This is a genomic window from Streptomyces sp. NPDC058469, from assembly GCF_042721125.1.
In the GTDB taxonomy this organism is placed as follows: Bacteria; Actinomycetota; Actinomycetes; order Streptomycetales; family Streptomycetaceae; genus Streptomyces.
In genome coordinates this window covers 1-56,017 of the sequence record NZ_JBHXME010000011.1, presented here as the reverse complement: position 1 = coordinate 56,017, position 56,017 = coordinate 1, and the positions used below count along the sequence as shown (strand labels likewise).

The 56,017-nt window shown below is 62.8% G+C and carries 58 protein-coding genes and 2 pseudogenes; 37 read left to right on the top strand and 23 right to left on the bottom strand.

Features of this window, described 5'->3' with window-relative positions; genetic code table 11:
- Nucleotides 1–532 precede the first annotated feature (532 nt).
- From ACFWP5_RS08800 to ACFWP5_RS08720, 17 genes are all read left to right on the top strand, one after another.
- The gene (locus ACFWP5_RS08800) at nt 533–2,542 is read left to right on the top strand and encodes a hypothetical protein (protein WP_384152448.1); all 2,010 of its coding nucleotides are present in this window, start codon (nt 533–535) and stop codon (nt 2,540–2,542) included.
- Nucleotides 2,539–3,918, top strand: a complete 1,380-nt coding sequence (locus ACFWP5_RS08795) for a hypothetical protein (protein WP_384152445.1) — start codon at nt 2,539–2,541, stop codon at nt 3,916–3,918. Before ACFWP5_RS08800 ends, ACFWP5_RS08795 begins: the two co-directional genes overlap by 4 nt.
- Before the next feature lie 839 nt (nt 3,919–4,757).
- A complete protein-coding gene (locus ACFWP5_RS08790) occupies nt 4,758–5,711 on the top strand; it encodes a phage protein Gp36 family protein (protein WP_384152442.1) in 954 nt (317 codons plus the stop codon).
- A complete protein-coding gene (locus tag ACFWP5_RS08785) occupies nt 5,711–6,157 on the top strand; it encodes a phage virion morphogenesis protein (RefSeq protein ID WP_384152439.1) in 447 nt (148 codons plus the stop codon). Before ACFWP5_RS08790 ends, ACFWP5_RS08785 begins: the two co-directional genes overlap by 1 nt.
- Nucleotides 6,157–6,639, top strand: coding sequence for a hypothetical protein (locus ACFWP5_RS08780; RefSeq protein ID WP_384152436.1), 483 nt, complete (start codon nt 6,157–6,159; stop codon nt 6,637–6,639). Before ACFWP5_RS08785 ends, ACFWP5_RS08780 begins: the two co-directional genes overlap by 1 nt.
- Before the next feature lie 162 nt (nt 6,640–6,801).
- Nucleotides 6,802–7,974: a hypothetical protein gene (locus ACFWP5_RS08775; RefSeq protein WP_384152433.1), complete on the top strand. Its 1,173-nt coding sequence runs from the start codon at nt 6,802–6,804 to the stop codon at nt 7,972–7,974.
- A gap of 1 nt (nt 7,975) precedes the next feature.
- Nucleotides 7,976–8,311, top strand: a complete 336-nt coding sequence (locus tag ACFWP5_RS08770) for a hypothetical protein (RefSeq protein ID WP_384152430.1) — start codon at nt 7,976–7,978, stop codon at nt 8,309–8,311.
- Nucleotides 8,312–8,504: 193 nt separating this feature from the next.
- Entirely contained in the window at nt 8,505–10,625 is a 2,121-nt protein-coding gene (locus ACFWP5_RS08765; RefSeq protein ID WP_384152427.1) for a hypothetical protein, read from the top strand.
- The gene (locus ACFWP5_RS08760; protein ID WP_384152424.1) at nt 10,618–11,481 is read left to right on the top strand and encodes a phage distal tail protein; all 864 of its coding nucleotides are present in this window, start codon (nt 10,618–10,620) and stop codon (nt 11,479–11,481) included. Before ACFWP5_RS08765 ends, ACFWP5_RS08760 begins: the two co-directional genes overlap by 8 nt.
- Nucleotides 11,482–11,522: 41 nt before the next feature.
- Nucleotides 11,523–12,530 carry a hypothetical protein gene (locus ACFWP5_RS08755; RefSeq protein ID WP_384152421.1) on the top strand — a complete coding sequence of 336 codons (1,008 nt, stop codon included), beginning with the start codon at nt 11,523–11,525 and terminating at the stop codon, nt 12,528–12,530.
- The gene (locus ACFWP5_RS08750; protein WP_384152418.1) at nt 12,527–12,997 is read left to right on the top strand and encodes a hypothetical protein; all 471 of its coding nucleotides are present in this window, start codon (nt 12,527–12,529) and stop codon (nt 12,995–12,997) included. The genes ACFWP5_RS08755 and ACFWP5_RS08750 overlap by 4 nt, the downstream gene beginning before the upstream one ends.
- Nucleotides 12,998–13,322: 325 nt before the next feature.
- Nucleotides 13,323–14,651: a hypothetical protein gene (locus ACFWP5_RS08745; protein ID WP_384152415.1), complete on the top strand. Its 1,329-nt coding sequence runs from the start codon at nt 13,323–13,325 to the stop codon at nt 14,649–14,651.
- Nucleotides 14,651–14,902 (top strand): hypothetical protein, encoded by a 252-nt coding sequence (locus ACFWP5_RS08740; protein WP_384152413.1) that lies wholly within the window; start codon nt 14,651–14,653, stop codon nt 14,900–14,902. The genes ACFWP5_RS08745 and ACFWP5_RS08740 overlap by 1 nt, the downstream gene beginning before the upstream one ends.
- Before the next feature lie 182 nt (nt 14,903–15,084).
- Nucleotides 15,085–15,432, top strand: coding sequence for a hypothetical protein (locus ACFWP5_RS08735; protein ID WP_384152410.1), 348 nt, complete (start codon nt 15,085–15,087; stop codon nt 15,430–15,432).
- A 47-nt stretch (nt 15,433–15,479) separates the two neighbouring features.
- A complete protein-coding gene (locus ACFWP5_RS08730) occupies nt 15,480–16,451 on the top strand; it encodes a GH25 family lysozyme (RefSeq protein ID WP_384152407.1) in 972 nt (323 codons plus the stop codon).
- 206 nt (nt 16,452–16,657) lie between these two features.
- Entirely contained in the window at nt 16,658–17,185 is a 528-nt protein-coding gene (locus tag ACFWP5_RS08725) for a hypothetical protein (protein WP_384152404.1), read from the top strand.
- Nucleotides 17,186–17,296: 111 nt separating this feature from the next.
- A complete protein-coding gene (locus tag ACFWP5_RS08720) occupies nt 17,297–17,629 on the top strand; it encodes a hypothetical protein (protein WP_384152401.1) in 333 nt (110 codons plus the stop codon).
- Nucleotides 17,630–18,587: 958 nt separating this feature from the next.
- On the opposite strand, the gene ACFWP5_RS08715 is transcribed toward ACFWP5_RS08720, so the two are convergent.
- On the bottom strand, nt 18,588–20,063 hold the full coding sequence (locus ACFWP5_RS08715; protein ID WP_384152398.1) for a recombinase family protein: 1,476 nt from the start codon (nt 20,061–20,063) through the stop codon (nt 18,588–18,590).
- A gap of 123 nt (nt 20,064–20,186) precedes the next feature.
- On the opposite strand from ACFWP5_RS08715, the pseudogene ACFWP5_RS08710 reads away from it, so the two are divergent.
- A pseudogene (locus tag ACFWP5_RS08710) lies at nt 20,187–20,873 on the top strand (ATP-binding cassette domain-containing protein); the annotation flags it as partial.
- 33 nt (nt 20,874–20,906) lie between these two features.
- Nucleotides 20,907–21,764, top strand: a complete 858-nt coding sequence (locus ACFWP5_RS08705; protein ID WP_384152395.1) for a DUF1707 domain-containing protein — start codon at nt 20,907–20,909, stop codon at nt 21,762–21,764.
- 89 nt (nt 21,765–21,853) lie between these two features.
- Here the strand turns inward: ACFWP5_RS08705 and ACFWP5_RS08700 are convergent, their stop codons facing one another.
- Entirely contained in the window at nt 21,854–23,215 is a 1,362-nt protein-coding gene (locus ACFWP5_RS08700) for an SGNH/GDSL hydrolase family protein (RefSeq protein ID WP_384152392.1), read from the bottom strand.
- Nucleotides 23,216–23,321: 106 nt separating this feature from the next.
- Here ACFWP5_RS08700 and ACFWP5_RS08695 point away from each other — a divergent pair, with 106 nt between their 5' ends.
- The 4 genes from ACFWP5_RS08695 (at nt 23,322) to ACFWP5_RS08680 (ending at nt 27,202) form a co-directional block, all read left to right on the top strand.
- Nucleotides 23,322–24,674: a DUF445 domain-containing protein gene (locus ACFWP5_RS08695; RefSeq protein WP_384152389.1), complete on the top strand. Its 1,353-nt coding sequence runs from the start codon at nt 23,322–23,324 to the stop codon at nt 24,672–24,674.
- A 64-nt stretch (nt 24,675–24,738) separates the two neighbouring features.
- The gene (locus ACFWP5_RS08690) at nt 24,739–26,304 is read left to right on the top strand and encodes an MFS transporter (protein ID WP_384152386.1); all 1,566 of its coding nucleotides are present in this window, start codon (nt 24,739–24,741) and stop codon (nt 26,302–26,304) included.
- Between the two features lie 84 nt (nt 26,305–26,388).
- Nucleotides 26,389–26,808 carry a hypothetical protein gene (locus ACFWP5_RS08685; protein WP_384152383.1) on the top strand — a complete coding sequence of 140 codons (420 nt, stop codon included), beginning with the start codon at nt 26,389–26,391 and terminating at the stop codon, nt 26,806–26,808.
- 13 nt (nt 26,809–26,821) lie between these two features.
- On the top strand, nt 26,822–27,202 hold the full coding sequence (locus tag ACFWP5_RS08680) for a VOC family protein (protein ID WP_384152380.1): 381 nt from the start codon (nt 26,822–26,824) through the stop codon (nt 27,200–27,202).
- Nucleotides 27,203–27,254: 52 nt separating this feature from the next.
- Here the strand turns inward: ACFWP5_RS08680 and ACFWP5_RS08675 are convergent, their stop codons facing one another.
- Nucleotides 27,255–27,566, bottom strand: coding sequence for a hypothetical protein (locus ACFWP5_RS08675; RefSeq protein WP_384152377.1), 312 nt, complete (start codon nt 27,564–27,566; stop codon nt 27,255–27,257).
- Nucleotides 27,567–27,767: 201 nt separating this feature from the next.
- Between ACFWP5_RS08675 and ACFWP5_RS08670 the strand changes: the two genes are divergently transcribed.
- The gene (locus tag ACFWP5_RS08670; RefSeq protein ID WP_384152375.1) at nt 27,768–27,902 is read left to right on the top strand and encodes a hypothetical protein; all 135 of its coding nucleotides are present in this window, start codon (nt 27,768–27,770) and stop codon (nt 27,900–27,902) included.
- Nucleotides 27,903–27,958: 56 nt separating this feature from the next.
- Here ACFWP5_RS08670 and ACFWP5_RS08665 read toward each other — a convergent pair.
- Nucleotides 27,959–28,885: pseudogene (locus ACFWP5_RS08665) on the bottom strand (hydrolase); the annotation flags it as partial.
- A 370-nt stretch (nt 28,886–29,255) separates the two neighbouring features.
- On the opposite strand from ACFWP5_RS08665, the gene ACFWP5_RS08660 reads away from it, so the two are divergent.
- The 3 genes from ACFWP5_RS08660 to ACFWP5_RS08650 are packed head-to-tail and all read left to right on the top strand — an operon-like array spanning nt 29,256 to nt 31,409.
- The gene (locus ACFWP5_RS08660) at nt 29,256–29,717 is read left to right on the top strand and encodes a hypothetical protein (protein ID WP_384152372.1); all 462 of its coding nucleotides are present in this window, start codon (nt 29,256–29,258) and stop codon (nt 29,715–29,717) included.
- A 4-nt stretch (nt 29,718–29,721) separates the two neighbouring features.
- A complete protein-coding gene (locus ACFWP5_RS08655; protein WP_384152369.1) occupies nt 29,722–31,059 on the top strand; it encodes a hypothetical protein in 1,338 nt (445 codons plus the stop codon).
- Between the two features lie 35 nt (nt 31,060–31,094).
- The gene (locus tag ACFWP5_RS08650; RefSeq protein WP_384152366.1) at nt 31,095–31,409 is read left to right on the top strand and encodes a hypothetical protein; all 315 of its coding nucleotides are present in this window, start codon (nt 31,095–31,097) and stop codon (nt 31,407–31,409) included.
- Nucleotides 31,410–31,552: 143 nt separating this feature from the next.
- On the opposite strand, the gene ACFWP5_RS08645 is transcribed toward ACFWP5_RS08650, so the two are convergent.
- The 7 genes from ACFWP5_RS08645 to ACFWP5_RS08615 all read right to left on the bottom strand — a co-directional run bounded on the left by ACFWP5_RS08645 (nt 31,553) and on the right by ACFWP5_RS08615 (nt 36,872).
- Nucleotides 31,553–32,416: a hypothetical protein gene (locus ACFWP5_RS08645; protein ID WP_384152363.1), complete on the bottom strand. Its 864-nt coding sequence runs from the start codon at nt 32,414–32,416 to the stop codon at nt 31,553–31,555.
- 394 nt (nt 32,417–32,810) lie between these two features.
- Nucleotides 32,811–33,182, bottom strand: coding sequence for a hypothetical protein (locus ACFWP5_RS08640; protein WP_384152360.1), 372 nt, complete (start codon nt 33,180–33,182; stop codon nt 32,811–32,813).
- A gap of 91 nt (nt 33,183–33,273) precedes the next feature.
- Nucleotides 33,274–33,711 (bottom strand): hypothetical protein, encoded by a 438-nt coding sequence (locus tag ACFWP5_RS08635; protein ID WP_384152357.1) that lies wholly within the window; start codon nt 33,709–33,711, stop codon nt 33,274–33,276.
- A 279-nt stretch (nt 33,712–33,990) separates the two neighbouring features.
- Nucleotides 33,991–34,434: a hypothetical protein gene (locus ACFWP5_RS08630; RefSeq protein WP_384152354.1), complete on the bottom strand. Its 444-nt coding sequence runs from the start codon at nt 34,432–34,434 to the stop codon at nt 33,991–33,993.
- Nucleotides 34,435–34,521: 87 nt separating this feature from the next.
- Nucleotides 34,522–35,370 (bottom strand): helix-turn-helix domain-containing protein, encoded by an 849-nt coding sequence (locus ACFWP5_RS08625; RefSeq protein WP_384152351.1) that lies wholly within the window; start codon nt 35,368–35,370, stop codon nt 34,522–34,524.
- The gene (locus ACFWP5_RS08620; protein ID WP_384152348.1) at nt 35,367–36,107 is read right to left on the bottom strand and encodes a DUF6879 family protein; all 741 of its coding nucleotides are present in this window, start codon (nt 36,105–36,107) and stop codon (nt 35,367–35,369) included. Before ACFWP5_RS08620 ends, ACFWP5_RS08625 begins: the two co-directional genes overlap by 4 nt.
- Nucleotides 36,108–36,350: 243 nt before the next feature.
- On the bottom strand, nt 36,351–36,872 hold the full coding sequence (locus ACFWP5_RS08615; RefSeq protein WP_384152345.1) for a DUF6879 family protein: 522 nt from the start codon (nt 36,870–36,872) through the stop codon (nt 36,351–36,353).
- A gap of 118 nt (nt 36,873–36,990) precedes the next feature.
- Here ACFWP5_RS08615 and ACFWP5_RS08610 point away from each other — a divergent pair, with 118 nt between their 5' ends.
- Entirely contained in the window at nt 36,991–37,593 is a 603-nt protein-coding gene (locus ACFWP5_RS08610; protein WP_384152342.1) for a nitroreductase family protein, read from the top strand.
- 91 nt (nt 37,594–37,684) lie between these two features.
- On the opposite strand, the gene ACFWP5_RS08605 is transcribed toward ACFWP5_RS08610, so the two are convergent.
- Nucleotides 37,685–39,445, bottom strand: coding sequence for a DUF262 domain-containing protein (locus tag ACFWP5_RS08605; protein ID WP_384152339.1), 1,761 nt, complete (start codon nt 39,443–39,445; stop codon nt 37,685–37,687).
- Between the two features lie 236 nt (nt 39,446–39,681).
- On the opposite strand from ACFWP5_RS08605, the gene ACFWP5_RS08600 reads away from it, so the two are divergent.
- Nucleotides 39,682–40,467, top strand: a complete 786-nt coding sequence (locus ACFWP5_RS08600; RefSeq protein WP_384152336.1) for a hypothetical protein — start codon at nt 39,682–39,684, stop codon at nt 40,465–40,467.
- Nucleotides 40,468–40,542: 75 nt separating this feature from the next.
- Here ACFWP5_RS08600 and ACFWP5_RS08595 read toward each other — a convergent pair whose 3' ends face one another.
- Together ACFWP5_RS08595 and ACFWP5_RS08590 are read right to left on the bottom strand one after the other, a co-directional pair.
- Entirely contained in the window at nt 40,543–40,725 is a 183-nt protein-coding gene (locus tag ACFWP5_RS08595; protein ID WP_384152623.1) for a DUF397 domain-containing protein, read from the bottom strand.
- Nucleotides 40,726–40,739: 14 nt separating this feature from the next.
- The gene (locus ACFWP5_RS08590) at nt 40,740–41,585 is read right to left on the bottom strand and encodes a helix-turn-helix domain-containing protein (RefSeq protein WP_384152333.1); all 846 of its coding nucleotides are present in this window, start codon (nt 41,583–41,585) and stop codon (nt 40,740–40,742) included.
- Between the two features lie 203 nt (nt 41,586–41,788).
- Between ACFWP5_RS08590 and ACFWP5_RS08585 the strand changes: the two genes are divergently transcribed.
- Nucleotides 41,789–42,412, top strand: coding sequence for an ATP-binding protein (locus tag ACFWP5_RS08585; protein ID WP_384152330.1), 624 nt, complete (start codon nt 41,789–41,791; stop codon nt 42,410–42,412).
- 238 nt (nt 42,413–42,650) lie between these two features.
- On the opposite strand, the gene ACFWP5_RS08580 is transcribed toward ACFWP5_RS08585, so the two are convergent.
- The 5 genes from ACFWP5_RS08580 to ACFWP5_RS08560 all read right to left on the bottom strand — a co-directional run bounded on the left by ACFWP5_RS08580 (nt 42,651) and on the right by ACFWP5_RS08560 (nt 47,593).
- Nucleotides 42,651–43,034, bottom strand: coding sequence for a very short patch repair endonuclease (locus ACFWP5_RS08580; protein WP_384152621.1), 384 nt, complete (start codon nt 43,032–43,034; stop codon nt 42,651–42,653).
- A gap of 90 nt (nt 43,035–43,124) precedes the next feature.
- Nucleotides 43,125–43,490: a nuclear transport factor 2 family protein gene (locus ACFWP5_RS08575; RefSeq protein WP_384152327.1), complete on the bottom strand. Its 366-nt coding sequence runs from the start codon at nt 43,488–43,490 to the stop codon at nt 43,125–43,127.
- 9 nt (nt 43,491–43,499) lie between these two features.
- Nucleotides 43,500–44,528 carry an SEC-C domain-containing protein gene (locus tag ACFWP5_RS08570; RefSeq protein ID WP_384152324.1) on the bottom strand — a complete coding sequence of 343 codons (1,029 nt, stop codon included), beginning with the start codon at nt 44,526–44,528 and terminating at the stop codon, nt 43,500–43,502.
- A gap of 289 nt (nt 44,529–44,817) precedes the next feature.
- Entirely contained in the window at nt 44,818–46,026 is a 1,209-nt protein-coding gene (locus ACFWP5_RS08565; protein ID WP_384152321.1) for an MFS transporter, read from the bottom strand.
- 91 nt (nt 46,027–46,117) lie between these two features.
- Entirely contained in the window at nt 46,118–47,593 is a 1,476-nt protein-coding gene (locus ACFWP5_RS08560; RefSeq protein ID WP_384152318.1) for a beta-1,6-galactanase, read from the bottom strand.
- Nucleotides 47,594–47,810: 217 nt separating this feature from the next.
- Here ACFWP5_RS08560 and ACFWP5_RS08555 point away from each other — a divergent pair, with 217 nt between their 5' ends.
- Entirely contained in the window at nt 47,811–48,587 is a 777-nt protein-coding gene (locus ACFWP5_RS08555; protein WP_384152315.1) for a class E sortase, read from the top strand.
- 96 nt (nt 48,588–48,683) lie between these two features.
- Here ACFWP5_RS08555 and ACFWP5_RS08550 read toward each other — a convergent pair whose 3' ends face one another.
- Complete coding sequence (locus ACFWP5_RS08550; protein ID WP_384152312.1) at nt 48,684–48,902, bottom strand: toxin-antitoxin system HicB family antitoxin; 219 nt, start codon at nt 48,900–48,902, stop codon at nt 48,684–48,686.
- Nucleotides 48,903–48,955: 53 nt separating this feature from the next.
- Between ACFWP5_RS08550 and ACFWP5_RS08545 the strand changes: the two genes are divergently transcribed.
- The 5 genes from ACFWP5_RS08545 to ACFWP5_RS08525 all read left to right on the top strand — a co-directional run bounded on the left by ACFWP5_RS08545 (nt 48,956) and on the right by ACFWP5_RS08525 (nt 52,798).
- Nucleotides 48,956–50,119 carry an RNA-guided endonuclease InsQ/TnpB family protein gene (locus ACFWP5_RS08545; RefSeq protein ID WP_384152309.1) on the top strand — a complete coding sequence of 388 codons (1,164 nt, stop codon included), beginning with the start codon at nt 48,956–48,958 and terminating at the stop codon, nt 50,117–50,119.
- Complete coding sequence (locus tag ACFWP5_RS08540) at nt 50,116–50,685, top strand: winged helix-turn-helix transcriptional regulator (RefSeq protein ID WP_384152617.1); 570 nt, start codon at nt 50,116–50,118, stop codon at nt 50,683–50,685. Before ACFWP5_RS08545 ends, ACFWP5_RS08540 begins: the two co-directional genes overlap by 4 nt.
- Nucleotides 50,686–50,752: 67 nt before the next feature.
- A complete protein-coding gene (locus ACFWP5_RS08535) occupies nt 50,753–51,046 on the top strand; it encodes a DUF6412 domain-containing protein (RefSeq protein ID WP_384152306.1) in 294 nt (97 codons plus the stop codon).
- Between the two features lie 86 nt (nt 51,047–51,132).
- Nucleotides 51,133–51,801 carry a YidC/Oxa1 family membrane protein insertase gene (locus tag ACFWP5_RS08530; RefSeq protein WP_384152303.1) on the top strand — a complete coding sequence of 223 codons (669 nt, stop codon included), beginning with the start codon at nt 51,133–51,135 and terminating at the stop codon, nt 51,799–51,801.
- A gap of 139 nt (nt 51,802–51,940) precedes the next feature.
- Nucleotides 51,941–52,798: a fumarylacetoacetate hydrolase family protein gene (locus ACFWP5_RS08525; protein ID WP_384152300.1), complete on the top strand. Its 858-nt coding sequence runs from the start codon at nt 51,941–51,943 to the stop codon at nt 52,796–52,798.
- Nucleotides 52,799–52,909: 111 nt separating this feature from the next.
- Here the strand turns inward: ACFWP5_RS08525 and ACFWP5_RS08520 are convergent, their stop codons facing one another.
- The 3 genes from ACFWP5_RS08520 to ACFWP5_RS08510 all read right to left on the bottom strand — a co-directional run bounded on the left by ACFWP5_RS08520 (nt 52,910) and on the right by ACFWP5_RS08510 (nt 55,448).
- Complete coding sequence (locus ACFWP5_RS08520; RefSeq protein WP_384152297.1) at nt 52,910–53,785, bottom strand: LLM class F420-dependent oxidoreductase; 876 nt, start codon at nt 53,783–53,785, stop codon at nt 52,910–52,912.
- Nucleotides 53,786–53,850: 65 nt separating this feature from the next.
- Nucleotides 53,851–54,366: a heme-degrading domain-containing protein gene (locus tag ACFWP5_RS08515; protein ID WP_384152294.1), complete on the bottom strand. Its 516-nt coding sequence runs from the start codon at nt 54,364–54,366 to the stop codon at nt 53,851–53,853.
- Nucleotides 54,363–55,448, bottom strand: coding sequence for a Gfo/Idh/MocA family oxidoreductase (locus tag ACFWP5_RS08510; RefSeq protein WP_384152291.1), 1,086 nt, complete (start codon nt 55,446–55,448; stop codon nt 54,363–54,365). The genes ACFWP5_RS08515 and ACFWP5_RS08510 overlap by 4 nt, the downstream gene beginning before the upstream one ends.
- A gap of 56 nt (nt 55,449–55,504) precedes the next feature.
- On the opposite strand from ACFWP5_RS08510, the gene ACFWP5_RS08505 reads away from it, so the two are divergent.
- On the top strand, nt 55,505–56,017 hold a 513-nt coding region (locus ACFWP5_RS08505), incomplete at its 3' end, for a MarR family transcriptional regulator (protein ID WP_384152288.1).

Here is a 56,017-nt window from a genome sequence, read left to right as displayed (position 1 = left end):
TCTTCCTCTGCCCACTGGTGCCGCCTCGGAGGCGACGCTATCCACTACTAACACTGAGATTGGTTCTACGTCTGAGACTGCCCCGGCGGGCGATACGGCAACGTCTGGCCTTAACGGTCGGCTTCAGCGGATCGCTCAACGTTTCTCAACTCTCATCTCGTTACTACCCAGTTCCATTGGCCAGAAGACCAAGGCTGGCTCTCTTTCCGTGACTGTGGCCAGTGACCAGGATGCACTACCGGTGTCGGGTTCCCTCACGGCTAATCCCACGCTGCCAACAGCGGGTTTTGACAACACTACAACTGTGGCTGTGACGAGCACGGCAATTCAACTTGCGAGCCAAGCTCTGACCAAAGGCATTCTAATCCAAGCCCTGAGTGGTAATGCAGGCGTGGTCAAGGTTGGCTTCAGTAGCTCTCCCAACCAGGAGCTCATAGCGGGGCAGTCAATATCAGTACCTATCAGCAACGCCAACAAGCTCTGGGTTAATGGCACAGCGGGCGATGGCGTGTGTTGGGCAGGGGTATAGGAAATGGATACCCTGATACCACTTGCTAGTACTCCTCCAACGCTTGACGCGACCTCGACCCGCAAAGGCAAGGTTCAGCTTGCTGGCGACTTAGCGGGCACAGCTGCTAGCCCAATGGTGAAGTCACGTACTCACGCATCGGTTATTGGTGCGACTACCGGTGACTTCCCGGTCTCGAACTATACGGCGACGCTATCAAAATCTGCTTTTGACCAAGCCTTAGAGGCTGCCATGGCTGCCGGTGACCTGGTCTTCATCCGCAATAACGCCACTGCCTACACGACACGGCAGGGCGTCGCCGCCAACGACAACAAGCACATCATTGGTGAGTCCAAAACTGGCGTCACGGTACAGATGGAGAATGGGCGCAACGTCTCTATGGTGATTAGTGGCAAGCCCTCTGGCCTTATCAGTGGGTTCAGGCTAAGCAATGTCACGTTGGACCACAACGGAATTAACCAGACGGCCGGCGGGGGCATCGTCATTGCGGGTATCCAGGACTCTATATTTGAGAACGTAGACGTCATCAACTCGTTCCGGTTCTGTGTCTTAATCCAAGGGTTCACTCCCGCAGCAAACTTAACCGGCACAATCACGCTCACCAATGGCTCGGAGGTCGTTAGTGGTAGCGGGACGAGCTTTACTACTGAGCTGGCAGCCGGTTCGATTATCAAAGAGCCGACCACGGGTGAGTTTGCCCGAGTAGTCAGTGTCATTTCTAACACCTCACTCCGTCTTACCCGGCCATGGTCTTTCGCAACGCAGACCGGCGTGACTTACAAGCTCATTGCGCCGAACACGCGGAACCACTTCCTAAATGTCCGAGCATTCGGCACTATAGATGCTCGTGACAACATGGGCTTTGGTCTCTCGGACTACTCAGTCGTAGAGCGATGTTACTCGACTGCCGCGAATGGCGCTGGCTGCGGTTTTGTACCGGACCACAGCCGTGGAATGCGCTTTACAGACTGCCTGGCAGCGAACAACGGTAACGCTGGCTTCAGTTACGAGACATGCGAAGATATGGAGACGATCAACTGTATCTCCTTCGGTGCCGTAACCGGTAACGGCTTCCAGCTAATCAGTGGTGGTGTCAACTCTAAATTCACTAACTGCATTGCCTTCAGCAACACCTCTCACGGTTTTGCGGTCAACAATAACAATGCTAGCTACCCTGTCCCGCTGCGTAACACCTTCACGAACATCACCGCTTACGAAAATGGTGGCTACGGTGTACGTGTCGACGGCGCCCATGAAACCTATGTGCGTGGAGATCTCTTCAATAACGCGCTTGGTGGGTATATCCAGAACACCGCAAACTCTGTTGTGCCCGCTAATACCATACTGGACAAAGTGCGGTGCTATGACGACCGCACCACTAAGGTTCAGGCCCGCGGTATCTGGCTAGTCACCGGTACTAATGCTTTGGTTCTTTTCCCTCGCTCAGCTGATGCAGACAACGTTACGGCCGGCATCACTGATACTGCTACCAACACCAACATCCTCTATGCCGACAACGGTAATATTGGTATCGGAAATAAGGCTCCGATCAATAAATTGAATCTCAACACACCGGCCACTGCTGATGCCTTAGCACAGCTCATGCTCTACACCGGGGGCAACTCTAATAAGGGATTGGTGGTCCAGGCTACCGCCAGCCAAAGCGGTAACCTCATGGAGTTTCAGAGCTCGGCCGGTAACCCGTTTGTGGCCATGACGTCGGGCGGATTGATGCGTGGACCCTTGACGTCCTCGTTATCGACTCCTGCTTACTCGTTCTTCTCAGACTCCGATACCGGCATGACTCGGCCTTCTGGCTCGGCTAACACACTCGACCTGATCACGGGAGGCAATGTACGACTGGAACTCAGCGATGCAGGATTCATCGACGTAAAAACCCAGAAGATAAGCAACGTCGTTGATCCGACCAGCGCCCAGGACGCAGCAACCAAGGCATACACCGACACTAAAGCATCGAAAGGGTTCGCCATTGGTATGGCGGCAGCATTATGAAACAGATAATCAAGAACTACAGCTTTAGCGCTTCGGGTAAGACCGTCACGCTGACCGACTTCGGCACCATTCGATTAGATCGCTTGCAACTTATCATCGACACAACGACGAATAAGATCCTCTACAACTTCGCTGATAGCACTGTCACGACAGCTACCGTGGCCACGAACGTAATTACCCTGGCAGCCCTCCAGGGCGGTGAAGCTGATACCGACAAGCTCCAGATCATCTACGACGTGGTTTCAGGTGATCCGGTCTATGACGGCGGCCAGCGCACAATGGCGAACTCCGCGCCCGTAGCGATAGCTAGTGATCAGGGTGCAGTTCCTATTTCTGCGGCGTCACTTCCCATCCCTACAGGGGCAGCCACAAGCGCGAACCAGGCCACGGGTAACGCCTCTTTATCGAGCATTGACGGCAAAATTGTCGCCCCCAAGACAGATGACTACGACACCGGAGCCGGGACGGATACCGTCCAATCAATCGGTATAGCTCTGCCGGGTGCTGGCGGTCACGTCGTTGGTGGTACAGCGAGCAACCCAGTTAGAACGGATACCACTGGCACGACTACTCAACCGGTGTCAGGCTCAGTCACAGCCAACGCTGGCACCAACCTCAACACTTCTGCCTTAGCACTGGAGTCAGGTGGTAACCTCGCTGCTATTGCTGGAGCTGTTAAGGCCGAAGACGCGGCACATTCAAGTGGAGATGCAGGAATTCAAGTACTGACGAAGCGTACCGATACTGCCGCTTCGTCTGCTGGAACCGATGGTGACTATGCTTCGTTGAATACAGATAACACTGGACGTCTGTGGACTCGTATCGGCGCCACTGATTCACTAACACCTGGAACCGCGGCGACTAACCTTGGTAAGGCTGAGGACGCGGCGCATACCTCAGGTGATGTTGGAACGATGGCATTAGCCGTTCGTGAATCTACTCCGACTGATCTTTCGGCTGGCAATACTGATGGGGACTACGAGCCACTTCAAGTGGGGCGCGATGGTGGTCTATGGGTTGCTGGTATAGCGGCTCCTAAGGGTGGCTGGACTCCAGCCACCGGCTCTATTGGAGCTACTAAGACCGACATTGGTACTGCCAATACGGCCGGACAAGTTGGCGGATGGTATATCTACAACCCCAACGCATCGGTTGCCTATGTCCAGTTCTTCAACGCACAGGCATCGGCCGTAACCCTGGGAACTACTGCCCCTGTCTATTCCTTACCACTCCCCGCCGGCGCCGCCGCTAACGTGGGTCCCGGTATGGTAGGCATAAACCATTCGACAGCCATTTCCATTGCTGTTACGACAACCCGTGCAGGTAGTACAGGCCCAGTGAGCACGGTTGATTACAATCTCTGGTATAAGCAGTAATGTCTTTTCTTCGCCTTACGGGGCAGGACAACAAGGGGACCGCTAGCACTAGTTCAGTATCAGTCTCTTATCCTGGCGCTACCACGCTGGGTAACCTTCTCATTGCTACGGTCTATAACAATAATTCCAGTGCGCCGACTATCACGGGATGGACCGGGTTGACGACGGGCATCAATCTGAATACAGCCAAGATGGGGATGTTTTATAAGATAGCAGATGGCACAGAGACATCCATCACGGCCAATGCTACAAGCGCAACGCTTACTCGCCTTCATATTTATGAGTACTCTGGCAATGCTAACCCGGTTGTCCTGGACGTTGCATTAGTCGCGAACGCTACATCTACTGGTGGAACTACCTGGGCGACTCCTAGCATCACGACGACGCTTACTGACGACCTCATATTCGGCGTTATCGCTCTCAACGGTGATTCAACCAGTCCCAGCTTCTCGGGTCTAAATATTCGCCAGACGGACTCCCGTGTCATTGATGGTGACCTCATCCCCGGAATAATCGAGACAAGCTTCGCGGGCACCGCCAGCTGGACCGGCGTACTAAAGGCGAGTGGCATCATTGGAGCATTCAGAGCTGCTGGTGGTGCAGTCGTCATAAGCAACCTTGGAACATTGGGGGTTGGATAATGTCGCTGCTATTACTCTTCAACTTCGTACTAGCTTCAGACGAGCCTAGCGAAGCACTGGAGGTGTTAACTATCCTCCTATCTCTCGATGCTCAGACGATTCTGAATGATGCGAATAGTGATACTCCGCTATGGACGGATACAGAGCTAGTTATCGTCGACATTGGCGCCAGTGATGTAACGGTGCTTTAATAAAGCTATGCCAACAACACTCCGTGCCAATTCATTCTCGGCCGCCATCATTCAGGAGATAGCACAGTTGGACGCTAACGCGGCAGCTGCGGCCACCTCATTGACGCTCAAGTCTAATCAGGGCTTGACTGTTGGCGACTTCCTATATGCGGGTACGCTCAGCCAAGAGCGGTGCGAGAAGTGTGTTGTTGCAAGTCTTACCGGAACGACGGGTGTTGGAGTCGGTGCCTTAGGGTTTGCCCACTTACGCTTTGAGCCGATTACCCAGGTATCGAGCGACCAGATTAGGTTCTATCGCGCCGCCAATGCAGATGGTTCTGTACCTGTAGACGCATCATTTAGCATTGTTGCTACTCGGAACATTGACCCCGACCAGACGGGCACGTTCTATACCGACAGCGCTGGCGGTTCTGACTACTGGTACAAGTACACCTACTACAACAGCGTCACACTTGCGGAGACCCCTCTAGCAGACGCCGCGGCTGTCCGGGGCTCTGACTTTGCCCACTATGTAACCCTCGATGCTGTGCGGACTAAGGCGGGCTTTGGCGGCAACACCAACCTGAGTGACACCATCGTCGACCAGGCCCGCCGTGACGCCGAGAGTGAAGTCAACTCCGCTCTCATCTCCAAGTACACCGTCCCCTTCACCAAGCCAGTACCCGAGCTAGTACGCCGTATCACACTGGAGCTGGCCGCTGGCATCCTCCTCCTAGACCAGTACGGGGCTATGGCTACCGGGTCAAGCAAGGACGGTACTGCGCGGGTAGCTGACGCGCGTGCACTGCTGAAGGCCGTCCAGACTGGCGCCTCTCCATTGGTGGACTACCAGGGCACTCAGGTAGCGGAGACTAAGCCGTCAGCGTCCTCCTGGCCGGACGACACCACAGCGGACACTGACCCGGCAGACGGCGGCGGTGAGCGCATCTTCATCATCGAGCGTCCAGGAAGCCGCTTCTAGTGAACGTCTCCATCACCATCACCGGAGACAAGGACTTTCAGTGTCGGCTATCTGCGCTCGGTACGAGCATCAATGACATGCCCGACGCCATGCGGCAGATTGGTCAGTACCTCACAGCCTTCTACGCTGGCGAGGTGTTCGCTTCTCAAGGTGGGGTTATCAACAAGCTATGGCCTCGCCTTAGCGTCCCTTACGAGACGTGGAAGGCTAAGAACTTCCCGGGCCGGCCACCGCTGATACGCAGCGGCGTAATGCAGAACTCATTCAAGTTTCAGTCGGGCTCTAACTTCGCCATAATTCGCAACAGTGCCGACTACTTCAGGTACCACCAGCTCGGCACTCGTAAGATGCCGGCTCGCGTTATGTTCGCCGTAGACGATGCCAGGGCTAAGGCTATTGGTGAGATTGTCCGGAAGGAAGTGATGCGGAAGGTAGCGGCAGTCTAATGTACGAAGAGCCGACCGCGCGCATACTTCGCTTCTTCAAAGATCTCTATCCAGACGGTCCTTTCAAATCGTTCTATGATGGCGACCCGGACGTGATACCTGAGGTGAACTATCCAGCCCTCATCGTAGAGAAGCAGGGCGATGTCACGGAGTCTGGACCCACCGGCACCGATGAAGTTACAGAAGAGATCCTGGTTAAGGTTGTGCTCGATAAGCGGGACGACTGGGGCGCCAACGATAACGCTGACCTGACTCAGCGCCGTATCCGGCAACTGGTCGAGGCTCGGGACGATACCGGCGCCTACTTACCCCAGAGCATCAAAGGGGCCCTTCGTACTCAGCTCAGCATGGAAGGTGCGGCGATTAACAACACCATGCGCTTTGAGATCGGCTCAATGCCACGTCAGAATGACGTCATATCGGCCGAGGGACATCTGACTATTACGGTCACATACTTCGTCGCCGTAGCGAATCGTTCTTGACCTATAGGCAAAAGAAGCAAATACTAGAACTATGAAGACCTATAGGTATCTGAATCAGACCGCTCTGACGCTGATTCTTGTAGGCATTGGCGAGCTTAAGCCTGGCGGGACACTGGTTAGCCATTTCCCGGTTGAGAATCCGAACTTAACTGAGGTATCAGAATGACATCCGATTTAGGGTACATAGCCTTTGGTAAACAGACATCGGCACTTGTGGCCGTAACGCCTGGCTCTTACGTTCCTGCCTATGACGAGACGCTAACCACTGACCTCAACTACGACGAGGATCAGTCTATCTACGGTGCGAAGTTTGCTCGACTCCAGTCTATTCAGGGGCAGCGCTCGCATACTGGCGACATCACCGTACTCGCCGAGCCCAACACCACGGCTCAGATTATTGACATGCTATTGACCCGCGGGTCTGTTACTGGCTCTGATCCTTACACCTGGCCCTTCACCCTTAGTGCTACAGACCCCAACTTCTATACGATGGATATCTCGAACGGTTTCTCAGTCGTCCGCTTCTTTGGTGTAGGCGCTAGCAAGCTAACCCCGATGTTCGAGAAGAACATGATGCGCCACAAGGTATCGGTCAGCGCTCTCGGAGCATTCGCCGGTCGCGAGATCGCCAGTGTTTCGACTACCACCCTTACGCTATCTACGGCTTACGATGCCGCTCCTACAACCGGCCTCGTTGTCGGCGACCTGGTGAAGTGCGTCAAGGCAAGCGACAACTCAACGACGAACTTCACTATCTCTTCCCTCACCGCCACGACGGTTGTGTTGAACGCTACTGCTGCGGCATACGCCAGTGGCGATATGTTGGTTCTGCGGCCGGCCACCGTCTCTCTGCCTGCCTTGTACAACATGCCTTTCACGTGGGCTCGTACTCAGTTCTGCTACGGCGCCACGGCGTCAGCTGCTCTTAGCGCCACGCAGACGCAGGCCGAGCAAGGTTCTACCTGGACCGCTAGCCACAACTTCAAGGACGACAAGGGCGAGCACCGTTCTGGCACGCTCGACCCTGCTGCCCTCCTCCGTACGCGCGGCGACCTGGAGGTCAAGGTAGATCTCATCTTCACCGGCCCCGACCAGGCCAATACCTTTACTGGCTACAAGACTGGCGCTTTGGTTATCCGCTGCTTTGCCGGTGCAGGCAACATCTACGAGCTACGTCTGACTCTGAATTCCATCCGAGTTAAGAAGGGTGGTGATAAGCCACAGCTCAAGTCTGGCGAGCACGAGTACTACAGCCTTGAATATGCAGCCGACTACAACTCCGGTGATGGTCAGGCCTGGGACCTCAAGGTAATTAACAAGTTGGCGGCAACCTAAGATGTCTGAGTTTAACTCCAAAGAGACGGTTGAGACCACTCTCCCCCTTAGTGGCAAAGTAGTAGTCCTCAAGAAATACCTGAGCGGCTTTGACGTCGACGCTATCGAGGATGTATTGCTCGATGGTGCTGAGACTGACGATAACGGTAAGTCCAAGTTTAGCGGCGCCTTGGTTCGTGAGAGCACCAGTAAGGCTTTAGAGGTCACCGTACTCACCGTGGACGGCGCCCCATATTCCCTTGAGGTCCTGCGGGCTTACCCGGCTAAGGACTACAAGAGCGTCATTGCTAAGGTCAAAGAGATTCGTGACGCGAGCGACGCTGACCCAAAAGCCTAATCCGGCTCACCGCTCAGTATAGAAATTACGTCATGGACAAGACCGGCACGGCTCAACCGCCCGATGGTCGCTTCGCAATTATCTCCCTATGCGAGCACTACGGCTGGACCTACGAAGAGTATGGACGGCAACCGCCATGGTTTTTAAAGATGGCAAGCGCTAAGATGAACATAGATAAGAGTTTATCCCAGTAGTGTCAACTTCACCCGAGATCAAAATCGTCCTTGGCGCTCAAGATAATGCCTCTCGGGCGATTAAGGGTGTGGCCGACTCTCTCAATGCGTTGGCAGCCTCGGCGATAGCTCAGCAGGCTCTTAGTGGCCTCAAGAACGAGTTTGACCAAACCATCGAGGCATCCAACAAGATTCAGAACTCTCTCATCGGCGTCACCAGTGTGGCCAACGCCTTTGGAGCCAACGCGGGTGTAGCTCGTGATGCCGCTAAGTCTCTAGCCACTGACGGCCTTATGAGCGTGGATGACGCTGCTACCTCGCTGAAGAACCTTCTGTCGTCCGGCTTTAGTATGCCTGAGGCCATCGCGCTGGTGAACCGTTTCAAGGACACCGCGGCGTTTGGTAGGCAGTCGGCTCTTGGGTTTGGTCAGGCTATTGAGGGCGCCACAGAAGGTATCAAGAACGGCAACTCCATCCTGTCGGACAATGCCGGTATGACCAAGAACCTATCTGTCATCCTCCAGGAGGCCGGCTACAGCGCCCAGGACCTATCTAAGGCCACGACCGATTCGTCTATCCGTCAGGCCCTCTACAACGGCATCATCCGTGAGACAGCCCCCCAGCTCGGTGACGCGGCCCGGCTGGCAAGCACGTACTCAGGTGAACAGTCCAAGCTATCAACGGTCATCTTTAATACCCAAGCCAAGATGGGCGACATGCTCAAGATGGGTCTTGGCCCGTTACTCGGAGGTATGACTCAATGGATTCAAAACAACCAGGAGACTGTTATCTCCATGGCTGGTGCCATTGGCACAGTAGTTGCATTCGGCGCCACTGTCCTGGCCCTGGCTTCCATAGTCCGTTTTGTTGCTCTCGTTATGGGCGGCCCGCTCATGCTGGTGCTAACGGCTATATCTGCAATTGTGGGAGTCGTGGCTTTCAACGCCTTCAACAGGCTACAGAAGCAGATGCTCGGAACAGGGCAGCAGTTCCAGACCAGCACTGGACAGATGAAGCAGAGTGCTGACTCTGGCCTTGGACAGGCAGCCAAGAAAGCCCAGGATCTAGCCGACAAGCTGAAAGAGATTGACGAGAATGTAGTTAAAGCCAATCGAGACTTCCAACAGTCTCTCGCCGATATTGTCAAGAGCCATGATCAGAAGATCGCTGACCTGACTAAGTCTGTCGACCAGGAAAAGGCTGACTTTAGTGCTGCCCAACAGGATAAGGTCGACAGCTTCAAGCAAGCTCAAGATGATATGGCATACCAGCACCAACAGCAGGTTGACTCGATACAGCGAGACCTAGAAACCGAGAACCTGAAGGGGCGTTTTGCCGACCAGCAGCGTATAGCAGACCTAAGGGTACGGCTCGCGCAGGAAAACTCCGACTATGAGAGGTCCACTGGTGAGAAGTTATCCCAATACCAGAAGGACACGACCAACGCCCAGGAGCAACACAACACCAAGCTCACCGACCTGCAAACGCAGTTAGGTCAAGAGCTAGCCTTCATGCAGCAGCACTCCAACGACCTGCGAGGCGTGCGGGTAGCGGATGCACTCGATGAGATTGACAAACTTAAGCAGAGCCATAACGACCAGCTGAAGCAATACGAGAAGCAGAAAGCTGATGTTGTCAAGAACGCCGCCCAGACTACGGCCGGTATAGCTAACCAGCTCAACGGCCTACCGAGCATGGTCGACCCCAATATGATGCATGGTATTGGGGACAACATTGGTCGAGATATGGCTCATGCCATAGGTCATGCCCTCATTCAGGCGTGGGCAGATATGGTAAATGGGGTGGGTTCAGCCATCGGGCAGGCTTACATAGACAGTATGACGGCTCTTGCTAAGCTTGTGATCAAGGCAAGTCCAATAGGCGCCGCTCTCAAAGCCATGAAAGTTCCAGGTTTTGCTTCAGGCGTGAATAGTTTCGGAGGTGGCTTGGCCCTCGTAGGTGAGCGTGGCCCAGAACTCGTAAGCCTACCGAGCGGATCAAAGGTTACTCCGGCAGCAGAGACGCGCCAGGCAATGGCAGCCGGCGGCGGGACTACCTTCAACATAGTCAACTACAACTACAATCCGGTAGACGCGGATCAGATGGTGCGGAAAGTGCAGTGGGCTTTACGTAATGCTTAGGACATTCAACATCGGAACTCTGAATGTCCACGATCTATCTTTGCCGCCTAATGGGTACATCTTCCACGATGCTCAGGGCCTAGGCTTCCCAGACATACGTCAGGTGGTCTATGACAAGCCGGGCGAGGACGGGCAGATAGTTGACGCAGAACGGTACGGCGGACGCATCCTGACGCTCTCTGGTGAGGTCTTTGGTTCTACTAGTACCTCGTACATAGCGGCACGCAAGGCACTCGTCTACGCCAGTCGGTTGCAGCGCGACAGCTTGAACCTGCCCGTGGGTACGTCCTTGACGTTCTCTACCCTCGATGGGGCTACGTACTTCGCTACGGGCTACCTCAAGCCCCCGTTCCACTGTGATGGACCTTTGCCCAACAGTTGTCCCTTCCAGATCAGTTTCCTGTGTCCGGACCCGGCCATCTACAGCACCACCCTTCTGACTACTGGTCAGTTCTCCCGCCCGAGTGGTGGTGGTGCTGTATTCCCGCCGCCGTTCCCCATCACCTTTGAGGGCGCTACGGGAGGGGTTGGCTACTTCACCAACACAGGCAGTATGGACACTTGGCCGTTACTCTATCTCCGGGGCGTCCACACCAATCCGCGCATCATGGCGCAAGAGCGAGGAGTGGCCCTCCAGCTCAACTACACCTCGTTGCCGACTGACACGATCATCGTTGACATGAAGAACCGAACCATCATGCTCAACGGGGTAACTAGCCTTATCGACAACAAGGTCGCCGGTACTGACTTCTTCTCTGCCGTGCCTGATGTAAACACCTTCCGGCTTACTAGTTCATCCGCGGGCGATACTGGTACGGCTGAGCTAACCGCCTACTCGGCTTACTTAACCGTATGAGACCGAGCATCTGGACCTTTGAGTTATGGACGCCGGCGGGCGTGAAGACGGCCGAGCTGTCAGGAAAGGCTCGTAACCGGCGCCTGCACGTTTCCCGTAATGAAGCCGACGAAATTTCTTGGACTCTTGGGCTCAACGAGCTGAAGCAACTCGCCGCCACACTCAATACGCCCTGGACTAATCTCATCCAAGAGGGCATCACAGAGGTACGCATACGGCGAGGCGATACCTATTTAGCCGGTGGGCAAATCACTCACACCGAGAAGAACCGCTCGGTCGAAGGCGACACGCTATCTGTTCAGGTGGCTGGCTTCCTCAATCTTTTCGCTGACCGCTATACCGCCGCATTGCGGACCTTCACCAACGTTGAGCGAACCACCATTGCCGCGACCCTTATCAACGAGTCTCAGGACCAGGGAGAGAACTGGGACTTCGGCATAACCATTGGCACGCTTGCCACTCTCGGGGTGTACAGCCGCCAGTATCAGAACGTCCGCATCAAAGACGCCCTCCAAGACCTTACTAAGCTGCAGCTCGCCTTCGACATGGAGTTCACGCCCGATAAGGTATTCAACACCTACGCAGCCATAGGCAGCCGGAAGCCGTCTGTCATCTTCGAGTACCCGGGCAATGTCAAGCGGCTGAAGACATCCAAGGATGCTACCGCCATCTCTAATCTGCTCTATCTTCTAGGTTCAGGTATTGGTTCTAGCGCAACGGTGCAGATCCAACAAGATGACGTCAACTCACAGATTGATTACAAGGTTCGCGAGAAGCCCATCATCCTGAGCGATGTACTCGATAGCGGCACCCTAGAAGACTATGGCTTGTCGCTACTGGCCGCCTGGGGTCGGGCATTCTCTATACCGTCCATTGAATACAGCGGTTCCTTATTGCCTGTGACTAATTACTGGATTGGCGATTATGTGCAGGTCTTTGAGACTGACGATCCCGATACCGACATTCAAGGCTTCTACCGGGTGGAGGATATAGACATCCAAATCGGCGACGAGGATGATGAAGACGTAAAAGTGAGCTTTGGCTTATGATTAACCGCACTACCCAAACTGCTGATACCGAAATAGCTAGGCGCCTTCCGGCTGCCGAACGGGAGATCCGCAATATTAAGAACAAGCAGTCATTAGGCGGGGACAATATGGCCGTCCTTGCTGTCGACGTTGCGGAGATTACTCAGGTTCTAGCAGCTGGATCTCAGGCCCAATACGTCATGACGTTCTATGGCACACTGGAACAGCTCTATATGTCCGAGTTGGGCTTAGGTTTCTATGTCAATACCAATAATGATGCCAACTATGCTTGGCCACTGGGCGGTTCTCTCACCAGTGACTTGCGCGAGATTACCCGGGCCCATCATTACGACATCATTCTAAGCGACGAGACTGGCATTGGTCTCAAGGTGTATGTCTTGTCGGTGAAGAACACTGGCACCGCCAGCAAGACTATTTACACTCATGCTCGGCTTATTTTCCCAGCCGGAATATTACCACCAACCTAAGGAGCCATATGGGTACATCGCAACTAACTAGAACCATTGAATTAACCGAGGGCGGTGTAGTTCTTGTGCAGTCCACCTCGACTGTAAAGATTCAGGTCGCAGGTTCTATTAACTCAGTGGAACGAGATATCCCAGACGAGGAATGGGAGACATTACATAAGCAAGTAAAGACAGGGGCCATTAACTCTGCTAAAGTCAAATCAAAGCTAGGTTTAATCGAGGACCATAAATAGTGTCAGAGTACGTAGTCGGTGGCGGCAAGATAGATGAGGAAGGCTTTCTTAAGCACTTACTCCTGATGTCCGGTACCGGTTACGCCACGGGTATGAACGTGACTCAGCGCGCAGCCGGCGCCAACATGTCGGTGGACGTTAATGTCTCTAGCGGTATGGCTGGCATCCTTATGGCCACCAGCACGAAGATCCCGTACTTCGGTTACATGGACGCCGCTAAAAACATCTCGGTTACAGCGTCCGATCCTTCTAATCCCCGCATTGATACCGTTGTTGCATACGTTGACCTGACCGTTATTAGCTCGGCCACCACGAACAACCTCGCCGCTTTCAAGTTTAAGACGGTCCCTGGTACTGCCGCAGGTTCACCAACCGCGCCTAACGCTGCGGCTATCCAAGCCAGCATTGGCGCCGGTTACCCATACGAGATTCTGGCTGACGTCGCTGTGGCCGCTGCAGCTTCCTCAATCTCTAACGCCAACATCACCGACCGGCGTACGGCGATGACGTTCGTCCCTACGACCTACGACACCAAGGCCAACAGTGAACGTCGTTGGGATGAGGGCACCCCCAATTACGTGGCCTCTGGCTGCGTTTGGTCTGGTGATGCTTATGCCTCGACACGAGCAGCATCCATGATTGCAGGCGTGGTTTACATCAATGGCGTACGGCTCACCGTGGCTGCGGTGACTGCTAGGACGTTCACAGCGTCCAAAGACACCTACATTGAGCTACACGACAATGGCGACGGTACAGCGGTTGTTACCTATGATGAGGTAGCAAACAACGCCGCCTCGCCCGCGCTTACGGCGAACTACGTGCGTATTGGCATCATCATAACTGGTGTCTCGACTATTGCTGCAGCTAGCTCTATCAACCAGGGCACAACATCTACACCGGTTGTGAGTTCGGTTCCGTTACTGGGGGCTGATTCACTAGGAAACCAAATTTATCCCCATGTCACGGCTAAAACTCACGTCGGCTTAATCAATCCCTACACGTTCAGTGTTTATCGTGCCGCAGCTCTGACCCCCGCGGCTGGTGGCGTTCTTACTTGTGATACCAAAGAGTACGACACGGGCAACAATGTGGACGTCGTAACTAATAAGGGTCGCTTCACCGCACCTATAGCGGGACTCTACTCTTTCAAGGCTGAAGCTAGGTTCTTATCTACGACTAATACCCAGAACTTTGGTATGACTCTGAATAAAAATGGTGTTGTAGTGAAGAACGGCAGCGCCTTTGTCCAAATGTTTAACGGTGCGACTTCTACTGTCAGAACCTACGTCAACGCAGATATACGCCTGGCCGCCAATGAGTACGTCGAAGCTGCCGTCTTAAGTGATGGTACCGAGGCGCTGAATGTGTCTGGCGTAGCGACCGATAACTACTTCCAAGGCTTCCTGGTAAGCACGACCTAATGGAGGCCGCGCCCACCGTCCTTCTTCAATACGGCATCGCGGGCATTGCCATTTTAGCCGAAGCATATGTAATCGGCCGGCTCTACAGTGATAACAGGCAATTGCAAAAAGAGAAGGATGAACTCCAGGTAGCGTTCCGCCTCTACGCGATAGAGGGTCTCGCCAAGATTGAAGGTCCGCTGACTGCAATAGCCAAGAGTACTGATTACATCGCCGATAAGCTAGAAGTAGCAAAGCCGAGGAGTAGATAGGATGTGGTTGTTTAGGAAGAAGCCCCAATCAAGTCCACCGGTCGACCTCGTTGTAAGGGACGCTAAACGGCGCCTACATGAAGCTGCAAGCGCCGCGCAGAGCGGAGCGGATAGGCTTAATTCGCAATTTGATGAGAATCATATTACGCTAACCATATTAAGAACTGCGGGAGGTGATGAACATGGACGCTAAGCTCTTGGCCGCGGTATTGCTATCCGGCCATGTCATCGCCCTGGCGGTGACACTGCTTGTACTGGGGCGCCAAATCAAGATACTCCGTGCTAAGCCCAATCCGGAGTTACAGACCGGCCGGTTGGTCCTGTTGGCCCTAGCAGTAGTCATCGGGCTTGGTAACGTCATTCCAATCGCAATAGACTTGGCGGTCATTCTTGGCGGGGTCGTCCGGGCACAGCCAACACTCTTCGGTGTCCTGTATGCCATCTCAAACGTCCTGACGCTTATCTTCTCTGCTAGCGCTGTCCTAGCCTTGTACGTCATTGCGGACCGCTTGCTTAAGGGTCGACGTTGATCCTGGCGACAGTAAGTGCATAATGAGAACCATAATAGGAAACAGTAATGGCGCTTAACGGCATCGATGTAAGTTCATATCAGGCTGACTTGAATCTCAGCAATGTTAGCTACGACTTCGTCATGATTAAGGCGACGGAAGGTGTTAGTTACGTCAACCCTGCCTGCGAGGCTCACTTCCAACAGGCTAAGGCTGCCGGAAAGAAGCGTGCCGTCTATCACTATGCTGACGGCAATGATGCTGTAGCTGAGGCCAATTGGTTCGTTGAGAACTGCAAGGGTTATATCCGGGATGCCATCTTCGTCCTGGACTGGGAGGGTGACGGTGTTGAGTACGTCGACTGGGCTAAGAAGTTCTTGGAGCGCGTAGAAGCTCTCATTGGCTACAAGCCAGCTATCTACATGTCCGAGTACGTGGAGAACTCGTACAACTGGGCGCCGGTCGTGGCGGAGGACTTCGGCCTCATAATGGCCAAGTACTCTGACTACGAGATCGACAATAACTACGACATGAGCCACGCCGGCGAGATGCCAGTCTCCGTCTATTGGCCGTTCTACTTCATGTGGCAGTGGACATCAAAGGGTCATCTCGGCGGTTATGCCGGAGACTTAGACTGCGACATTGTCTATCTGACAGCAGAACAATGGGACCTATATGCCGGTGTCCCTTTCAGTGTTCCCGTCGCGCCAGTCGTCGATAGCATACAACCACCAGCGCCACAGACGACGCCAGAATCAGAGCCGGTTCAACCAGTGCCAGCAGCAGTATCGAGCACGCCGACCAATCCGTTACCAACTTCAACCAATCCATTGCCTTCACCTCAAGTTAATCCCTCCAATGATAACAAGAGCGTGTGGGAGTTCCTACGTGGATATAAGACACACATCATTGCAGTATTGTTCGGGCTCTATAACCTTTGGCACTCTGGCGGACACTTCACGCCCGAGACAATTGATGCCTTAATAGCTGCCGCTGGTTTAAGTGCCCTGCGATCGGGTGTGGAAAACTCCAAGAAATAGCTTGTGTTATATTGAGTGAGTAGAAGGTATTCCGACCCTTCTACTGGTGGTAAGGATTGTATCTTTTCCCTGTGTTGAGCTTCGTGCCGAGTCAGCTCTATCCCCTTTCGAGAGTCGCCCAAAATAGGCGGCTCTTTTTTGTTGCCCTTGCAATTATTCCAAGATCGTTTAACTTAAATAGCGGGCCTACGACCGAAAGGTTGCACATGGACATTCCCGTTATTTGGATACCGGCCGATGAGGCTCAGCCAATAGAGCTGATAGAAGTCGACCGGGAAGACCTCGATACCTACCAACGTTTGGTGGGCGGGAACATCGAAGTACTCCCACTCGTCTTTCCGCCGGCCTCGTACTTCTTCAATGAGGAGTACCGGGGCAGCGACCTCGCGATCAACCCCCGTGCTACGCAAGTCTTGTGGAGCCACAACCCCCATTACGCAGGCTGTGACCCGATTCAGGGCGACGTGTTCATCACGGGCGATGTTGACCCCGAGGGCAACGAAACGGCTGTACCGGGGAACTACAAAGAACTTCTGCAGCCGGTTAAGTTCCGTGTCGACATCGTGACCGGCTCCGACAGACGTTGGGTAAGCAACGGTGTCATTCACGACACCCGCGCTCTTGCTGAGGCTGCCGGACAAAGGCTGTTCGAGAACTGGACGCAAGTCTCCAAGTTCCGTGTAGTCCCTGACTCGACTCCGACCCGTGAGCGCGTGGAGCCACTGGCGGAATAGACGCCCGGAGGGTCGGCGCCCCCTATCGTCGGCTCTCCGGGTCCAACGCCCCGAGGGGGCACTTTAGTGGCTCCCCCACTGCCCTCTCGGGGTCCTTTCTAAGGACGCACCTTGCTACCTGAACTTCCGTACAACGACGGTGAAGGCGGGTACGAATGGATGCCTCGCCTGAAAGACGGCTGGTACCCCGTAGCCTCCTGGGGCTCGGAAGGCTGGAACCTAGGTAACTGGCCATTCGTCTGTATCGCGCACTACGACGGTGAAACCTTCGGCGTTGGAACATACGTTGAGGGCGACATCAAGGCCGAGGAGTTCCCTACCAGGGAAGAGCGGGATCGTCACACCGACGAGATAGCCATCTTCTACTGGAAGAACTACGAGATCGAATCGGCTCCGAAGTCGATGCGTGACGATGATCGGCTCGGCCCTTACCGGCCAACATAGACGGCCCGTTCTCGGATATGCCACCGCGGCCTAGGCTGCATCGACTGGCTTCCGGGAACGGGTCTAGCCCCCTACTGCATTGCGGTAGGGGGTATTTCTTTTGGTAGGGACGCTGATGTCCCTACCACCAGCTGTGGGTCAGCCAAAACGCCCGAGCCTCTTCCCAACTGTAGTGATACCGGGCCAGATACACGGTTGAAAACCAATTGTCTTCGCAGGCGTAGTCCATAGTGGGGCAGGCTATGAGTACGGCCGGTGTAGTCCCTCTGACTGCAGGGCAGTTCTGTCCTAAGCCGAAGCAGCCCGTACTGTTCCACTTCGTCGGATCGTTGCCAGACTCACGCTCGTAAATGAAGGCCTTAGCATCGTCTGTCGGCAGCGGAGAGTACGCAGGAGGCGCGATAGGTTCCGGAGTCGGTTCAGGCGTAGGCATTGGAGTTACGGGCGCTTCTACGGGCTCTGGTGAAGCAACGGGTGCAGGCTTCGAGAAAGGAGCCTCGTGCCGTATGGCGTGGGGTTGCTGCGTCTCTATTTGGCTGGGGTGCGGCGCCATCGGCAGGAGTAGCGGGATGATGGCGAACAACCTAATCCAATTGTCGATTAAGCGAATCCGTTATGACCGCAATGTAACCCATAACGGTTGCCTTGTCACTGTGGATAAGTGCATGCTCTTATTCCACTTTTAACCTCGAAACTATAATAAGGCCGATCCTTATTCTAGTTTGGACAACAAAAAAGACCCGGAGGTGAGCACGGGTCTTTTTTGGAGGTCGAAGCCGAAGCCAACCTCTGAGTGTATTGGATGCTAAAATAGATCCAATAAGCAAGGATCGTCAAATGGCTAGCAATACGCCTACCCAGAATTTATCATCTTCCGAGACTGCCGACAAGCAATGGATAGAGCAGCAGCTAGCCAAAGCTCCCGCCCTATCCAGCAAACGTCTCAAACGGATAGCCGCTATTCTTGGCGCCACACAATCTGAAGCCTAGCCGGATCGAACCGGTTACTTCCCTTGGTTGCGGGCGCGAGTATGACGGCTTCGATTAGTTCGGCACAGATAGCCCGGCGTTGCTCGACCTCTAGGTCTGGCCATGCCTCGACCATGTTGGTTCGCTTTGGTAGAGCGTTCTTTCGTGTGTGCGCGGAACGTTCCTTCACTAGTGCGGCTATGGCCGCTTCTTTCTTGCGTACCTCCGGGAAGATGTGAGCCCCCATATCAGGGTTCTCTTTGTACTGAGCCAGGAGCGTTGCCTTGCTGGCGTTGAGGGCTTCTAGCTCTTCCGTTTTCGGCCACGGCACGGCTTCTATCTCGATGTGCTGTTCTTCCAACCGAGCATGCACCAGCTTGGTGACGATAGCGTCAATGGCAAGACCCGAACCGCAAGCCTTACCGCATCCGCCGTCGTTGATTTTGCACGCGTAGTCGAACCGCTCGGCAGGCTTGGCATTGCCTGAGATCTTCTTCATACAACCACCACACCGCATGATGCCGGATAGCTGGTACTTGAGCTTGCCTATGTTCTCGTGAGCGGGTGGCCTATCTGGCCCGGCGAGAAGGGCGACCACTGAATGCCAAGTGTGCTCATTCAAGATGGCTTCATACTGACCCTTAACGGGGTTGCCGTCTGAGTCAGTCAGATAGCGCATGTGCAGCGGGATGCTGGCCGGACCATAGACGCGGTAACCCACCATGCGCGGCGAGACCATCATGTTGACGAATGTCCTACGGCTCCAGGCGTTGCCCTTAGTGGTGAGCCTGCCCGCTTCGTTCCACTTACGCACGATGGTTGAAGCCTTGATGCCAGCTAGCAGCATCCGGGCCGCTGCCTTGATCTGCCAGGCTTCTCGGAGGACAACAGTGCGCTTATCTTCCGCCCACCCAAAGGGGCGGTTACCGCCTACCGGGATGCCCCTGAGAGCACGGGACTTGTGGCTGTCTCTCAACCTACGAGCGGTGGCGGCTGACTGTTTGCCGTTCATCGTCACCATGATTCGGGCCATGTCTTGGCCGGACTCGGTGAGCAGATCGAACGTACCGCTGACGTCAAGAATCGGCCGGCCGCTGAGTTCTACGGCTTCTATGGCGTCCTCTAGGTGACGGTGGTCCCGGGTCAGCCGGTCATCTACCGACACGACCAATCCATCTATGGCGATGTCTCCGGGGCTGATACCCGCCTTGAGATCCTTTAGTGCGGCGTCGAAGACGGGCCGGATGACGCGGCGGATATAGCTGCCGTCCGGTTGCTTGACCCGCTTCTTCTTCCATGCCGAGGTATCAGGCTCGTCGTAGGTGTAGACGTAGGTTCCGCCACGACGCTCTATGTATTCGCGGATGACCCGCTCTTGCTCTTCGCGGTTATTGATGTCGGCGCCGGTAACCGCAACGCCGCTGTAGTCGCGGGCGGGGTTTACCTCAAAGGACAGCCGAACCAAACCGGCAAACCTAAGGCCGGTTAGATCGCCCCTACGGGCTTGTTCTAGATGAGTTGAGGGTGATTGCACTACGTAGTCCTTCGTTACTCAGTGTAACATGGACTAGATAGTTCATGGAAGTGCTTCGGGCAGCGGACGACGCTGTGGTGGGACCTCCCGCTGATCGACTCGTACAAGCTGATGCACCGCATGTACCGCATCCCCGACACCCGTTACGCCGAGAACCTCGACCGTTGTGTCGAACTCCTCGAACTGGGCGCCCTGTTGGACGTTCCCGTACGCCAGCTCTCCCTCGGCCAGCGGATGCGCGGCGACATCGCGGCGGCCCTGCTGCACGACCCCGAGGTGCTCTACCTCGACGAGCCGACGATTGGCCTGGACGTCATCTCCAAGGCCAAAGTCCGTGAGTTCCTGCGGGAATTGAACGCCGAGCAGGGCACCACGGTCCTCCTCACCACTCACGACCTCCAGGACATCGAGCAGCTGTGCTCCCGCGTCATGGTCATCGACCACGGGCGTCTGATGTACGACGGCCCGCTCGTCGGGCTGCACGAGGCGGGGGAGAGCGAGCGGACCCTGGTGGTGGACCTGGAACGGGAGTTGCCCCCGATCGAGGTGCCGGACGCGCGGGTGGTGAAGGTGGAGGGCCCGCGGCAGTGGCTGGCGTTCCCGGCGTCGGAGTCGGCGGCTCCGCTGGTCGCGCGGATCGCGGCGGAGTATCCGATGGTGGATCTGTCGGTGCGCGAGCCGGACATCGAGGCGGTCATCGCCAAGATGTACGCCGAGCAGGCGGAGAAAGCGGTGTCGTAGCCCTTCGGGAAGTGACCTCGTAGGCTGCTCGGTATGACCGACGACGCAGTCCCGGAGCTCCGCGCATCAGACGCCGACCGCGAGCGGGTCGCCGAGGTTCTGCGCGATGCCGTCGCGGAGGGACGCCTCGACATGGAGGAGTTCGAGGAGCGTCTTGAGGCGACGTACAAGGCGCGGACGTACGGCGAACTGACGCCCATCACCCGGGACCTGCCGGCCGCCGGGGCCACCCCGCCGCCGGTGAACATGGTCAAGGAAGCGGTGGACAGCGGGAGTTGGGCCGGGCGGATCGTCGGCGGCGTGGGGTCCTCGACCGCCGCGGTGGCCATCATGTCGGGGTTCCAGCGCAAGGGACGGTGGACGGTCCCGAAGCGGTTCACCTGCGTCGCCTTCTGGGGCGGCGGCGAGATCGACCTGCGCGAGGCGGACTTCGCGGACCGCGAGGTCGAGATCAACTGCGTCGCGATCATGGGCGGCGCGCAGATCATCGTGCCGCCGGGCGTCGAGGTCGTCGTACGCGGCATCGGCATCATGGGCGGCTTCGACCACAGCCAGGAAGGCGTGCCGGGCGATCCGGGCGCCCCGCGCGTGATCATCACGGGCTTCGCCTTCTGGGGCGGCGTCGGCGTGGAACGCAAGCTCCCGAGGGCGGAACGGCAACGCCTCAAGGAGGAGCGCCGCCGGCAGAAACTGGACCACAGCTCCCCGGCCAAGGAGCTCTACGGCTCCCACCGCGACGCCCTGTCGGGCCTGCACGACGCCCACCGCGAGGCCATGGACGAGCACCGCGAGGCGATGCGGCGCCGGCACGAGGAGCGCAGGGAACGGCACGAGGAGCGACGCGAGCGGCAGCGGGAGCGGCGGGACCGCAGGCACCGGGACTGGGACTGAGTTCCTGAGGTTCCGGGAGGGGACCGGGCCACCGCCGCACAACTGGGCCCGAACCGCCGCCTCACAACCCGCCGGAGCCGCCGCCCGCCTCACAACTGGGCGGGAACCGCGCCCTTGAGGTCCGCCAGATCGATGGTGCGGGCCATCTTCCGGTAGCCCCGGTCGCCGGGGTGGAGATGGTCGCCCGAGTCGTACTCGGAGGCGAACCTGCGCGGGTCGTACGGGTCGCGCAGCGCCTTGTCGAAGTCGACGACGGCGTCGTAGACCGTGCCGCTCCTGATCGCCGCGTTGACCGTCTGGCGTACCGCGTTCCGGGCCGCCGAGTACCGGGGGTGGCCGCCGAAGGGCATCAGGGTCGCGCCGACGACCTTGATGCCGTGCGCGTGGGCCTGGCGGACCAGGGTGCGCAGGCCGGCGAGGACCCGGTCGGCGGCGCCGCCGTGCATGACGTCGTTGACGCCGAGGTCGATGACGACGACCTTGACGTTCGGACGGCCGAGGACGTCACGGGCGAAGCGGACGGGGCCGCGCTGGTTCTCGGCGGGCCGGCCGGCGAGGCTCGTGAGTATCTGGTTGCCGCTGATGCCCTCGTTGACGACGCTGTAGCGGGGCACGTCCTGCCCGGCCGCCTCGGCCGTGCGCAGCCGCTCCGAAAAGGCGTCCGGCCAGCGGCGGTTGGTGCTCTCCGTCGAGGTGGACCCGTCGGTGATCGAGTCGCCGAACGCGACGACCGTGCCGTCCGCCTGCTTGCTCAGCACGTCCACCGCGGTCAAGTAACGCCAGATCGCCGTGCGTTGACGGTACGGCGTGCCGGTCGCGTCCTCGGTGCGGTCGCCGTCGGCGAGGTAGGAGATCTGCCGTGCGTACGGGTGGTAGGTGGCCGGTCCCGACGCGGTGGGGGAGTAGGTGGTGACCAACAGGTCGGCACCCGGCGGGACTTGGAGGCGCACGGCGTCGCTGAGTGTCTGCTGCCCAGCCGGTACGGTGACCGAGGTCGCGCCGCCGAAGGTCAGCCGGCGCATGGTGCCCTCGGCCGCGGCGGAGCTGTTGTGGGCGGCGGCGACGGCGATCGAGGCGTGGGTGAGGGTGAGCGGGGCCCGGCCGTAGAGGTTGGACAGGGTGATCCGGGCGCCCGCCCCGCCGGTGCTCGTGTGGACGAGGTTGCGGACCGAGCGGCCCGCCATGCCGGTCCGCCCCGTGCCGGGCTCGCCGCCGACCGGGGCGGCGGCCCAGGCGCCCACCCAGGTGCCGGCCGAGGCGGGGGCGGCGGAGTTGCCGCCGGAGCGGGAGCCGGCGGAGTTCTTGCCGTCGTCGCCGCGGGTTCCGTCGCCCGCGGCGGCCCCGAGGTATATGGCGGCGGAAAGGACCACGATCAGAGCGATGATCGCGGACAGTAGGGCACGGTGTTGTGTGGGGGGCACCCCCACGCCCCCGGCACGACGCTTGGTCACGCGGTACTGATCTCCTCGGGTGGGTGGCAGGGTCCTGCCATTTTGCCCGATCGGGTGACAGCGGGAACTCCTGTTCCGTTCCGGGAGTCGGTCAGGAAGGGACAATATGCACGGTACCGGCGAACGGGTGGAGCGGATGGAACGTACAGAAGCGGGGGCGGGGGCGGGGACCGAGAGCGACGGGTCCCGCCGCACGATGACCACGTTCAGCGCCGCCGACCAGGAGAAACAGCGCGGCGTACGCCGGATGAAACTGACGGCACTCGCCCTGTTGCTCTTCGTGGCCGTCGTCTACGTGCTCGCGAAATGGGCGTCGAACTCGGGCGCCGGTCCCTGGGCGGGCTATGTCGCCGCGGCGGCCGAGGCCGGCATGGTCGGCGCGATGGCCGACTGGTTCGCGGTCACGGCCCTCTTCCGCCACCCGCTGGGCCTGCCCATCCCGCACACCGCGATCATCCCCACCAAGAAGGACCAACTGGGCGTCTCGCTGGGCGAGTTCGTCGGCGAGAACTTCCTCTCCGAGGAGGTCGTACGACAACGCCTGCACGCGGTCGGCATCGGCAGCCGCCTCGGCGCCTGGCTGGCGGTACCGGACCACGCGGACCGCGTGACGGCCGAGCTGTCGGCGGCCCTGCGCGGCGCGCTCACGGTGCTGCGCGACTCCGACGTCCAGGCGATCGTCGGCGAGGCGATCACCCGCCGCGCCGACGCCCAGGAGATCGCGCCCGGCATCGGGAAGACGCTGGAGAAGATCGTCGCCGACGGCGGTCACAAACGGGTCGTCGACCTGATCGTCGCCCGCGCGCACGACTGGCTGGTGCTGCACGACGAGCAGGTCATGGACGCCGTCGAGGGCGGTGCGCCCGGCTGGACCCCGAGGTTCGTCGACAAGCGCATCGGCGAGCGCGTCTACAAGGAACTCCTGCGCTTCGTCACCGAGATGCGCGACATGCCCTCCCACCCGGCCCGCGGCGCCCTGGACCGCTTCCTCGGCGACTTCGCCTCCGACCTCCAGTCCGACACGGAGACCCGCGCGCGCGTGGAGCGCCTCAAGGGCGAGGTCCTCGGCCGCGGCGAGGTCCAGGACCTGATCGCCAGCGCCTGGACGTCCGTACGCTCGATGATCGTGTCGGCCGCCGAGGACGAGCGCAGTGAGCTACGACTGCGGGTGCGGGCGTCGCTGCTGTCGCTGGGCGCGCGGATGGCCGTGGAACCCAAGCTCCAGGAGAAGGTCGACGGCTGGGTCGAGGGCGCGGCGGTGTACGTCGTGACGACCTACCGCAAGGAGATCACCTCCCTGATCACGGACACGGTGGCCGGCTGGGACGCGGAGCACACGACCCGGAAGATCGAGGCGAACATCGGCCGTGACCTGCAGTTCATCCGGATCAATGGCACGGTGGTGGGGTCGTTGGTGGGGCTGTTGATCTATACGGTGACGCGGCTGGTGGGGGTGTAGGTGCGGGTGTAGGGGGCGATTCCCGGGGGCACCCGGAGGGGGTTCGCTCGACGAGGAGGACCCCATGGCCAGTGCGAGTGAGGGCGCCGAAACCCCGGCCGAAACCCCGGCCGAAACCCCGGCCGAAACCCCGGCCGGGAGCGGTGGCCGGACGATCACCTCGTCCATCCCGGCCCGCCTGGACCGCCTCCCGTGGTCCCGCTGGCACTGGACGATCGTCATCGGCCTCGGCACCGTGTGGATCCTCGACGGCCTGGAGGTCACGGTCGTCGGCAACATCGCGAGCCGCCTCTCCGAGCCCGGCAGCGGTCTGCCGATCAGCTCCGGCCAGGTCACCGGCATCGCGGCGGCGCTGTACGTGGCGGGCGCCTGCGTGGGCGCCCTCTTCTGGGGCCACCTCACCGATCTCTACGGCCGTAAAAAACTCTTCATGATCACGCTGGTGGTGTACCTCGCGGCGACCGCGCTCACCGCGGCCTCCTTCTCCACCTGGTGGTTCTTCACGTTCCGCTTCCTCACCGGCTTCGGCATCGGCGGCGAGTACGCGGCGATCAACTCCGCGATCGACGAACTGATCCCGGCGTACTGCCGAGGCCGCGTCGACCTCGTCATCAACGGCAGCTTCTGGGTGGGCGCGGTAGGCGGCTCGCTCCTCTCCATCGTCGCGCTGAACACGAGCATCTTCGCGGCGGACGTGGGCTGGCGGCTGACCTTCGCGCTCGGCGCCGTACTCGCCCTGGTGATCCTCCTCGTACGACGCCATGTGCCCGAGAGTCCACGCTGGCTGCTGATCCACGGCCGGGACCGGGAGGCGGACGAGGTGGTGACCTCGATCGAGCGCCGGATCGAGGTGGAGCAGGGCCACGAACTGCCGCCTGCCGAGGGCGAGATCACCATCCACCAGCGCAAGAGCGTCTCGTTCGCGGAGATCGCCCGCACGATCTTCCGCGACTACCCCAAGCGCGCGACGCTCGGCTTCTCCCTCTTCATCGGCCAGGCGTTCCTCTACAACGCGATCACCTTCGGCTTCGGCGCGATCCTGACGAAGTTCTTCAACGTGCCGACGGGCAACACCGGTTACTACTTCGCGGTCATCGCGGTCGGCAACTTCATGGGCCCGCTGCTGCTGGGCAAGCTGTTCGACACGGTCGGTCGCCGGGTGATGATCTCGTCGACGTACCTGCTCTCGGGGCTGTTGCTGTTCGGCACGGCGTGGCTGTTCGACCGGGGTTCACTGAGCGCGGCCACGATGACGGCGTGCTGGTGCGCGGTCCTGTTCTTCGCGTCGGCGGGCGCGTCCAGCGCGTACCTGACGGTCTCGGAGATCTTCCCGATGGAGACCCGGGCCATGTCGATCGCCTTCTTCTACGCCCTCGGCACGGCGGCCGGCGGCATCAGCGGCCCGCTGCTCTTCGCGGACCTCACGGGGACGGGCAAGGTCGGCGACACGGTGCTCGCGTTCCAGATCGGGGCGGGGCTGATGTGTGCGGCGGGGCTGGTGGCGGCGGTGCTGGCGGTACGGGCGGAGCGGCAGTCGCTGGAGGACGTCGCCCGGCCGTTGACGGCGGTGGATCCGGGGAGTTCGGGGAGTTCGGCCAAGGTGTCCGGGGCCACGGTTCGCCCGGCGTGATGGGGCGGGCCGCCAGGACGCGTCTCGCGGATCTGAGTACTCGTACTCTGTCGCGGCCCCGGCCCACGGACAACCCTCGTACGTATGACCGAGAAGCTGCTGAGCCCCCTGCGGACGCGCCCCTGGCCGGAACGCTGGCTGACCCGCACACTCGGCGCCGTCCTCGCGACGGCGGCGTACGTCATCTGCGTCCCGTCGGGATCGGTGCCGGTGTCGGACGAGGCGTCCGGTGGCGGCGGGGTGGCGCTCGCGGTGATCCTGCTGCTCCTGTCGGGCTACTTCGGCCGTAGGGACGACCTGGCCTGGCCGTTGCTGCTGGTGGCCGTGCCGCCGGCGGTGCAGATGTACGTGTCGTTCGAGTCGGAACAGCCGCTGGAGTGGGCGTTCGCGACGCTGGTGATCGCGGCGGGCGCGCTCGTCGCGGCGACGGTGGGACGCTGCTTCAGGCCGCGCGGCGGGGAGGACTCGACCGACGGCTTACTGTGCGCCGCCCACCGATCGTGAGGAGCCGTACCCGATGAGCATCCGCAGGATCGTCCCCGACTTCCAGGTGGCGGGAGACGGCGAGGACTCGATGAGGACGAACGCCGACTTCTACGGCCTCCTCGGCTTCGAGGAAGTCATGAACCAGGGCTGGGTGATGACCCTGGCGTCCCCGTCCAACCCCACCGCCCAGATCAGTTTCCTCACGGAGGAACGCACCGCCCCTGTCGTCCCCGACCTGAGCGTGGAGGTCGAGGACGTCGACGCGGTGTGGGCCGAGGTCGCCGCCTCGGGCGCGGAGATCGTGCGCGAGCTGCGGGACGAGGAGTGGGGGGTACGGCGGTTCTTCGTACGGGATCCGGGCGGGCGGGTCGTGAATGTGCTGGGGCACCGACCGGGCGTTGAGGACGGGTGAGTTGGGGCGCCGGGTGAATCGGGTGAGTCAGATGCTCCGGTGACCGGCTGAGTCACGCGCGCCGGTCGGCGACAGCCCAGGACGCGAGGGCGACGGCGCCGGCGACCCCGAAGACGGCGGGCCAGGCGCCCACCTTCTTGGCCAGCGGATGGGACCCGGCGAACGCGGCCACGTAGGCGACGGTGAGCGCCCCGGCCGCCTTGCCACCGGCCTGCTGCCGCCACTGCTGCGCGGCGGTGACCCCGGCCACGGCGAGTACGACCCCGCCGAGTTGCCGCTTCCTGGTCCAGCGGGCCACGCCGTACCCACCGACAAGCCCACTCGCGGCGACCACCGCGCTGGGAACGCTGGGAACCTTGGCCATGATGTGCCTCCTGGGACCGATGAAACCGAGCTGACCGGATATCGCCACCGAGGCTAACGTGCGGTCCCTGCGAGGCACTGAAACTGAGTCGAGGCCTGTCACGTCTCCCGGCCCCGTCCGGACGATCGGGGTTGGTTCTGTGGCGTGCGGCTTCGCCCTGACCGTGGCCCATACGGCGACGGCGTACGTCACTTTCATCGCGTGGCGACCGCAACGGCCGGCCTGACGTGGGTCTTCACCAAGGCGGAGTGGTTGCGCAGGTGGTGGTACGCGATCCCGACGGTGTTGACGGGAGCGGCACTTCTGCGGTTGACGCTGATGGCTCCGACGCTGTGAGGGTGTGCGGACCCGAGGTTGGGGCACCCTGGGTCCGCGCACCCCGTGGCTCACGAGGAGAGCCACTCCGTGGCGTTGAGGGCGAGGGCGGCGTTGGTGGCGCCGGTGTCGTTCCAGCCGTCGTAGAGCGTGTTGCCGGACTGGCCGGTGCCGTCGTCGATCGGCGAACTGTCGCCCCAGAACGCGACCTTGCCGCTTCCGAAGGTGCTGGTCGCGAAGAAGGCGCCGGTGTTGCCGGAGTAACCGGAGCGGTACAGAAGGCCCTTGGCGGCGGAGTTGTCGGCCGGCTTGATCGTGGCCGTGGTGCCGTTGGCGATGAGGCTCTTGGTGACGGTGCCGAAGGAGCCGTGCAGCACCGCGTTGCCGCTGTCGGTGATGGCGGCCGGGTAGCCGGAGGTGATGTTCAGCGAGTCGATGGAGAGGCCGAACGGGTCGGTCGAGTCGACGCTGTTGTTGGTCATCAGGTCGTTGAGGATCTGGACCGCGTCGTAGCCGTCGTTGTTGCGGTCGGCGCCGGTGTGGTCGGAGATCATGAACAGACCGCCGCCCGCCTTCACGAAGTTCATGATGGCGGTCTTCTCGGCGGTCGTGAACTTGATGTTCGGCTCGGGCAGCACGAGCGTGTCGAAGTTCGACAGATCGGTGGCCGACGAACCGCCGTAAGTGAGCGCGCTGGTGGCGGTCTTCAGGCTGTAGTTCCCGGTTTTCTGCAGGGCGACGCCCCACGACGAGAGCGCCCCGGTCCAGTCCTTGTCGGAGGACGGCGAGGAGTCCTGGGACAGCGGGTCGGGCTTACTGGTCGAGATGATCCAGTCCGCGTTCCCGGCCTCCTCGGCGTGCCCGTCGTCGAACAGGACGCGGTGCGTGGTGGCTGCGGCGGCGGGCGTGACGGTGGCCGCCTGCACGGCAGCGCCCGTGGCGAGCATGCCGAGGACGGTGAGAGCGGTGGTGAACCTGCGACGTGACGCGAAGGTGCGTGTCATGGACTTGCCAAGGCTGAGCATCCGGTGAACCTCCGTGAGTGGGGGGATTCCATGAGTGGGGGGTGGAGTGAACAGGGGGTGCGGGTGCGCGGGGGGTGCGGGTGCGTGGGGAGTGCGTGCTGCTTGCGGTGAATCTTCGCGCGTAGAACGGTAGTTGAAAGATCTCCGTGCGACACAAAGGGGGACGGTACACAGAAGATCGGGGCCATCGGGAGGGGGTCTCGGCGGTTCACGTAGATCTCTTACTCGGCGGCCTTCCGCTGACCCCCTTTGGTCAACTCTTGATCATCCTTGACCTGTTCGTGGCAGAATTGGCGAGGCGAGGTGTGTGTGCTCGCGCGATGTCACGGCTGAACGGGGGACGGGAATCGTGTCGTGGGAAGAGGAATGGGCCCAGCTCAAGGCGGACGCGCTGGCGCGGCAACAGCCGTCGGCGCAGATGCAGTTGAACCAGTTGCCGGCCGATCCGGGTGGCTCGCCCGCCGGGCCGGCCGGCGGTAGCGCGGACGGGTTCTCCGTCAACGCGGGTTCCATCGACGGAAGTTCGCATCTGCTCATCGAGATCGCGGGAGTCCTGTACGAGGGACGTATGGACGGGGAGAACGCCACGATGGCCCGGGTGCCCCGATCCCACCCCGACGTGGCCACGAACGTCGAGACGTTCGCCCGGTTCGCCCAGGACCAGTACACGGACGCGGTCGTCCTGCTGGCAGCGCTGTCGGGCAAGCTGAAGTCCGCGAACAACGCGTACACGCAGTACGACGGCGACGTGCGCGGGCAGCTGAACTCCGTTCTGGTGTCGGGCCGTTACACCGAACCAGGGAACCGGTGATCCCGTGGCCCACCGCGAGGACGTCGCATTCCTGGAGGACGCGAACCCGGCGCTCATCGGGCGCGGTGCCGCCGAGTTCACGCGTTTGCACAGACTGATCGACACCACCGACGACGCCTTCCGCAAGGCGGTGAAGGTGGACTGGCAGAGCGATGCTCGCGAGTTGTACGCGAAGCGGCTGAGCGAGGCCAAGGATCTTACCGACGCCCTCTCGGAAGCCTTCCGCATCGTGGGAAACGCCCTCACGTCGTACGCGGACGCGGTCACCACCGCCAAGAGCCACTACAAGAACGGCAAAGCCAGCGAAGGCAAACTGTCCGAGGTGATGTCCCGGGAGGCCACCGCCGTCACCCCGACCGCCCGGGCCGCCGAACCCATGAGGCAGTGGGAGGACCTCCGGGCCACCACGGGTGTCATGGACTGGTTCGCGGAACTGACGGTCGACATCGACGCGATCCGCGAGGACGCCGAGCGCTACTACAACCAGACCAGCGGCCACTACGGCGACGCCCTGCGCGTGGAATCCGAGGCGCGCGAGACGTGCGTCGCGGACATCAGGGCCGCCAACCGTTCCCTTCCCGACTTCCAGAGCCCCATCGCGGACCCGGGCCAGTTCCTCAAGAACCTCGGCCCGCTGCAGGCCGAGGCCGGCCGGGCGAGCGACAACCCGTACGCCCAACTCCCCGGCGCCGGACCGAAGATGGACTCGATCCCCACCATGGGCGGCAACGTCGTCGTCAACGAGACGCTGTCACGCATCCAGACCCGCATAGACGGACTTCCCGGCGCCGAGGGCAACAACTACTGGCTGCCCTCGAACTCCGACGACAGCCGCCGCCAGTACATCTCGGCCAACAGTGCCCTCATCAAGGCCGCCGCCCAGGACGCGGGCCTGCCGCCCGAGATGGTCGCCGGCATCGCCTGGCAGGAGGTCGAGGGCGACCCGGGTGTCCTCGACGACCTGGCCTACGAGGGCCGAAAGGTCCTCCCCTTCAGCGAGGATCCCGACCGCACCTCGATGGGCCCCATGTCCATCCAGGTCCGCCGCGCCGCCGAGGTCCTCGGCTACGACCCGAACCACCTCACCGACATGCAGCGGGACGTCGTAGTGGACTCGATCAAGGACCCGGCCAAGAACATCTTCATCTCCTCGGAGTACCTGGCCCAGCTCAAGGCGGAGAGCGGCTTCGCGGATGTCCCGCCGGACCGGATGACCCGGGCGCAGCTGCAGGAGCTGGCCGCTCGCTACAACGGCGGTCCCTACTATGAGGACCCCGCCGCCCAGGCATACGGTCGCGGTTTCGACCGCAAACTGGACGACGCCAAGGAGGCCCTGCAGTGACCAGCCCTGTCCGCCCCCCGATTCCCCATGCCGGCGTGGGAGAGAGCCAGGCCCTGCGCGGCCGTGTCGCGTCCGCGATCTGTGCCCTCGTTCTCATCCTGGGCCACCTGGTGACGGCGTACATGACGCTCCTCGCGTACGCGGCCGACCCCGCGGGGCCCTGGGACAGTGAAACGGTCGCCCACTCGAACTTCGCGTCAGGCACCGCCCTGACGTTCACCGCCGTGACAGCGGGCCTGAGTTGGGTGTTCGTCAAGGCGGAATGGCTCCGCAGATGGTGGTACGCGGTCCCGTCGGCGCTGGCGGTCGCGGCGCTGCTTCGGCTGACGCTGCTGGCTCCGGAGCTCTGACCGGTCAGCCGCCGGGATCGTGCGCCGTCCGGATCGTGCGCGGTAGGTATGTGATCAGGCGTCAGGGTGGCGCCGGGCGCCGCGATGCATGGCGGCCCGGCACCGAAGTGCTGACGTACTGACGTGAGGTGCTGCCGAACCGCTTACCTGACGTCGACGAAGTCGCCGGGCGCTGTGGCCGCGGCGGTGGTGGCCGTGCCCGCGAAGACGTAGCGGTAGTAACCGTCGACCGTCGCCTTCGTGGTGGTCTTCAGCACGCCGGTGCTGTTGGTCTTGACCGTCTTGAGGGTGGTGTAGGTACTGCTGCTCTTCTTGCGGAACTGAAGCTTCGCGGGCTGGGACACATAGCCCGCGTACTTGCCCGTCGACCAGTTCGCGCGGGCGAGCTTGCCCGTGACCGTGATGGTCTTGCCCTTCTTGACCGGCTCCGGTGTGGCATTGGCGGTCAGGGTGGAGGCCTTCTTGATCGCGGCGGTGGCGACGTCGTCGTTGTAACTGGCGTTCGCGTACAGGTCCCAGGCACCCAGGAACAGCTTCCAGGTCCCGGCCACGCCGTTGTCCTTCATGTCGGTGGCGGGGTGGATGTTGAAGACGGCCTTGCAGGTGTACGTGCCCTGGGTCGCCGTCTCCGTGCAGGCGGGGTCGTCGTCCGTCCCCAGGCCGCCGGTGATGCCGTCGGTGGTCGAACTGTCGGTGCCCTGCCACAGGAAGGCCTCGGTGAGGGCGACGCCGCTCGCGTCCGTGGCGGTGTACGTGACGGTGACGGACTTCGTGCCGGTGGTGCCGAGGACGATGTCCTTGCCGCCGTTGATGACGGCGTGCGAGAACTTGGTGTTGCCCGACGAGTCCCTCGGCTGAACGGACGTCGAGCGAACGGACTTCGAGGCGAAGGAGCTGAGCTTCGCCGCCGCACCCGTACGCTCCGACGCCTGAGCGGCCACCGGAAGAGCGAGCGCGGACAGAACAACCGCACCGGACACGGCAGCGGCCGCAACGCGTATACGCATGAATCCCCCACGGGAACCTGAGAGGCCCGCCCAAGTCTCCCCTTGGCCGGGCCTGTTGATCTCCGCATCATATGAACTCAGGTCGGAAATGGTGAAGATCTCTTGTGCAATAAGTGCGTAACGGACCAGTGGGGCTTGGGAATTGGTATCGACCTGGGGGAGGGCGCGATGGCGAACTCGGCGCTGGCGTGGAGGATTCCAAGACCGAGCGAGGGGAGGTCCATCTCGCGGAGGAGACGCTCCAGTTGCTCGCGCATGACCGCCTCGGTCTTCCGTGCCGATGGGCAGTCGCTGTTGCCGCGGGGTCGAACTGGTCCCGGTGCCTCTCCTGCCGGGTGTGTGGAAGAACCTAACCACCAAACCAGCCAAAGGTGGTGTGAGGCAGTCCAGTTCCTCAGGAACCAGGCAGTGCGATTCGGCCGGTGAGCAGGATGTCGTGGTTGGCGAAGAGTGCGTCGAGGTCGATACGTCGGCGGATGTACGCCGTCCAGGTCGCACGCGGCAAGTCTGTGTATGCGGCGACCACACGGGCGCGGTTTGCCTGAGTGAGGATCCAACGGGCCTGGTCGGACTCGTTGCTACGGCCGCTGAAGTCGCGCGCCAGCCGCCACAGCTCCTCGCCCTCGCTGAGTACGTCGACCACGGCGACGAGGCCGATGTCGCCCAGGCCGCGTTCGTCGCTGGAATGGGTGGTGTAGGCGAGGGTGAGGGTTTCGAGAGGGAAGACGGTGACGCGGCTGGTCGCGGTCAGCTCGGTCAGGGACACGAGAAGTTGGTCCGTTTCTGGCGGTGAAGGGGGTGGCCCTGCTCCGGGGAGACCGGACCAACCCCCTCTGGGGAGCGGCTGGTTGTGCCGGTCAGCAGCAGGGGCCGTCGCCGCAGCAGGCAGGTGCGTTGCATTCGGCGGCCGTACCCCACAGCTGGTCGTCGACCTCGAAGCCGGCCGCCCGGATCTTGCCGACGACCGAGGTCATCAAGCCCCCGGTCCGCGTCTTGCTGTTCGGCTGGTGATGCAGGAAGTAACCGAACTGCTCCTGACACCAGTTGGCGTACCAGTCGGTGTGAAGGACGAGCGTGTGCCAGCCGGGGTCGACCTGTTGGGACGGGGCCATGGAGGCGCCCTCGCCCGTTGAGCCCATCACGAAGACCAGAGCGAGCGCCTGGTCCACGACGCGGTCCGCAACGGCACGTTCGATGCCGTACTCGTCGGCGCAGAACGCGGCGAGCATGGCGAAGTCGGTGTTGGTGACGAGGGAACGGCCAGTGGGGGTTGTGGTGGTTACGGCAGCGGTCATCGCCTGCCCTCTTTCGCGCTCGTGCCCACGGTGGGCGGGGTCGGACCCGGGGGCCTTTCGGGAGCTGGCGGGGTTGTGTGGAGCACTGCTTCACCTCGTGGTTGAGGGATTTTCGGGTAGCCCACTTCCGGGAGCGACGAACGGGCGTCGCGCATTCAGGAGAGGGAGAGGGATCTTCCAGCCCGCCGTACGCATGGCGAAGGCGCGTACATGGCGGAAAGCAGCGGGGGTGCCTTCAAGCTCGGGGCGCATTGGAGGGCGTATGCCGACTTCGCGCGTTCACATTCGCGTGCCGATGGCGATCCGATCGTTGTCGGCCAGCCGGATCATCGCCCGGAGCACGATTTTCAGGCGGCGCTCATCGAGGTATTCCACCGCGGCGAGGTAGCTCTGCTGCACGCCTACGATCGACAACACCAGCCCGAGGAACGCGCGCTCGCCTTCGTCGAGTTCCAGCGTGTAGAGACGTCCGGACATGCCTTCCCACCGGCAGGTCATGACACCGTCCTGCCGCGTCACGAGCACTTTGCGGACGTGGTCCCGAGCAAGCAGCAACTCCTCTTCGACGAGGGCCTGCGCTGCGGTGCGGTCGCGCAGGCCGACCGCAGACCGTACGAGAAGCTCGCCGAGCGGCGGGGCATCGGGCTCGTCGTCCGTTGTACGTGAGGAGGGCGTACTGGTCACCATCCAAGGGCCGTCGCAAGAGGCGGGCTTTGTGGTCATGACCAGGACGTTAGGCGGCGCAATTGCGCATGCAGGTAGCGATTGCACGCGATTGCGCATGCAGTGGCGGGGCTTGCGGTGGATTGCCTATGAGGGGTTCAAGGACGCTCTTGCCCGCCCGATCAGACGGCGTGCTGACGCCCCGTACTCGGCGGACTCGGCGAGCCAGTCCCAAGCTCGCTCGTACAGTTGGATGTCTTCTTCGCCGGTGAGCCACAGCTCTTCGCTGATCGTCTCGACGATGACCAACCGACGGTCGTAGATCCAGAAGGCGTGCGGGGCAGTACGGCGCAACTGCGCGCCGAAGGGCAGGATGCCGAGCTCGATTCGGCGCTGGCCCACCAGGTTGTACAGCCGGTCCAACTGCTCGGCCATCACGTCCGCGGGACATGAGCGGTGGTAGAGGGCGGCCTCACAGATGAGAAACCGGAAGGTCTTTGCCGGGTCGTACAGCGACTCCTGGCGGCGCATGCGGGCTTCGACGGCAGCCTCGGTGGTCGGCGGGATACCCCGGAACTCCGCGTTGGAGTCGAAGATGACACGGGCGTACTCCGGAGTCTGGAACAGCCCTGGTACGCGCGACACTTCAAGTCCCTGGACCGCTTTCGTGGCCTCGGTCTGGCGGACAGCGATCTCCTGGCGGCCGCGGTGTCCGCCGGCCAGCTGGCGTCGCCAAGAGCGGTGCCGCTGCTTCATCTCAAGCCCGGCTCGCAGACCTTGGAGCTCAGCTTCGACCTCCGGTCGGTCGCACGCCTGCGCCCATTCGGTCAGATCGGCGGCGGTCGGAGTCTGCTTGCCGTTCTGAAGCCGAGAGACCTTCGAAGGCTGGCAACCGAGCTTGGCAGCAAGGTCTTTTCCCTCCAGACCGGCCTCGGTGCGCAGCTCGCGCAGCCGCGCGCCGAGGGCTTCTCTGGCGGTCTGGTAGTCCGTGCTCACACGGTGGAACGTACCCGCCTGGCGAACTCTTCGGTACGTACAGCGTGGTGCCAGGCGGCGTCCCGGGCCTGGCAGGCGGCGAGGACTTCGGCGGGGTCCTCGGTGACGTAGATACCGAGCGTGGTGTCCTCGTCGTCGAACGCGAAGCGGGCGAGGATCTTGGAGTCGAAGAGCCAGAAGTCGTAGTCCGGCAGCCGCAGTTGCTGTGCCTGGGCGCGGGTCAGGTTGCGAATGTCCTCCCCTGCGGCGACGTTGCTGGGCGCGCTCGCGAGGAGGAACTCCTGTCCCTGGGTGAGCGGTTGGTCGACCACCCGTACGCGCTCGAATCGCTTGCCCAGTGCGGTCTGTGCGCGCACGTTCTCCCGCCAGGCGTTGTCCGGCTCGCCGGCGATGTCCTCGCCCGCGACGAACCGCGCCCACTTGGGACTGTTCCGGTCCGAGGCGTAGCCGCTGCGCGTTTCCAGTCGCCAGGCGGCGTGCTTGAAGTCGCGAAAGAGACCGGAGACCGAGGCGAACGGCTGGAGTTCGGGCGCATCGCTCCTCGGCGCGTAACGGCTGAGCAGGCTGCGAGGCACGCGGACGAAAGTCTCGGACTCCTTGACGTCCCGCAACTGGGTGAGGTGCTCGGGATCGTTTTCCCGCTCGCCCTGGACGAGGATTTCGTCCGTGCCCTCGATCTCGTACAAGGTCGGGCAGTCGCCGTCGTCGCTGGTCGTACCGAGGAACCTGAGCGTCATGTCACCCTCCAGCTGCGGTTGTTGGAGATCCAGGATGCGTGGGCGGGACGCGGGCACGCCTCGGGATTGCAGCAGATTGCGCATCCTGTGTGGCGCGCTGAGATTGCGCGCAAGCGGGATAGGGCGGTCCCGATACGGAGATGCCGTATCCGGGTGCACAGGTGAGGTTCGTTCGCGTGCGCAGCTCGCCGAGGGATTGCGACAGACCACTTCTCGACCGATCCGCCTTCTCAGGCTCGAAGGTCACTCGATTTCCTTCACGTACTCCGAGAACGGCACCGAGCGAGCCAGCGAAATCCGCTTCCACTCCAGGTAGGGGGAAGTGTCTCCCGCGAACATCTCTCGGCTGCTCTGTGTCCCGTCCGGCCGGTAGTTGAGACGTACTACTCGCCCCTCGTCGAACATCCACCAGTCCGTTCCCGACAGGGGTAGTCCGTAGTCCCTCCGCGTGACGTCCAGGACGCGGATGTCTTCGCCGGAGGCTATGTTCCCCGGAATTCCCCATGCGAACTGGTACCGCTGATAGTCAGTCAAGGGCCGCCGGACGACCCGAACCCGCCCGATATGGCGCCCCGATGCCACGTATCCGCGCACTCGTTCATGCCAGCGCGCATTGTGGTCGGCGGGCTTCGGCTCACGGCGAAGGAAGCGGGCGACGTTCTCGGCTTCCCTGGGCATCGTGTAGGTGGGCTGAGCCTCGAACCGCCAGGCGTCACGTTCGTACGCATCGAACATCCGACGCCACTCGTCACCGTCCAAGAGCACGTACAGCCTCCTTGAGCACCGACTCAGGGATCTCCACCAGGGTCTCTCACCCTACGACGGCTGATCAGCAGCTCAACAGCGCCCGCTCCTCCGGGAGTTCGTGGCAGGATCTGCCGACATGGAATTCTCCGAGGTGGTCCGCCGGCGACGCATGATCCGTCATTACTCCGACAAGCCGCTGACCCCGGAGGTGATCGAACGCGTCCTCGCCTCCGCGCTACGAGCCCCCTCGGCCGGCTTCTCCCAGGGCTGGGCGTTCCTCGCCCTGACCGACCCGGCCGACCGCGCCCGCTTCTGGCCGTTCGTCCCCACCCGGGTCGAGAACACTCCGACCATGCAGGACGCCCCGCTGGTCGTAGTACCCCTGGCACACAAGGCCGCCTACCTTGCGCGCTACGCCGAACCCGACAAGGGCTGGGAGGACCGCGCAGAGGCCCGTTGGCCCGCGCCGTACTGGTACATCGACACGGGAATGGCCTCCCTGCTGATGCTCCTGACCGCGGTCGACGAAGGGCTCGGCGCCTGCTTCTTCGGCATCGTGCCGGAGCATCTGGAGCCGTTCCGGGCGGAGTTCGGGGTGCCGGAGGAGTACGACCCGATCGGTGGGATCACGGTGGGGTACCGGGCTGAGGATGTTCCCGAGCAGAGTGGGCGGGTCGCGGAGCGGCGGCGGGGTGCGGAGGAAGTGATTCACCGCGGGCAGTGGGGGTGGCATGCCTGACGGGGATTCCAGGGGGGACTTCGTCATTTGTGGACCCGATACACGTACCTGGTGAAATTCAGGCATCTGTCAGTACGCGCTCACGGCGGTGCTACTGCCACTGGCTGGAGCTTGGCCAGACCGTAAGAGCAGTTTTCGCTAGATCTGCCTGCCTCTCGATTATTCCTTCTGGGCGCCAACGAGATTTCTGAGAGTCCCAGAGTCTGAATACTTGTGTTTCCGAAGAGACAAGAAGCGCGGACTCCTCGTATATGCTGACCTTCTCGGGGAAAGGGCGATTCGAATTTGTCTGATTCTTGCGCCCGTTGAGGAGGGTTACATTCCCCAGGCGATGCACCCATGAATCGTGTTCGTCCAAGCGCAGCTCGGGATTCGGTTGCTGAGGGTAGATCTGTTCGACGTGGACTTTTGTACTGCTGGCCACCTCAAGCTCGTCGACTCCTTCCGTATTCCTCAATTTCGCTTCGACCTTCTCAAGAAGATAGCGAGCCTGGGACGGCTTGGGAATAGATGCCTCTTCGAAATCGACCTTAAAGGTCTCATTGTCCGGTATCCATCCGCACACCCGACGCAGAATCGATTCTGCCCCCGCTCCACCGGAAAACTCCTTCGCGACCTCGAATATATTCTCCTCGAGGAGCGTGGATTCTCGTCGACCGATTACGGTCCATCTGACATAGTAGCTGAGGCAGGCTTCTATGAGGTCTTGCAGCTGTGCGTAGTCATTCTTTTCGGAAGCAGCCAGGAGCAACGGGTGCAGGGCATCGGCGTTCAGGGCTTTTATTTCGGACAGTGCTGAATCAAATTCATCAACACCGGTTGAGCAGTGGATGAGGTCAACGTATCGAATGGACGCGCTTTCAAGCTCGGCCGCAAAGGCGCCAGCCGTGTAGGCGTGGGGGCGCTTGTCGAATTCCCTGGTGAGATCTCCTCGGATCGTGGCGTATAGGCTATGGGATTTCACGTCCCCATGACGAGCCACCCAGAAGTGGCGCAGAAACCTTTCAATCTCTTCTCTCTTGTCGAATTTGTCGAGAAGTACACGCCAAGCATCATTCACGCGTTGCTTCTCTAGATCTTCTCGACTTCTTTCCATGAGGAAGTTTCTCACGAGGTCCACTGTTGAAAGGTCTTTGCCTCGAGAATTAATGGTCTCGAACACTTCGTTCGCGTCACTTGACGTAGGTGTTTGAATTTCAACAAACACCAAGCCTTTTATGAGGCACTCGTACAGGGAATCGAGCCAGTCAAGTCGACTGTCTTCATCGGAGTAGGACGAGAGCTCTGCGGTTATCTTGCTTTCGAAATTTGAGTAGGCCTCCTGAATCAGTTTGTGGGACGGTCGCTTCTTCGGGTCCTCTACCCCTCTGACCTTCCCGGTCAGCTCATTCCAGTCCTGGATGAAGTCTCGAAAGAAGTCGCGATCAAACAACGAAAGGACCAGGAAATATTCTATCGGCTCCCGTCGGCCGGCCTTCCTAGCTATGTAGTCGCGCTGAATGTTGCTAGCTGTTGACCGTGCTTCCGGGGACCCGATCCTCCACAAGATGTCGCGAATTACTGCGATCAAGATGGTGGATGTCGTGAGTCGCTGTTGGCCGTCCAGGAGTGACCTGCTCTTTACGTGTTCATCAGTGATCGTGACAATTGGGCCAATGAAATACTCGGATGCCGATTCCTTGCCGCTTTCGCGAGCCAGTCTAAACTTCTGGATATCGGCCCAGTAAGTGTCAACTTCTTTCTTCGTCCACGCGTATTGTCGCTGACTGTCATCGGGAACGGTGACTACGGGATTGTTCGCCCCGATCAACTGTCCGAGAGTTTGACGCGCCGCATGCTTGATGATCGCCATGATGAGCTCCGATGATTCCGATCCTCCGGAGGGCGATCGTAGCGTCTGCTGGACGGAAGAGGGTCTGGTCTCAGCAGGTTCAAGAGCGTATTGGTGAGGTGCGGGCGGCTACTGGAAAGGTATCAGTGTGTCAGTAGGGCACGGATCGGGACAAAAGCGAAGCCGGGATCCTTCCCTGACTGCTATCTTTATCCGTAGCTTTTGCCTGTACCCCACGGGATATTCAAGGAACTTGAATGAGTCTTTCCAGCGACAACAGCGCGCCACATCACTTGCACTCCATATTGGCGAGGGTTCGTGAGTCCTCCAGTGTTAATTATGCGAGTGGTTGGGCTCAAGCGCTCGATGCGGAGTGGGGCTCACTGGAGTTTGCCAAGCGTCACTCGGAGGTAGTCAACCTGTTGCTCGACACGGTGGTGCAGTTGAATGCACTGCCCGAACGGGCGCGCGAGAGATCTCTCCGGTATGTTCCTTCCTGGTGGATCGCCGTAGTGCAGCCGCAGGCAAACTGGACCGATAATGGTCGCGATTCGAGCAGTATTATTACCCCGGATATGCTGGATCATCTTGAGGCGGCGGCAGATATTATCGCCGGAAGCTTGGTTGGTTCGACCGCAGCTCCGCGCAGCACTGACCTTCAGGGAATCTCTGATCAGTGTCAAGAGTGGATTGATTTGCTGCAGTCAATGGATGACGTCGAAATTAGTGGCTCTGTGCGTGATGAACTATTGAGTCAGATTGAACATCTGATCTGGTTGATCGACAACGTACACATCTTCGGCGCTGCCAGAGTTTCGACTGAAGCAAGCAGGGTCATCGGCTCGCTGGCTCAAGCTTCCGCGACCATGGGAAACTCGAATCCTGACACTGCCAGTCGATGGGGGAAGGCGTGGATAGCGTTCATTGCGGTCTGTGTCGCATTCAACGTCGGAGCACCCATTGTGCAGGAATCAATTCAATCCGGAACGGCCGTTGTGAAGGAGATAGCGAGCGTTGTGGATGACGTCAGGGGTGCAGAGTAGCCGCATGTGGGCACTCTGCAATATCTGATCGTTTGAAACGTGTGTGTGGTATATGATTTCAACGCGTTGGCATGGCTAGTAATCTTTCGGTTCGCCCAAAGCGTCTATGAATGTAAGCCATGCCGGGGTTCGGACCGTAAGTATCGGTCCATGAAGATATTTGGAGTCGCGAACGAGCGTGCCACCTTTGAGGGGCGCACACTCGACGCACTCCGTCCCACTCCCCCCGCTGTACGAGGACTTGAACCACTGGTGCATCGAGGGCGCCGACATCAGGACTCCTTGCTTATGCGGTGGACGATGTCTGTGGAGGACTCAAGATCGAGCGCCTGTGCGCTGAGGTACTCGAACGCCAACCTATAACGCGCCAGTTCCTGCGGCTTCTCCATAAAGAGGCCGCCGCTGAGTAGGTCCACGTATGCCACGTCCAGGTCCGGAGTCGGGCCCCGGAGGATGGCGAAGCTGCCAACTGCCGCTGCGTGTGCGCCCTTTGAGAAGGGGAGGACTTGGACGGTGATGTGAGGGCGCTCGTTCAGGGCGAGTAGATGCCCGAGTTGCTCTCGCATGACCTCGCGACCGCCGACTTGGCGACGGAGCGCCGCCTCATCGATCACGCACCAGATGCGCGGTGGGTCGTCGCGGTCAAGGAGTTCCTGGCGCTTCATGCGGATGTCGACCATGTGCTGCACTTCGCGCTCCGGGCATTGCACCTCCGAGGCTCGGTGAACCGCCTCAGCGTAGGAACGAGTCTGGAGTAGCCCGGGGACGTACATGCAGGCGTAGTGGTCTTCGCGTACGACCTCGTCCTCAAGCGTGAGCATGAGGTTCATGGAGTCAGGGATGGGGTCGGCGAGTGATCGCCACCAGCCTTGGATCTTGGCACCCTTGGCCAGTTCGACGAGGGCGACACGTTCTGCGTCAGAGGCTCCGTATTCGCGGCAAAGGGCGTCAACGGCCGGCCACTTGACCGTTCCTTCCTTCGTCTCGTAGCGACTCAGTGTTGCCTTTGAGATGCCGACTCGTGCACCTGCTTCCTCCAGGGTCAAGCCCTCGGCTTCGCGGAGTCGGCGCAGGTCGGCGCCCAGCTGACGCCTTCGTGTGGTGGGTCCAACTGGCATGTTTCCAGCCCCTCATGTCGATCCATCAGATCGTGCTGGTTGTTCGAGCCTGACGGCAAGGCAGCGCGCGCCGGGGGCGCGTGAGGTCCAGGTGCACTCCCGTCGGTGGATAATGAGAGTTCCATTTTGAGAGTTCCAGTGCAACCCTCGGTGTGAAGGTAGTTACGCATCGCAACCTGCTGTGCAGGTGGAGGGGTTGGGGCATGGACTGCACTACGTGCACGCCGAGGACGGCGTGGGAACTCCCGTTTCTTGCGGAGCCGGAGGAAGTGGCAGCTCTGCGGCGGGTGTTACGGATCCATCTGAGGATCTGGGGCCTGCAAGAACTCACCCTCGCGGTCCAACTCTGCGTGAGCGAGTTCGTCTCCAACGTGATCACTCACGTGGGTGCAGGTACCCCGACCACCCTTGCCGTCTCTATGAACGGCACCCGCCTGCGCATCGAAGTCCACGACCCTGACACACGCGCTCTTCCGACACTCGTGGATGCGAGCGATCACGCCGAAACAGGGCGTGGCATGGCGCTCGTCACCGCCACTTCTGACCGCTGGGGTGTTCAGCTCCTCGCCGATCGGAAGGTGACGTGGTGCGAGTTCGCCACTGCTCTGCACGCGCCCGACGAGCACTGCAGCAGCCGTCGGGCAAGCCGGCTCGGGGCGGCAACGACGGAGGCGGCGGCCATCGAGGCCATCTCCGATCTTCTGCACTGGCTTCGGGCGCACGGTTACGACCCGGACGAAGCCCTGGACCGAGTTCAGATGCGCTTCGAGGCTGAACTCGGTGCCGTGGACGACCAGCTGCTCGGTCTCACGCAAGAGCGGTCGTAGCATCCACGGTTGGGGGCCCCGATGGCCGTGCTTTTTTGGCGGCGGACGAAGAGTAGGTGGATGAGAGCCTCACTCAAGGTGTAGCCGTGATAACCGGTTTGATGCGAATCAGGCTTCATGGTCCGCGATGCTCCTGCGGGTGACGTCACCTGGCGGCAACAGCGGGAAGACGAGAGTGCGGGTAGAGGAGGCCCGGCCCCGTTCCCCGCGTTCGCTGCAAGCGGGAGTGTCGCCCGATTCAGCTTCTCTGCTTGTGGTGGAGAACGGCAGACCTGATCTCTTCGGCCACTGTGTTCGGGACCTCGTGCTCCCAGTACCGCAGAACCGTCCACCCCGCCGTTCGCAGATGCTCGGTGGTTTCCTGATCGCGGGCCATGTTCTTGTCGAGTTTGGCCCGCCACCACTCCGCGTTCGCCTTCGGCTGGGTCGCATGCTGAGGGCACCCGTGCCAGAAGCAGCCGTCCATGAAGATCGCGATCTTGGCCTTGGGGAAGACGATGTCGATCGTGCGACGGGGTATGCCGGGCACCGGTACGTTCACCCGGTACCGCAGGCCCTCGGCATGCAGGAGGCGTCGGACCGCCACTTCGGGAGCCGTGTCGCGGGAGCTCTGTCGGCTCATGCGGGCGGACACGGCAGCGGAGGACGGGACGGCATCTGGCACGGAAGCATTGTGCCGGCGTACTTGAGGCGTTGTGTCGAGAGCCGCAGATCACGCCCGTTCGTCGCGACGGTAAGTCCACATCTCCGCGAGCAAGCCGTCCCGAACGCGGATCAGCCAAATCAGCCCGCTCGCTGTTGCCGCCGCACCGGCACCCCGGCTCACCTCCCCAACCGCGGCCAGCAGTTCCCCTTCGTTCAACACCGCACTGATGTCGAAGCGCAGGTCCGGCTGGGCGGCCCGGACATGCTCCACCGCCCGCTGAACGTCACCGGGCCCCGTGATCTCCGGATGCGCATGGTCCCGCCAATCCGGATGAAGAACCTCACCGGCGACAGCCGAATCGCCGGTGTTCCACATCTCGAAGTAGCGGAGCACCAACTCGCGGTCAGCAAGCCCATGTTGCTCAGTCGCCACAACCGACCCTCAGCCCCCGTGACACTCCCCATAACCCCGCCCCGACCCACACCAACAAGAAGCCCCCCGCTGCGGAGGCCAAACCACAGCCCGCCCCCGAGCCGCCAGCGTCGTCGCATACTGCGGCAACAAATCGGCATCCCCAGGCGAAGCCCCCTCAGACGCCGCGAACGCCTCATAAGAAGGCACCGTCCCCGTAACGATCCCCAGGTTCGGCGTACCGCTGGCCGCCAGCTCCCGCAGCGACCCCTCTATCGTCGCGAGGTGCTCCTCGTGCGAGGGGTACTCCACCGCGAGGGACTCGTACGCCCCCACCAGCTCGGTCAACTCCCCCTCGGGCCAGTGCAGTACAGCCACCGGGAACGGACGCGACAGCGCCTCCCGGTACGCCCCCAACTCCGCCCGTAGACGCGAGATCTCGGCCTCAAGCTCCGCCGGGTTGTCCGACCCCAGCGACCACACCCGCTTCGGGTCGTGCAGCTCGTCCAGGGATACCGGGGAGGAAGGGGACAAGTGGGACGAGTGCAACGTGTCCGCCAGCGTGTCCCACTCGTCGTGCGACACGCCCAGCATGCGCCGTACCCGGTGTCGGCCGTACAGCAACGGGTGGGTGGAGTACGGGGGTTCGGGTACGTCCGTCAGGAGCAGCGTCACGCCCTCCGTGAACGTCTCCTGCGCCGCCTCCAACTCGTCGTGGGACTCCAGGGACTCCGCGACGATCACCCAGGGGGCGGGATCGCGGGGGGACGTTGTCCGCACCCCGTCGATGATCGCCCTGGCCTCGGCCTCGTGGCCGTACTCCCAGAGGTTGGAGGCCTTGAGGGCCCGTACCAGATGCGGGGTCTCCAGGGCGTCCGCCGAAGACAGCAGGCGGTCGTAGAGCGCGGTGGCGGCGGGGCGGTCGCCGGCCAGTTCCAGGTGGGCCGCGGCCTGGAGGAGCAGGGCTTCGGCGTCCTCGGGGTAGCGGGCGGCGGTCCGTTCGAGGCGGGCCGCTTCGGCGGGGTGGTCGACGTTCTCGGCGGGCGTGTCGGGGCGCATGAACGACACGGTACTGCCGATGCCGACACAGATGGAGGCAAGGGCAGAGATATGCCCAGGTCGGCCGGTGAGAGGGGCGTGGGGGAGTGGTGAGGGAGCCACCGGAGTCCGCCCCACGGGGAACACCGGGTGGCTTCCCGGTTTCCGCCAGTTTTACGACCACCTCGCCCTTGCCGCCGCCTCGCTTCCACGACCCCGGCGCTTCCAATACTCCTGCGCCTCTACGACCCCAGCGCTTCTACGATCCCTGCGCCTCTACGATCCCTGCGCCTCTAGGCCCCCTGCGTCTCTACGACTCCCGCGCCTCTACGACCTCTCCACCTCCCGTTGCCCCACCCGACTCCACCCCCACCCCTCTCCCGCCACCCGCAACCCCTCCCCCACACACCGCAACCCCTATAACCCCCAACCCCACCCCCACGATCCCCGCCCCCACATACAACGGAGCCGCGTACCCCCACCCCGCGCTGATCACCAGGCCCCCCAACCACGCCCCCACCGCGTTCCCCACATTCGACGCGGAGACGTTCGCGCTGGCCGCCAGCGGTACGCCCCCTGCCGCGTCCGTCACGCGCGTGATCATCCCGGGGACCGCCGCGAACCCGAACACGCCCAGGAGGAAGACCAGGATCACCGAGGCCGGGCGGCTGCTCGCCAGCGCCCCGAACACTGTCAACGTTGCCGCCAGGCCGGCCAGGGACACGAGCAACGTGGCGTCTCGGTTGTGGTCGGCGCCACGGCCGCCCGCGATGTTGCCGACGACCAGCCCCGTGCCGTAGACCACCAGCAGCCAGGCCACGTCCGTCGTCGAGAAGCCCGTGACGCGGGTGAAGGTGTACGCGAGGTAGCTGAACGCGCCGAACATGCCGCCGTAGCCGAGGGCCGTGGCCGTCAGCGTCAGCCATACCTGGGTGGAGCGGAAGGCGTGCAGTTGCGTGCGAAGGTTGGCCCTTCCCTCCGTCGCTCCCGCCCAGGCCGGTACCAGTACCGCGATGGCGACCAGCGCGACCCCACCGATCGCCGTGATCGCCCAGAACGTCGCGCGCCAGCCCCACCGTTCGCCGACGAGCGCGCCGAACGGGACGCCCAGCACGTTCGCCACCGTCAGGCCGGCGAACATCACCGCGACCGCGCGCGAGGCCCGTTCGGGAGGGACCAGGCGGCGGGCGACCAAGGAGCCGATGCCGAAGAACGAGCCGTGGCAGAGGGCCGCCACTACTCGGCCGAGCAGCATCACGCCGTAATTCGGGGCCAGCGCCGACAGCAGGTTCCCTACGACGAACAGGGCCACCAGGCCTACCAGGACCGGCTTTTGGGGCAGGGCAGCCGTCGCCGCCGTCACCGCGATCGCGCCCACCGCGACCGTCAGGGCGTAGCCGGAGATCAGCCAGCCCGCGGCGGCGGTGGACACGTTCAGGCTGCGGCTCACCTGCGGGAGCAGCCCGGCGATCACGAACTCGGTCAGACCGATTCCGAAACCGCCGAGCGCGAGTGCCACCAGCCCGAAGCCGGGGCCGGGGCCGGGGCTGAGCCCGGGTCGGCCGTCAGGACCCGTGTGCGGCTCAACTCCCTTCAGAATCCCGGCCAGTTCAGATCACCACCCCGTCGATCTGCAGCGTCTGCACCGCCCCCGCCGCGAACGTCGCGCTCACCGTCTTGCCGCTCAGATACGTGTCCGAGTGGGAGGCGTAGAGGTCGCCCCCGCCGCCCGTCACCGTGTTCCAGCGCGGGACCAGGCCGCTAGAACCGCCCGCCACCGTCGTGAACTTGGACAGGTCGAAGGTCAAAGTCGTCGACGACGAGCCTGTGTTGGCGGCGACGATCACCAGCCGCTTCGCCGACGCGTCGTAGCCCGCCGCCGCGTAACTCACCCCCGTGTCGAGGATGGTCATGCCGGGGCGGATGTGACGGCTGAACTGGGCCATCACGTAGTACTTCGTCTGCACCGCGCCGGCCGTGAGCGTGCTCTGGTCGTACGCGATCATCGCCCAGCCCGAACTCGGGTCCATGACCTGCCAGTAGGTCCACGCCGTGGGGTGCAGCCAGCGGAAGTCGTAGAGCAGGTTGCTCGCCAGCGTGAGGCCCGTGGAGTCGCTGTCGCCCGTCTCCGAGTTCCAGAGGGCCTTGCCCGCCGTGGTGACAACGTCCGTGTACAGCAGGTCTCTACGGCCGCCCGAGCCCTGGTAGCCGTGGACGTTGACGCGGTTGACGTAGCCCTTCGTCGTCGCGCTGAAGGCGCTCCAGGTGGTGCGGGCCAGGTCGTAGCTCGTCTCGTCCGAGGCCGAGATCTTCGTGCTCGTCAGGCCGCGCGCGTCCAACTCGCTGCGGACATAGGGGAGTACGGCTGCCTGGACCGTCGAATCCATGTGGCAGCCCTCCTGCGTACCCGTCGCCGTCCACCAGCTCGACGAGGGCTCGTTGAAGGCCTCGACCGTCGCGAAGTTCACTCCCCAGTTGTTCTTCGCGTAGAGGGCCACGGCCGCCAGGTGGGAGGCGTGCTGGCGGTAGTTCCAGGTCTGGAGGTTGTTGCCGCCGCCCGCCGCGCCCGACGGGTTGTGGTTCGAACACATCCACCACATGGGGGAGTTGGCGAACAGCTCGGTCGTCGCGCCGCGCGAGGTGGCCTTCACCAGCATCGCCCGCTGGGTGGCGTCCGCCGTCCAGTCCCAGGCCGAGGACGTGGGGTCCTCGTTGTTCCAGTCCTGCCAGTAGCCCTCGATCTGCTTGAACGCGGGGATGTTGGCGGAGGCGACCATCGACTCGCCGTTCACCGTGTTCCAGCTGCTCGCGCCGAGGTTGTAGCGGGCGATGTTGAGACCCAGGCCGGGAAGCGATTTCCCGTTGTACGTCGTCGACTTGGTGGTGAAGAAGATGTCGGCGAAGTCGTCCCGGGCGCCGAAGACGTTAGCCCACCAGGCCAGCGAGGTGCCCCAGCCCTCCCAAGTGCCGTACTTCGTCGCCGGGTTGACCGCGATCGTCGCGTCGGCCCGTGCGGTGCCGGTCGCCAGGGCGGTGCCGAGGAGCCCACCGCCCGCTGCGGCCAGCAGGGTTCTGCGTCGGATCATCTCTACTCCCGATTCGCTCAACCGCCGGTCGTCCCACCGGCGTCGGCCATCCCCCCGGCTCGTGCCATCAGGAAGCATCGGGTGTGGTGCGCGAGGTTGTCGAGGGTTGTGACACCCCTTTCTAAAACCCGTGTACGAAGGATCGAACGGGCACCCTTTCCGGTAATCGGAGCCATGAGTCTGGTGAGTTCGCGAACCGGCCCTTATCGTGCGGCCCATGCGGGTTCCCGTCGTGCAGCACCGCAGCCGTCGACGCCGTGCGCTGGGCCGACGCGCCCTGTGGACCGGTGGGGAGTTCCTCGTCACTGCCGGGGTCGTCCTTCTGCTCCTCGTCGTCCACCAGCTGTGGTGGACCAACCGGGAGGCCCGTCAGGGCGCCGAGCATCAAGTGCAGGCGCTGGAGCGGCAATGGGCGACGCCCGGTGCGGTGAGTGGGAGTACCCCGTCGGCCAACACCGGTCTGGCGGGCGGCAGTTCACCGCGCCGGAGCACCTCGGCCGATGGCTCGACCACGGTCACCGGTTCCGCCGCCGGCCCCCGCCGCTCCCAGGCCTACGCCATCCTCACCATCCCTCGCCTCCACCTCCGCGTCCCGGTCGCGGAAGGCGTCAGCAAGCGGAACGTGCTCAACAAGGGGTATGTCGGCCACTACCCCGGCACCCAACAGCCGGGCCAGGCAGGGAACTTCGCGCTCGCCGGGCACCGCAACACCCACGGCGAGCCGTTCAGGTATCTCCCGCGACTGCGCCTCAAGGACACCGTCCGGGTCGAGACGAGCGCGGCCACCTACACGTACACGGTCGACAAGATCCTGCCGCAGACCTCCGCCGCCGACTCCGGCGTGATCCGGCCGATCCCGCGCTCGACCGTCAAGCCGGCCTATGGCTACAGCAGCGCCGGTTACTACGTCACCCTCACCACCTGCACCCCGGAGTTCACCTCCCGGTACCGCATGGTGGTGTGGGGCACGCTCACCTCGACGCATCTCCGTTGATTCACTGATTCACCGGATTCCTCCGGGATGCCCTGGCGTTCAGGCCGGGGAGGAATCGGACTCCTGCGGAGCAGGGCAGGGAAAGGCGACTCGCCGTCAGGGCGATTCGGCGTCTGCCACGGCGGCGTCGCGCTCGACCTCCAGGCGGTAGACGATCTCGGAGTTGAGGGACCTGCGGGCGGACTTGGCCTGAGCGGCCAGCCATTCGTGGAGGTCGGCGGGCAGGCGGAGGGTGATGCGCTTCTCTTCATCCATGACTCCAGAGTAGTGGTCTTCCGCCTCTTGACCAGTGGTAAGATGACACCATGACGACATGACAGAAGGCGGTGGAGGGGACTGAGCGCGCCCGGTACACCTACCGGCTTCGCATGTCGTCGACCGCCCGCACCGCGCTGCTCGCCGAGTGGGACCGCTGCCGGTGGATCTGGAACGAATCCGTGGCCAAGTCCCGCGCCGTGCACGCCCACAACAAGGCCAACCCGGACGACAAGGTGACGTGCGGCCCGGCCCAGCTCGACAAGATGCTGACCGAAGCCCGCGCCAAGACATCGTGGCTGCGTGAAGGCGCGTCGGTGCCGCAGCAGCAGGTCATCCGGGACTTCGCCACGTCCCGTTCCAAGGCTCTGAAGGACATCGAGAAGCGGCTGCCGATGCGGCAGCGCGCGGGCATGCCCCGGCACAAGAAGAAGCGTGAGGCGCTGCCCACGCTGAACTACACCACCCGGGGCTTCCGGCTGAAGGACGGCTGTCTCCACCTCGCAGGCGGCATCGCCTTGACGGTGGTGTGGTCCCGCGAACTCCCGTCCGCGCCCTCCAGCGTGCGCGTGTACCGGGACGCGGTGGGGCACTGGTACGCCTCGTTCGTCGTCGCCACCGAGGTCCAGCCGCTTCCCGCGACCGGCGCGGTGCTCGGCGTGGACTGGGGCGTCAAGGAGACCGCCACCACCACGAGCAACGCCCACGACCTGCCGCACGCCGAGCACGGCAAGCGCGCGGCACAGCGTCTCGCCCGCTACCAGCGGATGATGGCCCGCCGTAAGCCCGCGCGCGGGCAGGCCGCGTCCAAGGGCTACCGCGAAGCGCAGAAGCAGACCGCGAAGCTGCACAAGAAGGTCGCCCGGCAGCGGCAGGACACCGCCCGCAAGTGGGCCAAGAACGTGGTCCGCGACCACGACGCCATCGCCGTCGAGGACTTCCGCCCGAAGTTCCTCGCCAAGACCACCATGGCCCGCAAAGCCGCAGACGCGGCGATCGGCGCCACCAAGACGGCCCTGATCGAAATGGGCCGCAAGCACGGACGCGATGTGCGTCTCGTGCACCCCGCGCACACCACCATGGACTGCGCGTCGTGCGGAGCGAGAACCAAGCACGCACTTCCTCTTTCGGAACGTACCTACACCTGCACCATGTGCGGAGTCGTATCCCCTCGGGATAAGAACTCCGCCCGCGTGATGCTCGTCCGGGCTGGTCTCAACCCGGCTGGTGTCGAGGGCGTAAGACCTCCGGGAGCGCTGCTCCCAGAGGCGGCCTGAGCCAGGAATCCCCTCCCTTCAAGGAGGGGAGGACGTCAATAGGCAAGGACTACGCGGACACGAGACAGGAGTGCTCGATCGCCCGGGCGCTGGAGGTGGTCGGGGAGCGCTGGACGCTCCTCGTCGTCCGGGACGCCCTCTACGGCGTACGGCGCTACAACGACTTCCTCGCCCACCTCGGCATCCCGCGCGCGGTCCTCGCCGCCCGCCTCCAGGCACTCACCGCCGAGGGCATCCTCGAAAAGCGCCGCTACCAGGAGTCCCCGCCGCGCGACGAGTACGTCATCACGGAGCGCGGGATCGCCCTGTGGCCGGTGCTGCGCTCGCTCGGCCGGTGGAGCCGCGAGCAGTACGACGAGACGCGGCTGCGCTACTTCCGGCACGCGGACTGCGGCACCGAACTCGGCTCCTACGGCGAGTGCCCCACCTGCGCCGTCGTCGTCCCCGTCGCGGATGTCATCATGGACCCAGGCCCCGGACTCGACCCGGACCCGGCGGACCCGGTCAGCCGGGCGTTCCTCAAACCGAGGCGACTGCTCCAGCCGATCGAGACCGATCCCGTGTAGCGTTCGGGACATTCGAGATTCGAGACAACGGGCCGTACGAGAACGGTAGTTGGGGAGGGGGCGGGCCATGAACCACCAGCATCGGGCGAGTGCCCTGCTGCTCCTCTTCCTGCTCCCGATGGTGCTGGTGGACACCGGCAGCCTCCCGGCCGCCGTCGCGCTCGCCGCGACCGGCACCGCCCTCGCCGTCTGCGCCCTCCTCACCGCGCGCAGCGCGCCCGGCGTACCGCCCACCCGGGTCCGTACGGCCATCCGCGACCGGGCCCGCCGTACGGCGTTCCTGCCCCAGCGCGATCCCGACGCCTCGGGCCGCCCACGCCCCCGAGCCCCCGGACACACCCTCCGGACGACCACCGCGTAAGGCATCTCCTTCTGTCGCCTTCTCGCGCGGGCCGTCACGTCGCCATGCCCACTCCCGGCACGACGAGACCCACGGAGGGCTCACCCATGTCCGTTTTCGCTGCCCTGGTCGACCAACTCGCCGCTCTGCTCCACCCGTTGTTCGGCGCGACCGCGGCCGCCGCCGCGATAGTCCTGTTCACCGCTCTAATACGACTCCTCGTGCATCCCCTGTCGCGGGCCGCGGCGCGCGGACAGAAGGCGCGGGCCCAACTCCAGCCACGGGTGGCCGAGTTGCGGAAGCGGTACGCGAAGCAGCCCGAGAAGCTGCAGAAGGCCGTACTCGAACTGCACGCCGAGGAGAAGGTGTCGCCGCTGTCCGGACTGCTGCCGACCCTCCTCCAACTCCCCGCGTTCTTCCTCCTCTACCGCCTGTTCTCCGGCGGCGGCGACGGCCTGCTCTCCCATCAGCTGTTCGCCGCGCCGCTCGACGGCCGCTGGACCGACGCGCTGGCCGGGGACGGGATGTTCGGGCCGGCCGGACTCGTCTACGTCGGGCTGTTCCTCGTCGTCGCCGCGGTCGCGACCTTCACCTACGTCCGCACCCGGCGAGCGGCCGTCGACACCGGCACCGGCGCCGGCGCCCTCGGCAAGGTGCTGCCCCTCCTGTCCTACGGCACGCTCGTCACCGTGGCCGTGGTGCCGCTCGCCGTCGCGCTGTACGTGGTGACCAGCGCGGCCTGGAGCGCCGTGGAACGGGCGGTTCTTTACACGTGACGACAGCCTGACCGCCCGCGGTTACGGTCCAGTCCGTGAACCAGGTATTGCGGACTGGACCGTGAGCTTGGAGGATCGACCAGTCCTCCGATGGCTGCACCCATCGGTCGACCGTCCGCGATCGATGGAGATGGTGAACATGAAGCTGCTGCGAGTCGGTACGGCGGGGGCGGAGCGGCCCGCGCTGCTCGACGCCGAGGGGACCCTGCGGGACCTGTCCGGCATCGTCCCGGACATCGACGGGCCGCTGCTCGCCGACGCCGCCGCGCTGGGCCGGATCCGGGCCGCGGCCGACGCCGGGGAGCTGCCCGCGCTGGACGCCGACGGGCTGCGGGTCGGGCCGCCGCTGGCGCGGATCGGCAAGGTCGTGTGCATCGGGCTGAACTACCACGACCACGCCCGCGAGACCGGCGCCGAGCCGCCCGCCGAGCCGGTGATCTTCTTCAAGGCGGCGGACACGGTCGTCGGGCCGTACGACACCGTGCTTGTCCCTCGCAACTCCGTGAAGACCGACTGGGAGGTCGAGCTCGCCGTCGTCATCGGGCGTACGGCGCGTTATCTGGAGTCCCATGAGGAGGCGCTCGCGCATGTCGCCGGGTACGCGGTCGCGCATGACGTGTCCGAGCGGGAGTTTCAGATCGAGCGGGGCGGGACGTGGGACAAGGGGAAAAACTGCGAGACGTTCAACCCGTTGGGGCCGTGGTTGGTGACGGCGGACGAGGTCGACGATCCGCAGGGTTTGTCGCTACGGCTGTGGGTGAACGGGGAGTTGAAGCAGGACGGGACGACCGCCGAGCAGATCTTCCCGGTCGCCGAAGTGGTGCGCTACGTCAGCCAGTTCATGACCCTGTACCCCGGGGACGTCATCAACACCGGTACGCCGGCGGGGGTTGCTCTTGGGCAGCCTGAGCCCAAGCCGTTCTTGCGGGCCGGGGATGTTGTTGAGCTGGAGATCTCGGGGCTTGGGCGGCAGCGGCAGGAGTTCAAGGACGCCTAAGGGGTGGAGGCTGCGCGTTGTTTTGCGGGTGCGCGGCCGTTGTGGCTGGTCGCGCCCACACGGCGGAGCCGCAAATCGATACAGCCCCGCGCCCCTAAAAGGGCATCACGTTCACGTCAGTAGAGAGGCCAGCTTGCGCCAAGCGTCGCGTGGGAGGGAATCGCGTGGGGCTCCGTCGACCACCTGGAGCGCCACGTGGTCTGCGCCTGCCGTTAGGAAGGCGTCGATCCTCGCGCGGATCGAGGACTCGTCGCCCCATGCGAACACCGCGTCCACCAGGCGGTCGCTGCCGCCGTCTGCGATGTCGGCCTCGGTGAAGCCGTTGCGGAGGAAGTTGTTGGTGTAGTTCGGGAGGGCGAGGTACATGGCGAGGTAGTCGCGGGCCAGGGTGCGGGCGCGGGTGGGGTCCGACTCCAGGACCACCTTCAACTCCGGGGCCAGCAGCGGGGTTTCGCCCAGGAGGTCGCGGGCCTTGGCCGTGTGTTCGGGGGTGACCAGGTACGGGATCGAGCCGGCCGAGCGGTCCCGGGCCAACTCCAGGGACTTCGGGCCGAGGGCGGCCAGGAGACGGCGGTCGGCGGGGACTCCGGCGGCGTCCAGGGCGTCCAGGTAGCTCACGAGTGCCGAGTACGGGCGGCGGTACTGGTCCGCCAGCTTGGCGTGGCTCACCCCGAGGCCGAGCAGGAAGCGGCCGGGGTGGGCCGCCTCCAACTCCGCGAAGCTCGCGGCGCTTTCGGCCGCGTCGTACTGCCAGATGCTCTGGATGCTGGTGCCGACGGTGAGCGTCGAGGTCGCCTCGATGAGCGGTACGGCGTGCCGGGCGGCGCTGCTGCCGCCCAACCAGACGGCGCCGTAACCGAGTTGCTCCAGCTCGGCTGCCGCGTCGGCGAGTTCACCGCGCTGGGCCGGATCCTCGGAGCGCAGGCCCGCGCTCCAGATGCCGTACCGCCCGACCGTTTCCCTCAGCTTCTTCGGCGTATCGCTCATCGCTGCTGTTCCCTCCGCTGTCGTACCTGGACCTGTGGACAGTGCCAACCGGAGTCGGGTCCGGCTTAATCCCGTGCGTCGTCCAGGAACTGCTCCAGCGCCGCCACCACGAACCGGTGGTCCTGCAACTGTGGCAGCCCGCTCACCGTCACCGTGCCGATCACGCCCACGCCCTCGACCCTGATCGGGAACGAGCCGCCGTGTGCCGCGTACTCGTCCGGGTCGAGGCGGGAGGAGTCCTCGAAGGTGCTGCCCTTGGCGCGGAAGCGGGTGCCGACCAGGTAGGACGCGGCGCCGAAGCGCTCGACCACCTTGCGTTTACGGTCGATCCACGCGTCGTTGTCGGGGGACGAACCCGGCAGCGCCGCGTGGAAGAGCTGCTGACCGCCGCGCCGGATGTCGATGGCGACCGGCGCCTGGCTCTCGCGGGCCAGTTCCACGAGGAGCGAACCCAGTGTCCAGGCGTCGTCGTAGGTGAAGCGCCGGAACACCAAGTGCCGTTCCTGCGCTTCGAGTTCCTCGACCGTCGGGGTGATCTCGGGGGCGATCCGCTGGGTGATCGCGGGCTTGTGCTGGGTCACAGGGTCACCGTCACTCCGTCGCGGGCGCTGCGGCGCGCGGCTTCCAGTACGTCGAGGGTGGCGGCCGCCTCCAGGGCGGTCACCGGGTTGGGGGCGCCGTCACGGAGGGCGGCGGCGACGGCCGCGTAGTACGCGGGGTAGTCGCCGGGGAGGGTCGGCTCGGGGCGGCCGCCGCCGGTGAGCGGGGACTCGCCGGCGCCGACTCGGCCGTAGAGGGACTCGGGTTCCTGGCCCCAGCTGTCCGCCGTGCCCGGGCGCTTGCCGTCGCGCAGGTCCGCCTCCTGGGGGTCGAGGCCGTACTTCACATAGCCCGCCTTGGAGCCCAACACCCGGAAACGCGGGCCGAGTTGAGCGGTGGTCGCGGAGACGTACAGGTGCGAGCGGACGCCGTTCGTGTGGGTCAGCGCGAAGAACGTGTCGTCGTCCGTCTCCGCGCCCGGGCGGCGGATGTCCGACTCGGCGTACACGGAGGCGACGGGGCCGAAGAGGGCCAGCGCCTGGTCCACGACATGGCTGCCGAGGTCGTAGAGGAGACCTCCGATCTCTGCCGGGTCGCCGGACTCGCGCCAGCCGCCCTTGGGCTGCGGGCGCCAGCGCTCGAACCGGGACTCGAAGCGCCAGACGTCGCCCAGTTCGCCCTCGGCGAGGAGCTTGCGCAGGGTCAGGAAGTCGTTGTCCCAGCGGCGGTTCTGGAAGACGGAGAGGAGCAGGCTGTGCTGCTCGGCGAGGGCCGCCAGCTCGCGGGCCTCGGCGGCGGTGCCGGCGATCGGCTTGTCCACGACGACCGGGAGGCCGGCCTTGAGGGCGGTGGTCGCGAGCGCGACGTGCGTCTTGTTCGGGGACGCGACGACGATCAGGTCCAGGTCGTCGGCGCGGGCGAACAGGTCCTCGGGGGTCGCGGCCGTGCGGACGTCGGGGAACTCCGCGCGGGCCTGTTCCTGCCGCTCCGGGTTCGAGGTGACGACCGTGTCGAGGGTCAGGCCCTCGGTGGCGGCGATCAGCGGGGCGTGGAAGACGGAGCCCGCGAGGCCGTAGCCGACGAGGCCGACGCGGAGGGGGGTGCGAGTGGTGCGTCCAGTCATGCCCTCCACTTTCGCAACGCTGTTGCCAAAGTGCAAGTGGTGGGGACAATGGGGGTGTGAACAGTGCGCGGGGCGGGACAGCGGCGGGGGCGACGACAGGGGTCGGGGTCGGTTCGGCGAGTGCGGCGGGGGCAAGGCCGGGGGTCGGTTCGGCCAGTGTGGTGGGCGCGAATCTGCTCGCCGTGCGCAGCCACAACGCCGCGCTGGTCCTCGACCTGCTGCGGACGGCCGGCACGGACGGGATCAGCCGCCTCGAACTCGCCGACCGCACCGGGCTCACCCCCCAGGCCGTCAGCAAGATCACCGCCCGGCTGCGGGACTCCGGCCTCGTCGCGGAGGCGGGGCGGCGCGCGTCCACGGGCGGGAAACCGCGTACGGTCCTGCGGTTGGTGCCGGAGGCAGGGCACGCGGTGGGGGTGCATCTGGACCGGGACGAGTTGCGGGTGGTGCTGGTCGATCTCACGGGTGCGGTGGTGGGGGAGCGGGGGGCTCCGCTGGATCTGGGGGCGGGGGCTGAGGTTGTTGTGGAGGCGGTGGCTCGGGAGGTCGAGCGGTTGGTGGGGGAGAGA

Bases quoted from the DNA above. Each gene is read 5' to 3' on its own strand.
- ACFWP5_RS08605 (WP_384152339.1), bottom strand. From the start codon at position 39,445: ATGGCGATCATCAAGCATGCGGCGCGTCAAACTCTCGGACAGTTGATC.
- ACFWP5_RS08530 (WP_384152303.1), top strand. From the start codon at position 51,133: ATGTCCGTTTTCGCTGCCCTGGTCGACCAACTCGCCGCTCTGCTCCAC.
- ACFWP5_RS08560 (WP_384152318.1), bottom strand. From the start codon at position 47,593: ATGATCCGACGCAGAACCCTGCTGGCCGCAGCGGGCGGTGGGCTCCTC.
- ACFWP5_RS08600 (WP_384152336.1), top strand. From the start codon at position 39,682: ATGAGTCTTTCCAGCGACAACAGCGCGCCACATCACTTGCACTCCATA.
- ACFWP5_RS08725 (WP_384152404.1), top strand. From the start codon at position 16,658: ATGGACATTCCCGTTATTTGGATACCGGCCGATGAGGCTCAGCCAATA.
- ACFWP5_RS08520 (WP_384152297.1), bottom strand. From the start codon at position 53,785: ATGAGCGATACGCCGAAGAAGCTGAGGGAAACGGTCGGGCGGTACGGC.
- ACFWP5_RS08585 (WP_384152330.1), top strand. From the start codon at position 41,789: ATGGACTGCACTACGTGCACGCCGAGGACGGCGTGGGAACTCCCGTTT.
- ACFWP5_RS08695 (WP_384152389.1), top strand. From the start codon at position 23,322: ATGCACGGTACCGGCGAACGGGTGGAGCGGATGGAACGTACAGAAGCG.
- ACFWP5_RS08795 (WP_384152445.1), top strand. From the start codon at position 2,539: ATGAAACAGATAATCAAGAACTACAGCTTTAGCGCTTCGGGTAAGACC.
- ACFWP5_RS08620 (WP_384152348.1), bottom strand. From the start codon at position 36,107: ATGACGCTCAGGTTCCTCGGTACGACCAGCGACGACGGCGACTGCCCG.
- ACFWP5_RS08760 (WP_384152424.1), top strand. From the start codon at position 10,618: ATGCTTAGGACATTCAACATCGGAACTCTGAATGTCCACGATCTATCT.
- ACFWP5_RS08510 (WP_384152291.1), bottom strand. From the start codon at position 55,448: ATGACTGGACGCACCACTCGCACCCCCCTCCGCGTCGGCCTCGTCGGC.
- ACFWP5_RS08590 (WP_384152333.1), bottom strand. From the start codon at position 41,585: ATGCCAGTTGGACCCACCACACGAAGGCGTCAGCTGGGCGCCGACCTG.
- ACFWP5_RS08685 (WP_384152383.1), top strand. From the start codon at position 26,389: ATGACCGAGAAGCTGCTGAGCCCCCTGCGGACGCGCCCCTGGCCGGAA.
- ACFWP5_RS08635 (WP_384152357.1), bottom strand. From the start codon at position 33,711: ATGACCGCTGCCGTAACCACCACAACCCCCACTGGCCGTTCCCTCGTC.
- ACFWP5_RS08780 (WP_384152436.1), top strand. From the start codon at position 6,157: ATGTACGAAGAGCCGACCGCGCGCATACTTCGCTTCTTCAAAGATCTC.
- ACFWP5_RS08680 (WP_384152380.1), top strand. From the start codon at position 26,822: ATGAGCATCCGCAGGATCGTCCCCGACTTCCAGGTGGCGGGAGACGGC.
- ACFWP5_RS08745 (WP_384152415.1), top strand. From the start codon at position 13,323: ATGAACGTGACTCAGCGCGCAGCCGGCGCCAACATGTCGGTGGACGTT.
- ACFWP5_RS08740 (WP_384152413.1), top strand. From the start codon at position 14,651: ATGGAGGCCGCGCCCACCGTCCTTCTTCAATACGGCATCGCGGGCATT.
- ACFWP5_RS08675 (WP_384152377.1), bottom strand. From the start codon at position 27,566: ATGGCCAAGGTTCCCAGCGTTCCCAGCGCGGTGGTCGCCGCGAGTGGG.
- ACFWP5_RS08630 (WP_384152354.1), bottom strand. From the start codon at position 34,434: ATGACCACAAAGCCCGCCTCTTGCGACGGCCCTTGGATGGTGACCAGT.
- ACFWP5_RS08525 (WP_384152300.1), top strand. From the start codon at position 51,941: ATGAAGCTGCTGCGAGTCGGTACGGCGGGGGCGGAGCGGCCCGCGCTG.
- ACFWP5_RS08775 (WP_384152433.1), top strand. From the start codon at position 6,802: ATGACATCCGATTTAGGGTACATAGCCTTTGGTAAACAGACATCGGCA.
- ACFWP5_RS08690 (WP_384152386.1), top strand. From the start codon at position 24,739: ATGGCCAGTGCGAGTGAGGGCGCCGAAACCCCGGCCGAAACCCCGGCC.
- ACFWP5_RS08535 (WP_384152306.1), top strand. From the start codon at position 50,753: ATGAACCACCAGCATCGGGCGAGTGCCCTGCTGCTCCTCTTCCTGCTC.
- ACFWP5_RS08730 (WP_384152407.1), top strand. From the start codon at position 15,480: ATGGCGCTTAACGGCATCGATGTAAGTTCATATCAGGCTGACTTGAAT.
- ACFWP5_RS08645 (WP_384152363.1), bottom strand. From the start codon at position 32,416: ATGCGTATACGCGTTGCGGCCGCTGCCGTGTCCGGTGCGGTTGTTCTG.
- ACFWP5_RS08545 (WP_384152309.1), top strand. From the start codon at position 48,956: ATGTCGTCGACCGCCCGCACCGCGCTGCTCGCCGAGTGGGACCGCTGC.
- ACFWP5_RS08790 (WP_384152442.1), top strand. From the start codon at position 4,758: ATGCCAACAACACTCCGTGCCAATTCATTCTCGGCCGCCATCATTCAG.
- ACFWP5_RS08555 (WP_384152315.1), top strand. From the start codon at position 47,811: ATGCGGGTTCCCGTCGTGCAGCACCGCAGCCGTCGACGCCGTGCGCTG.
- ACFWP5_RS08550 (WP_384152312.1), bottom strand. From the start codon at position 48,902: ATGTCGTCATGGTGTCATCTTACCACTGGTCAAGAGGCGGAAGACCAC.
- ACFWP5_RS08570 (WP_384152324.1), bottom strand. From the start codon at position 44,528: ATGCGCCCCGACACGCCCGCCGAGAACGTCGACCACCCCGCCGAAGCG.
- ACFWP5_RS08610 (WP_384152342.1), top strand. From the start codon at position 36,991: ATGGAATTCTCCGAGGTGGTCCGCCGGCGACGCATGATCCGTCATTAC.
- ACFWP5_RS08580 (WP_384152621.1), bottom strand. From the start codon at position 43,034: ATGAGCCGACAGAGCTCCCGCGACACGGCTCCCGAAGTGGCGGTCCGA.
- ACFWP5_RS08770 (WP_384152430.1), top strand. From the start codon at position 7,976: ATGTCTGAGTTTAACTCCAAAGAGACGGTTGAGACCACTCTCCCCCTT.
- ACFWP5_RS08750 (WP_384152418.1), top strand. From the start codon at position 12,527: ATGATTAACCGCACTACCCAAACTGCTGATACCGAAATAGCTAGGCGC.
- ACFWP5_RS08595 (WP_384152623.1), bottom strand. From the start codon at position 40,725: ATGCACCAGTGGTTCAAGTCCTCGTACAGCGGGGGGAGTGGGACGGAG.
- ACFWP5_RS08800 (WP_384152448.1), top strand. From the start codon at position 533: ATGGATACCCTGATACCACTTGCTAGTACTCCTCCAACGCTTGACGCG.
- ACFWP5_RS08705 (WP_384152395.1), top strand. From the start codon at position 20,907: ATGACCGACGACGCAGTCCCGGAGCTCCGCGCATCAGACGCCGACCGC.
- ACFWP5_RS08735 (WP_384152410.1), top strand. From the start codon at position 15,085: ATGGACGCTAAGCTCTTGGCCGCGGTATTGCTATCCGGCCATGTCATC.